Annotated in this window: 51 protein-coding genes (1 of these 51 cut by a window edge); 24 read left to right on the forward strand and 27 right to left on the reverse strand. The window is 71.5% G+C overall.

The features are described from left to right. Positions 1-242 precede the first annotated feature (242 nt). From ABD086_RS05745 to ABD086_RS05780, 8 genes are all read left to right on the forward strand, one after another. Entirely contained in the window at positions 243-1,370 is a 1,128-nt protein-coding gene (locus ABD086_RS05745; protein ID WP_343906469.1) for a phosphotransferase family protein, read from the forward strand. After that, positions 1,367-2,473: an Rv3169 family protein gene (locus tag ABD086_RS05750; protein ID WP_343906470.1), complete on the forward strand. Its 1,107-nt coding sequence runs from the start codon at positions 1,367-1,369 to the stop codon at positions 2,471-2,473. The genes ABD086_RS05745 and ABD086_RS05750 overlap by 4 nt, the downstream gene beginning before the upstream one ends. 12 nt (positions 2,474-2,485) lie before the next feature. Continuing rightward, on the forward strand, positions 2,486-3,928 hold the full coding sequence (locus ABD086_RS05755; protein WP_343906471.1) for an aldehyde dehydrogenase: 1,443 nt from the start codon (positions 2,486-2,488) through the stop codon (positions 3,926-3,928). A gap of 179 nt (positions 3,929-4,107) precedes the next feature. Then, complete coding sequence (locus ABD086_RS05760; protein ID WP_343906472.1) at positions 4,108-5,730, forward strand: succinic semialdehyde dehydrogenase; 1,623 nt, start codon at positions 4,108-4,110, stop codon at positions 5,728-5,730. After that, complete coding sequence (locus tag ABD086_RS05765) at positions 5,727-7,445, forward strand: GMC oxidoreductase (protein WP_343906474.1); 1,719 nt, start codon at positions 5,727-5,729, stop codon at positions 7,443-7,445. The genes ABD086_RS05760 and ABD086_RS05765 overlap by 4 nt, the downstream gene beginning before the upstream one ends. Positions 7,446-7,813: 368 nt before the next feature. Beyond that, positions 7,814-9,382, forward strand: a complete 1,569-nt coding sequence (gene guaA / locus ABD086_RS05770) for a glutamine-hydrolyzing GMP synthase (protein ID WP_343906476.1) — start codon at positions 7,814-7,816, stop codon at positions 9,380-9,382. 200 nt (positions 9,383-9,582) lie between these two features. Next, a complete protein-coding gene (locus ABD086_RS05775; RefSeq protein WP_343906478.1) occupies positions 9,583-10,998 on the forward strand; it encodes a hypothetical protein in 1,416 nt (471 codons plus the stop codon). Next, positions 10,995-11,885, forward strand: a complete 891-nt coding sequence (locus ABD086_RS05780; RefSeq protein ID WP_343906480.1) for a DNA adenine methylase — start codon at positions 10,995-10,997, stop codon at positions 11,883-11,885. Before ABD086_RS05775 ends, ABD086_RS05780 begins: the two co-directional genes overlap by 4 nt. Positions 11,886-12,174: 289 nt before the next feature. Here the strand turns inward: ABD086_RS05780 and ABD086_RS05785 are convergent, their stop codons facing one another. Beyond that, a complete protein-coding gene (locus ABD086_RS05785) occupies positions 12,175-12,969 on the reverse strand; it encodes an abortive infection system antitoxin AbiGi family protein (protein WP_343906482.1) in 795 nt (264 codons plus the stop codon). 255 nt (positions 12,970-13,224) lie between these two features. Here ABD086_RS05785 and ABD086_RS05790 point away from each other — a divergent pair, with 255 nt between their 5' ends. Next, positions 13,225-13,443, forward strand: coding sequence for a hypothetical protein (locus tag ABD086_RS05790; protein ID WP_343906484.1), 219 nt, complete (start codon positions 13,225-13,227; stop codon positions 13,441-13,443). 270 nt (positions 13,444-13,713) lie between these two features. Continuing rightward, positions 13,714-14,151 carry an SRPBCC family protein gene (locus ABD086_RS05795; protein ID WP_343906485.1) on the forward strand — a complete coding sequence of 146 codons (438 nt, stop codon included), beginning with the start codon at positions 13,714-13,716 and terminating at the stop codon, positions 14,149-14,151. Between the two features lie 31 nt (positions 14,152-14,182). On the opposite strand, the gene ABD086_RS05800 is transcribed toward ABD086_RS05795, so the two are convergent. Beyond that, positions 14,183-14,407 (reverse strand): DUF7218 family protein, encoded by a 225-nt coding sequence (locus ABD086_RS05800; protein WP_343906486.1) that lies wholly within the window; start codon positions 14,405-14,407, stop codon positions 14,183-14,185. A gap of 31 nt (positions 14,408-14,438) precedes the next feature. Between ABD086_RS05800 and ABD086_RS05805 the strand changes: the two genes are divergently transcribed. Together ABD086_RS05805 and ABD086_RS05810 are read left to right on the forward strand one after the other, a co-directional pair. Continuing rightward, positions 14,439-14,945: a hypothetical protein gene (locus tag ABD086_RS05805; RefSeq protein ID WP_343906488.1), complete on the forward strand. Its 507-nt coding sequence runs from the start codon at positions 14,439-14,441 to the stop codon at positions 14,943-14,945. A 10-nt stretch (positions 14,946-14,955) separates the two neighbouring features. Then, positions 14,956-15,435, forward strand: coding sequence for a DUF421 domain-containing protein (locus tag ABD086_RS05810; RefSeq protein WP_343906489.1), 480 nt, complete (start codon positions 14,956-14,958; stop codon positions 15,433-15,435). On the opposite strand, the gene ABD086_RS05815 is transcribed toward ABD086_RS05810, so the two are convergent. The 3 genes from ABD086_RS05815 to ABD086_RS05825 all read right to left on the reverse strand — a co-directional run bounded on the left by ABD086_RS05815 (position 15,432) and on the right by ABD086_RS05825 (position 17,430). Further along, the gene (locus ABD086_RS05815) at positions 15,432-16,298 is read right to left on the reverse strand and encodes a TIGR03619 family F420-dependent LLM class oxidoreductase (RefSeq protein WP_343906491.1); all 867 of its coding nucleotides are present in this window, start codon (positions 16,296-16,298) and stop codon (positions 15,432-15,434) included. The genes ABD086_RS05810 and ABD086_RS05815 overlap by 4 nt on opposite strands. A 162-nt stretch (positions 16,299-16,460) precedes the next feature. Continuing rightward, positions 16,461-17,075: a flavodoxin family protein gene (locus ABD086_RS05820; protein ID WP_343906492.1), complete on the reverse strand. Its 615-nt coding sequence runs from the start codon at positions 17,073-17,075 to the stop codon at positions 16,461-16,463. A 19-nt stretch (positions 17,076-17,094) separates the two neighbouring features. Beyond that, on the reverse strand, positions 17,095-17,430 hold the full coding sequence (locus tag ABD086_RS05825; protein WP_343906494.1) for a DUF3140 domain-containing protein: 336 nt from the start codon (positions 17,428-17,430) through the stop codon (positions 17,095-17,097). 61 nt (positions 17,431-17,491) lie between these two features. On the opposite strand from ABD086_RS05825, the gene ABD086_RS05830 reads away from it, so the two are divergent. Beyond that, positions 17,492-18,136 (forward strand): UdgX family uracil-DNA binding protein, encoded by a 645-nt coding sequence (locus ABD086_RS05830; RefSeq protein WP_343906496.1) that lies wholly within the window; start codon positions 17,492-17,494, stop codon positions 18,134-18,136. Positions 18,137-18,140: 4 nt separating this feature from the next. Here the strand turns inward: ABD086_RS05830 and ABD086_RS05835 are convergent, their stop codons facing one another. Further along, positions 18,141-18,287 carry a GPGG-motif small membrane protein gene (locus ABD086_RS05835; protein ID WP_197025192.1) on the reverse strand — a complete coding sequence of 49 codons (147 nt, stop codon included), beginning with the start codon at positions 18,285-18,287 and terminating at the stop codon, positions 18,141-18,143. A gap of 54 nt (positions 18,288-18,341) precedes the next feature. Continuing rightward, a complete protein-coding gene (locus ABD086_RS05840) occupies positions 18,342-18,788 on the reverse strand; it encodes a DUF5709 domain-containing protein (RefSeq protein WP_343906499.1) in 447 nt (148 codons plus the stop codon). Positions 18,789-18,919: 131 nt separating this feature from the next. Here ABD086_RS05840 and ABD086_RS05845 point away from each other — a divergent pair, with 131 nt between their 5' ends. Genes ABD086_RS05845 through ABD086_RS05855 form a run of 3 tightly spaced genes read left to right on the forward strand, consistent with a single transcriptional unit; the run spans position 18,920 to position 23,403 of the window. Continuing rightward, positions 18,920-21,319, forward strand: a complete 2,400-nt coding sequence (locus ABD086_RS05845; protein WP_343906500.1) for a phosphoketolase family protein — start codon at positions 18,920-18,922, stop codon at positions 21,317-21,319. Beyond that, positions 21,319-22,341, forward strand: coding sequence for an acetate/propionate family kinase (locus ABD086_RS05850; protein WP_343906502.1), 1,023 nt, complete (start codon positions 21,319-21,321; stop codon positions 22,339-22,341). The genes ABD086_RS05845 and ABD086_RS05850 overlap by 1 nt, the downstream gene beginning before the upstream one ends. Before the next feature lie 9 nt (positions 22,342-22,350). Next, complete coding sequence (locus tag ABD086_RS05855; RefSeq protein ID WP_343906504.1) at positions 22,351-23,403, forward strand: substrate-binding domain-containing protein; 1,053 nt, start codon at positions 22,351-22,353, stop codon at positions 23,401-23,403. Here the strand turns inward: ABD086_RS05855 and ABD086_RS05860 are convergent. The 9 genes from ABD086_RS05860 to ABD086_RS05900 form a co-directional block, all read right to left on the reverse strand. Next, the gene (locus ABD086_RS05860) at positions 23,400-25,910 is read right to left on the reverse strand and encodes a bifunctional FO biosynthesis protein CofGH (protein WP_343906506.1); all 2,511 of its coding nucleotides are present in this window, start codon (positions 25,908-25,910) and stop codon (positions 23,400-23,402) included. The genes ABD086_RS05855 and ABD086_RS05860 overlap by 4 nt on opposite strands. Before the next feature lie 2 nt (positions 25,911-25,912). Further along, positions 25,913-28,075 carry an MMPL family transporter gene (locus tag ABD086_RS05865; RefSeq protein ID WP_343906508.1) on the reverse strand — a complete coding sequence of 721 codons (2,163 nt, stop codon included), beginning with the start codon at positions 28,073-28,075 and terminating at the stop codon, positions 25,913-25,915. A gap of 175 nt (positions 28,076-28,250) precedes the next feature. Then, a complete protein-coding gene (locus ABD086_RS05870) occupies positions 28,251-30,086 on the reverse strand; it encodes an AMP-dependent synthetase/ligase (protein WP_343906510.1) in 1,836 nt (611 codons plus the stop codon). 33 nt (positions 30,087-30,119) lie between these two features. Beyond that, complete coding sequence (locus ABD086_RS05875; protein WP_343906512.1) at positions 30,120-31,268, reverse strand: acyl-CoA dehydrogenase family protein; 1,149 nt, start codon at positions 31,266-31,268, stop codon at positions 30,120-30,122. Next, the gene (locus ABD086_RS05880) at positions 31,268-32,305 is read right to left on the reverse strand and encodes an LLM class F420-dependent oxidoreductase (RefSeq protein ID WP_343906514.1); all 1,038 of its coding nucleotides are present in this window, start codon (positions 32,303-32,305) and stop codon (positions 31,268-31,270) included. Before ABD086_RS05880 ends, ABD086_RS05875 begins: the two co-directional genes overlap by 1 nt. Positions 32,306-32,338: 33 nt before the next feature. Then, entirely contained in the window at positions 32,339-34,837 is a 2,499-nt protein-coding gene (locus ABD086_RS05885) for an AMP-binding protein (RefSeq protein ID WP_343906516.1), read from the reverse strand. Further along, positions 34,834-35,886 (reverse strand): ABC transporter ATP-binding protein, encoded by a 1,053-nt coding sequence (locus tag ABD086_RS05890; RefSeq protein ID WP_343906518.1) that lies wholly within the window; start codon positions 35,884-35,886, stop codon positions 34,834-34,836. The genes ABD086_RS05885 and ABD086_RS05890 overlap by 4 nt, the downstream gene beginning before the upstream one ends. Next, positions 35,883-37,454, reverse strand: a complete 1,572-nt coding sequence (locus ABD086_RS05895) for an ABC transporter permease (protein ID WP_343906519.1) — start codon at positions 37,452-37,454, stop codon at positions 35,883-35,885. Before ABD086_RS05895 ends, ABD086_RS05890 begins: the two co-directional genes overlap by 4 nt. Before the next feature lie 11 nt (positions 37,455-37,465). Beyond that, positions 37,466-38,473 carry an iron ABC transporter substrate-binding protein gene (locus ABD086_RS05900; RefSeq protein ID WP_343906521.1) on the reverse strand — a complete coding sequence of 336 codons (1,008 nt, stop codon included), beginning with the start codon at positions 38,471-38,473 and terminating at the stop codon, positions 37,466-37,468. Positions 38,474-38,660: 187 nt separating this feature from the next. On the opposite strand from ABD086_RS05900, the gene ABD086_RS05905 reads away from it, so the two are divergent. Together ABD086_RS05905 and ABD086_RS05910 are read left to right on the forward strand one after the other, a co-directional pair. Continuing rightward, positions 38,661-40,046 carry an MFS transporter gene (locus ABD086_RS05905; RefSeq protein WP_343906645.1) on the forward strand — a complete coding sequence of 462 codons (1,386 nt, stop codon included), beginning with the start codon at positions 38,661-38,663 and terminating at the stop codon, positions 40,044-40,046. A gap of 183 nt (positions 40,047-40,229) precedes the next feature. Beyond that, a complete protein-coding gene (locus tag ABD086_RS05910) occupies positions 40,230-40,634 on the forward strand; it encodes a hypothetical protein (RefSeq protein WP_343906522.1) in 405 nt (134 codons plus the stop codon). A gap of 27 nt (positions 40,635-40,661) precedes the next feature. Here ABD086_RS05910 and ABD086_RS05915 read toward each other — a convergent pair whose 3' ends face one another. The 8 genes from ABD086_RS05915 to ABD086_RS05950 all read right to left on the reverse strand — a co-directional run bounded on the left by ABD086_RS05915 (position 40,662) and on the right by ABD086_RS05950 (position 49,264). Then, positions 40,662-41,813 carry a DUF222 domain-containing protein gene (locus tag ABD086_RS05915; RefSeq protein ID WP_343906524.1) on the reverse strand — a complete coding sequence of 384 codons (1,152 nt, stop codon included), beginning with the start codon at positions 41,811-41,813 and terminating at the stop codon, positions 40,662-40,664. Positions 41,814-42,882: 1,069 nt separating this feature from the next. Beyond that, the gene (locus tag ABD086_RS05920; RefSeq protein ID WP_343906526.1) at positions 42,883-43,101 is read right to left on the reverse strand and encodes a hypothetical protein; all 219 of its coding nucleotides are present in this window, start codon (positions 43,099-43,101) and stop codon (positions 42,883-42,885) included. A 3-nt stretch (positions 43,102-43,104) separates the two neighbouring features. After that, positions 43,105-43,701 carry a hypothetical protein gene (locus ABD086_RS05925; protein WP_343906528.1) on the reverse strand — a complete coding sequence of 199 codons (597 nt, stop codon included), beginning with the start codon at positions 43,699-43,701 and terminating at the stop codon, positions 43,105-43,107. A gap of 103 nt (positions 43,702-43,804) precedes the next feature. Further along, positions 43,805-45,553 carry an ABC transporter ATP-binding protein gene (locus ABD086_RS05930; RefSeq protein WP_343906529.1) on the reverse strand — a complete coding sequence of 583 codons (1,749 nt, stop codon included), beginning with the start codon at positions 45,551-45,553 and terminating at the stop codon, positions 43,805-43,807. Beyond that, positions 45,550-47,289, reverse strand: coding sequence for an ABC transporter ATP-binding protein (locus ABD086_RS05935; RefSeq protein ID WP_343906531.1), 1,740 nt, complete (start codon positions 47,287-47,289; stop codon positions 45,550-45,552). The genes ABD086_RS05930 and ABD086_RS05935 overlap by 4 nt, the downstream gene beginning before the upstream one ends. 58 nt (positions 47,290-47,347) lie before the next feature. Beyond that, positions 47,348-48,250, reverse strand: a complete 903-nt coding sequence (locus ABD086_RS05940; RefSeq protein WP_343906532.1) for a hypothetical protein — start codon at positions 48,248-48,250, stop codon at positions 47,348-47,350. Further along, positions 48,240-48,713, reverse strand: a complete 474-nt coding sequence (locus ABD086_RS05945) for a DUF6328 family protein (RefSeq protein ID WP_343906534.1) — start codon at positions 48,711-48,713, stop codon at positions 48,240-48,242. Before ABD086_RS05945 ends, ABD086_RS05940 begins: the two co-directional genes overlap by 11 nt. Further along, positions 48,710-49,264, reverse strand: coding sequence for a YbaK/EbsC family protein (locus ABD086_RS05950; RefSeq protein ID WP_343906536.1), 555 nt, complete (start codon positions 49,262-49,264; stop codon positions 48,710-48,712). The genes ABD086_RS05945 and ABD086_RS05950 overlap by 4 nt, the downstream gene beginning before the upstream one ends. Positions 49,265-49,336: 72 nt before the next feature. Here ABD086_RS05950 and ABD086_RS05955 point away from each other — a divergent pair, with 72 nt between their 5' ends. After that, positions 49,337-50,233: a glycerophosphodiester phosphodiesterase family protein gene (locus ABD086_RS05955; protein WP_343906537.1), complete on the forward strand. Its 897-nt coding sequence runs from the start codon at positions 49,337-49,339 to the stop codon at positions 50,231-50,233. Here the strand turns inward: ABD086_RS05955 and ABD086_RS05960 are convergent. The 3 genes from ABD086_RS05960 to ABD086_RS05970 are packed head-to-tail and all read right to left on the reverse strand — an operon-like array spanning position 50,197 to position 51,838. After that, positions 50,197-50,394 carry a PspC domain-containing protein gene (locus ABD086_RS05960; protein ID WP_343906539.1) on the reverse strand — a complete coding sequence of 66 codons (198 nt, stop codon included), beginning with the start codon at positions 50,392-50,394 and terminating at the stop codon, positions 50,197-50,199. The genes ABD086_RS05955 and ABD086_RS05960 overlap by 37 nt on opposite strands. Further along, positions 50,391-50,669: a hypothetical protein gene (locus tag ABD086_RS05965; protein ID WP_343906541.1), complete on the reverse strand. Its 279-nt coding sequence runs from the start codon at positions 50,667-50,669 to the stop codon at positions 50,391-50,393. Before ABD086_RS05965 ends, ABD086_RS05960 begins: the two co-directional genes overlap by 4 nt. Continuing rightward, entirely contained in the window at positions 50,666-51,838 is a 1,173-nt protein-coding gene (locus tag ABD086_RS05970) for a PspC domain-containing protein (protein ID WP_343906543.1), read from the reverse strand. Before ABD086_RS05970 ends, ABD086_RS05965 begins: the two co-directional genes overlap by 4 nt. Positions 51,839-51,982: 144 nt before the next feature. Here ABD086_RS05970 and ABD086_RS05975 point away from each other — a divergent pair, with 144 nt between their 5' ends. The 5 genes from ABD086_RS05975 to ABD086_RS05995 all read left to right on the forward strand — a co-directional run. Next, a complete protein-coding gene (locus ABD086_RS05975) occupies positions 51,983-53,275 on the forward strand; it encodes an ATP-binding protein (protein ID WP_343906545.1) in 1,293 nt (430 codons plus the stop codon). Further along, the gene (locus tag ABD086_RS05980) at positions 53,268-53,939 is read left to right on the forward strand and encodes a LuxR C-terminal-related transcriptional regulator (RefSeq protein ID WP_343906546.1); all 672 of its coding nucleotides are present in this window, start codon (positions 53,268-53,270) and stop codon (positions 53,937-53,939) included. Before ABD086_RS05975 ends, ABD086_RS05980 begins: the two co-directional genes overlap by 8 nt. A gap of 51 nt (positions 53,940-53,990) precedes the next feature. Further along, entirely contained in the window at positions 53,991-55,379 is a 1,389-nt protein-coding gene (locus ABD086_RS05985) for an APC family permease (protein WP_343906547.1), read from the forward strand. 23 nt (positions 55,380-55,402) lie between these two features. Continuing rightward, the gene (locus ABD086_RS05990; protein ID WP_343906548.1) at positions 55,403-55,747 is read left to right on the forward strand and encodes a hypothetical protein; all 345 of its coding nucleotides are present in this window, start codon (positions 55,403-55,405) and stop codon (positions 55,745-55,747) included. Between the two features lie 100 nt (positions 55,748-55,847). Then, positions 55,848-56,818, forward strand: partial view of a chemotaxis protein CheW gene (locus tag ABD086_RS05995; protein WP_343906550.1) — the 5' portion only. It continues 1,300 nt past the right edge of the window; 971 of the gene's 2,271 nt are visible here — the first part of the coding sequence; the start codon lies at positions 55,848-55,850; its stop codon lies beyond the right edge, outside the window.

Raw genomic sequence — 56,818 nt, forward strand, 5'->3', positions numbered from 1 at the left:
ACTCGGCGGGCTACCCCCGACCAGTCGCCTGTGACCAACCTGATGGCCGGGTACAGCTAGTCCAGGTGGCGGCCCTAGGCGCGGGGGTGGGCTGCTGACAGCCGATCCCCGCACGACACGCCGACGGGATCCGGCGTGTCGTGCGGGTTTGGGCTGCCAGCAGCCGAAACCGCCTCGGTCCGTTGACAACTAGAACACGTTCCAAAGATGCTGAGACCCACGTCACAGCACCAGGAGGGAACGTGACCCAGGCGCCCCCACCGGCCGACCTGAAGATGCAGCGCTCGAGCCGCGACCCGACCGCCCTGCCCACCAGGCTGGCCGACTGGCTGGCGACGGTCCTGCCCGAGGGCGCCCAGCCGGTCGTCACCCTGCACAGCGGCGTCGACGCCAACGGCATGAGCTCGGAGACGCTGATCCTCGACGTCGACTGGACCGAGGACGGCGAGCCGCGGCACGGCGAGTACGTCGCCCGGGTGGCGCCGTCGGCCGAGGACCTGCCGGTGTTCCCGAACTACGCGCTCCAGGACCAGTACGACGCGATCCGGCTGGTCGGCGAGCTCACCGACGTCCCGGTGCCGGCGGTGCGCTGGATGGAGCCCACCGGCGAGGTGCTCGGCACGCCGTTCTTCCTCATGGACCGGGTCGACGGCGTGGTGCCGCAGGACGTGCTGCCGTACAACTTCGGCGACAACTGGCTCCACGACGCCAGCCCGGAGGACCAGCGCCGCCTGCAGGACCGGACCGTCGAGGTCCTCGCCACGCTGCACGGGATCCCGGACGCCGAGCAGACCTTCGGCTTCCTCGCGCCGGACCACCCGGGCGGGACCCTGCTCGAGCGCAACCTCGCCCGGACGCGGGCGTGGTACGAGTTCGCGGTCCCGGACATCGGCCGGAGCCCGACCGTGGAGCGCGCGCTCGCCTGGCTCGAGACCCACCTGCCCGACACCGACGAGGCCGTGCTCTGCTGGGGCGACTCGCGGATCGGCAACGTGATGTACCGCGACTTCGAGCCGGTCGCCGTCCTCGACTGGGAGATGGCCGCGATCGGGCCCCGCGAGCTCGACGTCTCCTGGATCGTCTTCGCGCACCAGGTGTTCGAGGCGATCACCGGAATGCTGGCGATGCCCGGCATGCCGCACTTCCTGCGCGAGGAGGACGTGAAGGCGGAGTACGAGCGGGTGTCCGGTGCGACGCTCGGCGACCTGCACTGGTACCACGTCTACAACGGCGTCCAGTGGGCGATCGTCTTCATGCGCACCGGCGCCCGGCAGATCCACTTCGGCGAGATCGAGCGGCCCGACGACCTCGAGAGCCTCTTCCACCACAAGCCGCTCCTCGACCGGCTCCTCGAGGAAGCCGGGGCATGAACGACATCACGCCGCTCGACGAGTTCCCGCTCCACCAGGCCCCGCTGCCGCTGGCCTACGCCCACAGCAGCGACCGGAACTTCTACGACCGCTGGTACTTCAACGCCCACGACCGCACCGGCGACATCATGCTGGTCACCGGCATGGGCTACTACCCGAACCTGGGCACCAAGGACGCGTTCGTGCTCGTGGCCCGCGACGGCAAGCAGACGGCCGTGCACCTGTCCGACCCGATGGACCAGGACCGGATGCATCCGCACGTCGGCGGCTACCGGATCGAGGTCCCCGACCCGCTCCGCACGGTCCGGATCGTGATGGACGAGTACGACGGCATGGCGCTCGACCTCACCTGGGAGGGCACCTGCGACGTCGTCCAGGAGCAGCCGCACGTGCTGCGCTCCGGCAGTCGGGTCACCCTCGACGCGCAGCGGTTCGCCCAGCTCGGCACCTGGAGCGGCACCATCGCCATCGACGGCGAGGACATCGCGGTCGACCCCGACGTCTGGCTCGGCAGCCGCGACCGGTCCTGGGGCATCCGGCCGGTCGGCGCGGCCGAGCCGCCGGGCGCGCCGAGCGACCCGCCGTTCGAGGGCATGTGGTGGCTCTACGTGCCGATGCAGTTCGAGGACTTCGCGGTCGTGCTCATCATCCAGGAGAGCCCCGACGGCTACCGCACGCTCAACGACTGCACCCGGGTCTGGAAGGACGGCCGGGTGGAGCAGCTCGGCTGGCCCCTCGTCGACATCCGCTACGAGTCCGGCACCCGCACCCCGACCGGCGCGACGATCCGCTGCACCACGCCCGAGGGCAAGCCGCTGGTGCTCGAGGTCGAGTCGCGGCTCGCCGTACCCCTCCACGTCGGCGGCGGGTACGGCGGCGACCCGGACTGGATCCACGGCACGTGGAAGGGCGAGGGCTTCGCCGAGCGGGTCACCTACGACATGGCCGACGACGCCGTGCGGGGCCGGTTCATGTTCGGGTGCGTCGACCACGTCGGCGCCGCCACGGTGGACGGCCAGCAGGGCTTCGGCCTCTTCGAGCACTTCTGCATCGGCCGGCACGACCCGTCCGGCTTCACCGACTTCTTCACCCTCGCCCCCTAAGGAGACCCGAGCATGACCCTCGATCGCGACGCCTTCTTCATCGACGGCGACTGGGTGGCCCCGGCCTCCGGCGACACCATCCAGGTCGTCTCGCCGCACACCGAGCAGGTCGTCGCGACCGTGCCCGAGGGGAGCACGGCCGACATCGACGCCGCCGTCGCCGCCGCCCGCCGGGCGTTCGACGAGGGTCCGTGGCCCCGGATGAGCCCGGAGGAGCGGATCGGGATCGTCCAGAGCTTCTCGAACCTCTACGCCGGCAAGCTCGGCGAGATGGCCGAGGTCATCTCGACCGAGATGGGCTCGCCGCTGTCGTTCTCCAACCTCGCCCAGGCGCCGGCGCCGTGGATGCAGATCGAGGCGTTCCTCGGCATCGCCCGCGCCTACCCGTGGGAGGAGTCCCGCACCGGCGTGCTCGGCACGGAGGTGCTGGTACGCCGGGAGCCGGTCGGTGTCGTCGCGGCGATCCCGCCGTGGAACGTCCCGCAGTTCACGATCATGTCCAAGCTGGTGCCGGCGCTGCTGGCCGGCTGCACCGTCGTGGTCAAGCCCGCGCCCGAGACGCCGCTCGACCCGTACCTGATGGCCGAGCTGCTCCAGGAGGCCGGCGTACCCCACGGTGTCGTCAACATCGTCGCCGGCGGCCGCGAGGTCGGCGAGCACCTGGTCTCGCACCCGGGCGTCGACAAGGTCGCCTTCACCGGCTCCACGGCTGCGGGCCGCAAGATCGCGGCGGTGTGCGGTCAGCAGCTCAAGCGGGTCTCGCTCGAGCTCGGCGGCAAGTCCGCCGCGATCGTGCTCGACGACGCCGACCTGGCCGCGACCATGGAGGGCCTGAAGTTCACCGCGCTGATGAACTCCGGCCAGGCGTGCGTCGCCCAGACCCGGATCCTCGCGTCCCGCTCCAACTACGCGAACGTCGTCGACGCGCTCGCCGAGACCGTGTCGGCGATGCAGGTCGGTGACCCGCTCGACCCGGCGACCGAGATCGGCCCGATGGTGGCGCAGCGGCAGCAGGAGCGGGTCGAGAAGTACATCGCGCTCGGCCAGGAGGAGGGCGCCCGCGTCGTGGTCGGCGGCAACGGCATGCCCGACGGCCTGTCGTCCGGCTGGTACGTCCGGCCGACCGTGTTCGCCGACGTCGACAACCGGATGCGGATCGCGCAGGAGGAGATCTTCGGGCCCGTCCTGTCGGTGATCGCGTTCGACGACGTCGACGACGCGGTGCGGATCGCCAACGACTCCGAGTACGGCCTGGCCGGCACCGTGTGGACCGGTGACGTCGACGCCGGCCTCGACGTCGCCCGCCGGGTCCGCACCGGCACCTACGGGGTGAACACGTACACGATGGACTTCGCCGCGCCGTTCGGCGGCTTCAAGTCCTCCGGCGTCGGCCGCGAGTTCGGCCCCGAGGGCCTCGCCCACTACACCGAGCTGAAGTCGATCTACCAGCCGTAGCGGGGCCTACGGGCGCCGCCCCGCCCGCAATTGCGCGGTCAGGCTGGCCCAACTCGCGCGTAGGCCAGGCTGACCGTTCAATTGCGATGAGACGCTTGACATCCGACACGCATGTGTAAAACGCCACAGAAACCTACCCGAGGGTAGCCCGCGAGACGCGGGTCACATACCCTCGGTACATGAGCGCCCAGAACCCCACCCCGTCGGGTGGTCCGGTCGTCGAAGGCCCCCACGACCCCGAACACGACCCTCGCGCCGCGTACGCCCTCGAGCCCGAGTACGCCGCCGCCCTGACCGCGCGTCTCGTCGCCACCAGCGGGCAGACCGCGGAGGTCCGGTCGCCGCTCGACGACGCGCCGCTGGCGCACATCCCGCAGAGCACCACCGGCGACGTCGCCGACGCGTTCGCGCGGGCCCGCCGGGCGCAGCACGCGTGGTCGCGCACCCCGCTGGCACGCCGCGCCGCCCTGTTGCTCCGCCTCCACGACCTGGTCCTCGACCGCCAGGACGAGATCATCGACCTGATCCAGCTGGAGTCCGGCAAGGCGCGCAAGCACGCGTTCGACGAGCCGCTGCACGTCGCGCTCACCGCCCGTTACTACGCGCGGACCGCCGAGAAGCACCTCGGCACCCAGCGCAAGATCGGCGTGGTCCCCGGCCTCACCCGGGTCGAGGTGAACCGGGTCCCCAAGGGCGTCGTCGGGATCATCTCGCCGTGGAACTACCCGTTCAACCTGGCGCTGATCGACGGGATCGCCGCGCTGCTGGCCGGCAACGCCGTGGTCATCAAGCCGGACCACCAGACGATGCTGTCGGCGCTGCTGGGCGCCGAGCTGCTCGAGCAGGCCGGCCTGCCGCGCGACCTGTGGCAGACCGTCGCCGGTCCCGGCTCCGAGATCGGCCCCGCGCTCATCGAGAAGGCCGACTACGTGTGCTTCACCGGCTCGACCGCCACCGGCCGCTCGGTCGCCCAGGCGTGCGCGGACCGGCTGATCGGGTGCTCGCTCGAGCTGGGCGGCAAGAACCCGCTGCTGGTGCTCCGCGACGCCGACCTGGAGAAGGCCGCCGAGGGCGCCGTGCGCGCGTCGTTCTCGAACGCCGGGCAGCTCTGCGTGTCGATGGAGCGGATCTTCGTCGCCGACCAGGTCTACGACCGGTTCGTCGAGCGGTTCGTCGCCCGGACCCAGGCCCTCACGCTCGGCGCGACGCTCGAGTGGGGCAACGACATGGGCCCGCTGATCTCGCAGCAGCAGCTCGACGCGGTGACCGCGCACGTCGAGGACGCGGTGGCCAAGGGCGCCCGCGTGCTCACCGGCGGCAAGGCCCGCCCCGACCTCGGCCCCTACTTCTTCGAGCCGACGATCCTCGAGGGCGTCACCCCGGACATGGCCTGCTTCGGCAAGGAGACCTTCGGACCGGTCGTCTCGCTCTACCGGTTCCAGGACGAGGCCGACGCGATCGCCCGCGCCAACGAGGGCCAGTACGGCCTCAACGCCTCGATCTACAGCCAGGACGGCACCCGCGCCCGCGCGATCGCACAGCTCGTCAAGTGCGGCACCGTGAACATCAACGAGGCGTTCGCGGCGACCTTCGCCAGCCTGGACGCCCCGATGGGCGGCATGCGCGAGTCGGGCATGGGCCGGCGCCAGGGCGCCGAGGGCGTGCTGCGCTTCACCGAGACCCAGGCGGTCGCGACCCAGCGGCTGATCCGCTTCGGGCCGCAGTTCGGCATGTCCGACGAGGCCTACGCCAAGGTCATGAACGCGAACCTGCGCCTGATGAGGAAGCTGGGCCGGGCGTGACGGAGCGGCTCGACTACGACGTCCTGGTCGTCGGCTCCGGCTTCGGCGGCTCGGTCACCGCGCTGCGCCTGACCGAGAAGGGCTACCGGGTCGGCGTCCTCGAGGCCGGTGCCCGGTTCGAGGACGACGACCTGCCCGAGACGTCGTTCGAGGTCTCGAAGTACCTCTTCCGCCCCGAGATCGGCTGCTACGGCATCCAGCGCATCGACGCCCTCAAGGACTGCCTCATCGTCTCCGGTGCGGGTGTCGGCGGCGGGTCGCTGGTCTACGCGAACACGCTCTACGAGCCGCTGCCCGCGTTCTACGCCGACCGGCAGTGGAGCCACATCACCGACTGGCGCGACGAGCTGGCGCCGTTCTACGACCAGGCCAAGCGGATGCTCGGCGTGGTCGAGAACCCGCTCCGGACGCCGTCCGACGACGTGATGGAGAAGGTCGCGACCGAGATGGGCGTGGGTGAGACCTTCCACCCCACGCCGGTCGGCGTCTTCTTCGGCGGCCCCGGCGCCGGCGCCGGCCAGGAGGTGGAGGACCCGTACTTCGGCGGCGCCGGCCCCGCCCGGCGCACCTGCACCGCGTGCGGCTCCTGCATGACCGGCTGCCGCCACAACGCCAAGAACACCCTGGTCAAGAACTACCTCTACCTCGCGGAGCAGAACGGCGCCCGCGTCCTGCCGCTGACCACGGTCACCCAGGTGCGTCCGCGCGACGGCGGCGGGTACGACGTGCACGTCCGCTACACCAAGGCGAAGGTCGACCGCGCGATCGCGCGGCGGGTGCTCACCGCCGAGCAGGTGGTGTTCTCGGCGTCGGCGCTCGGCACCCAGCGGCTGCTGCACCGGATGCGCGACGAGGGCCACCTGCCGGCGATCTCGCCGCGGCTCGGCTACCTGGCGCGCACGAACTCCGAGTCGATCGGCGGGGTGATCGCGCCCGACACGACCGTGGACTACAGCCAGGGCATCGCGATCACGTCGAGCTTCCACCCCGACGAGAACACCCACATCGAGCCGGTGCGCTACGGCCCGGGCAGCAACCTGATGGCGCTGCTGCAGTCGGTGCTGACCGACGGCGACGGCGACGTCCCGCGCTGGCGGACCTGGCTGCGCGAGATGTGGAAGCAGCGCCGCGACGTCCGCAGCCTCTACGACATGAAGCACTGGTCCGAGCGGACCGTGATCGCGCTGGTCATGCAGAGCCTGGACAACTCGATCACCACCTACACCAAGCGGATCCCGGGCACCCGGAGGCGCTACCTGACCTCCAAGCAGGGGCACGGCGTCCCGAACCCGACGTGGATCCCCGCCGGCAACCAGGCGATCCGGACCATGGCCGGCATCATGGGCGGCCTCCCGGGCGGCGCCGTCGGCGACGCGTTCAACATGCCGCTGACCGCGCACTTCCTCGGTGGCTGTGCGATCGGCGACTCGCCCGAGACCGGCGTGATCGACCCCTACCAGCGCATCTACGGGTACCCCGGCCTGCACGTGGTGGACGGGTCCGCGATCAGCGCGAACCTCGGCGTGAACCCGTCGCTCACGATCACCGCCCAGGCGGAGCGGGCGATGGCGTTCTGGCCCAACAAGGGCGAGGTCGACCCGCGGCCCGACCTCGGTGCGCCGTACCGCCGGATCGCCCCGGTCCGCCCGGTCGCCCCGGCGGTTCCGGACGGCGCTCCGGGGGCCCTGCGGCTGCCGATCGTCGGCGTCAGCTGACCCGGGTCCGAGTTCGGCCGGAGACCGTCGAAAAAAACCCCGGAACCGGCTGTCCCAGGCCGTAACCGGCGTCGGGACGCGTCGTTGAGACGAGCGGACCCGGTCAATACGCTCCCTCCCACCGCCGGGTCCCATGTCCAGGCTCTGTCCAGCAGATGCGTGGACGATCAGGGCCCGGCCATCCCTCCCTCCCCGGCCGGGCCCTGATGCGTTTCGCAGGCAGTCGCGGACTTCGTCCGCGACTGCCGCGGCGAAACGGGTTGAGCAAGCCCACGCCCGAGCCTGCGAGGGCGTGACGGCGCGTCGAAACCGAGTACCTGGGCGCTGCCGAGTCAGGGCGGACCGGGGACCGCCGATAGGCTCAAGCCATGAACCCGGCTGCGGAGCACGATCTGGTCCTGGTGGTCGACTTCGGGGCGCAGTACGCGCAGCTGATCGCCCGCCGCGTCCGTGAGGCGCGCGTGTACTCCGAGATCGTCCCGCACACCACGCCGGTCGCCGAGATGCTGGCCCGCAACCCGAAGGCGATCGTGCTGTCCGGCGGCCCGTCCTCGGTGTACGAGGAGGGCGCCCCGGGCATCGACACCGGCCTGTTCACCTCCGGCACCCCGGTGTTCGGCATGTGCTACGGCTTCCAGCTGATGGCGCGCGGGCTCGGCGGCGAGGTCGCCCACACCGGGTTCCGCGAGTACGGCCGCACCGGCGTCACCGTCAGCAACGCCGGCACCCTGCTGGCCGAGATCCCCGAGCAGCACACCGTCTGGATGTCGCACGGCGACTCGGTCACGGCCGCGCCGGCCGGCTTCGACGTCCTCGCCTCGACCGACAAGACGCCGGTCGCGGCGTTCGAGGACGTCGGCCGCGGCCTGGCCGGCGTGCAGTGGCACCCGGAGGTGCTGCACACCGAGCACGGCCAGAAGGTGCTCGAGCACTTCCTCGTCCAGATCGCGGGCTGTCGCCAGACCTGGACCATGGTCAACATCGTCGAGGAGCAGATCGAGGCGATCCGCGCGCAGATCGGCGACCGCGGCCGCGCCATCTGCGGGCTGTCCGGCGGCGTCGACTCCGCGGTGGCGGCCGCGATCGTGCAGCGCGCGATCGGCGACCGGCTGACCTGCGTGTACGTCGACCACGGGCTGATGCGCAAGGGCGAGACCGAGCAGGTCGAGCGCGACTTCGTCGCGGCGACGGGCGTGGACCTGAAGGTCGTCGACGCGGAGAAGCGGTTCCTCGACGCGCTCGCAGGGGTCACCGACCCCGAGGAGAAGCGCAAGATCATCGGCCGCGAGTTCATCCGGGTCTTCGAGGCGGCCGAGGCCGAGATCCTCGCGGACGGCGAGGAGAAGGTGGCGTTCCTCGTCCAGGGCACGCTCTACCCCGACGTCGTCGAGTCCGGCGGGGGGGCGGGCACCTCCAACATCAAGTCCCACCACAACGTCGGCGGCCTGCCGGAGGACCTCGAGTTCGAGCTGGTCGAGCCGCTGCGCACCCTGTTCAAGGACGAGGTGCGCCTGGTCGGCGAGCAGCTCGGCCTGCCCGCCGAGATCGTCTGGCGGCACCCGTTCCCGGGCCCCGGCCTGGGTATCCGGATCATCGGCGAGGTCACCCGCGAGCGGCTGGACATCCTCCGGGAGGCCGACGCCATCGCCCGTGAGGAGCTCACCCGCGCCGGCCTCGACCGCGACATCTGGCAGTTCCCGGTGGTGCTGCTCGCCGACGTGCGGAGCGTCGGCGTCCAGGGCGACCACCGCACCTACGGCCACCCGGTCGTGCTGCGGCCGGTCACCTCCGAGGACGCCATGACCGCCGACTGGGCGCGGCTGCCGTACGACGTCCTCGAGCGGATCTCGACCCGCATCACCAACGAGGTGCGCGAGGTCAACCGGGTCACCGTCGACATCACCTCGAAGCCGCCCGGCACCATCGAGTGGGAGTAGTCCGGGGCTTCTGACTTGCGGAAACGTCCGCCGACCTGTCCTTAATGGAAGACCCTACGACGTTCGCCTACCAGCAACCAGCCCCTGCGCTTCGAGCAGTTTGCGTCGCGACTCGCGCCGATCGGCCTCTGCGTGTCGTTGATGTCGTCTAGCGTGAGCGTCCAGCGTCCGCACGCCTGTCGATGGGAGGGCCGTCCGCCATGGGTGACATCACGGTGCCCGTTACCAAGCTGCTGCTGGACGAGCTGAATCCTCGGCATCGCGCCGTGACGACGCAGGAGCAAGCCCTCCATGAGGTCATCCGGCGCGCCCCGATCAAGTTGTTGAATCTCGCCCGAGACATTGCGGACTTCGGTCTGAGTCCGATCGACCGGCCCGTCGTGATGAAGCACGAAGATGGAAAGCGCTTCATCGTGCTTGAGGGAAACCGTCGCCTCGCCGCTCTGAGGCTTCTTAAGAAGCCGAGCCTCTGTCCCGATCCAGGACTCGCCCTCAAGTTCAAGGCTGCCGCTGATGCCGCCGTGGTGCCCACGACCACCGTGCGTTGTTTCGAGGTCGCTACGAGAGACGAGGCACGGCCGATCCTCGCGCGGCGGCACGGCGGGGAGATGGATGGGATAGGCGTTGTTCGTTGGAGTGCTATGCAGCGGACGCGCCACGCGTCCTCTCCAGGACATCAAGAGCGGATGGCGCTCACCACGTTGGACTGGCTCGACGGCAAGAGCGCCCTTGGAGCGAACCAGCATCTGGCCGACCTCCTCGATGAGGTCGCCGAGGAGAAATTCACGACCTTCGGTCGTCTTGCCGGGGACCCCGACTTCCGCGCCTACGCGGGCTTCGACATCAAGGGTGACATCTTCACGCCGACGGACAGTAGCGAGAACATCGTCTCGCGTCTGACCTTGGTCTTGGAGGACTTCAAGGGCGGACCAACGACTCAAGCTCTCACGGTGAGTGCGTTGAAGAGCAAGTCTCAGCGGGAGGAGTACGTCAGCGGACTTCGTGAGCAGATGGCAGGGGCTGACGAGGCGGACGAAGATGAGGCGGATGCGGGCGAAACGGTTGTGGGTGACGAGCCCGACGAAACTGACGGCGATAGCGGAGGCGGACCGTCGAATCCGCCCTCGCCACCACCCGCACCGCCGCCTCCGCCGCCACCCCCACCTCCGCCGATGCGGCTATTCCATGGGGCATCCCTGAGCCGATGCTCGGTGCGTGTGAAGAGTGTCCTCCACGAGGTCCAAACGATCCCCATCAACAAGTACCCGAACAGTGCTGCGGCGCTCATTCGCATGGTCATTGAACTAGCGGTGATGGAAGCTCACGACGTGTGCGCATTCCCCCCGCCTCCAGAGAAGGACAAGAATCTTCGGGCATATGTGCGCAACGCTCTGAAACAACTGGATCCGACGGAGAAGGCTGCACGCTACCTCGCGTTGCGGCAGGAGATCGGCAAGAAGGACAGCCTCGTTAACACTGCAACCTTGAATGCTTTCTTGCACAGCAGCACGTATATGCCGAGCGCTCCCACCATGCGCACGATCTCGGATACCTACACAACGCTACTGATCGACCTAAATAAGGCGATCGGCGACGCCAAGGACGCTGGTACGTGAGGTTCCTTAGTCCCCTCAGGTATCCGGGCGGCAAGGCGAAGATGTCTGCCTTCCTTCGTGAGGTCATAGAACTCCAAGACCATAGGGTGACCACTTATGCGGAGCCCTACGCGGGAGGAGCGGGAGCGGCGCTGTATCTGTTGAGCCAAGGGGTCGTCGGTAGGATTGCGCTCAACGACCTGAATATCGGTGTTGCTGGCTTCTGGAACGCCGTTTTTCGCGAGTCCACACACTTATGCAAGAAGATCGAGAGTGTTGAGCCCACTCTCGCCGAATGGCATAGACAGCGCGAGATCTATCTTGACGAAGCGAGTGGATCGTTTGATCGAGGTTTCGCGACCTTCTTTCTAAATCGCACGAACCGCTCTGGCATCCTCGGAGCGCGACCTATCGGCGGGCTTGAGCAAACTGGTAAGTGGAAGATCGATGCCCGGTACAACCGGAAGGACCTCGTTGATCGGATCGAGTTCTTGGCAGGCTTCTCAAGCCAGGTTTCCATCACGAGTTTGGATGGTCGGAAGTTCATACAAGCGCGATCCGACGATGAGCACTTCTTCTATGTGGACCCGCCCTACTTGAAGCAGGGCGAGGACCTCTATCTCTCCAACATGACTTACGCTGACCACCTTGCCCTGGCGCGTACTCTTCACGAAGTCAAGTCACCTTGGGTGCTCACTTACGACTTGGACGATCGCGTTCCGGATCAGCTGTATGCGGGCATGCCAGCTGCCGCGTTTACCGTTTCGCACACTGCGGCGAGCCAGCACGTCGGAGGCGAGTACCTGATCGCCCCACATCATGTTCGGATTGACACACTGGAGGGCTTCGGCCCTCGACCTGGTAGATGGCTCGACGGTAGGTCTCCAACAGGACCTGTGCGTACCTGACGAAAGCGTTGTTCGGCGCGAAGTGGCCCCTCCCCGCTGCACCAACCTCGTCCAGTCGCTCGCCGATGGACCCCATGGCCGGTCCTCTCATTCGGCCCACGCCCTCGGTCGTCGCACAACGACGCGAGGGCACTTATGTCTGGAGCATCGGCCAGCTGCGACTCTCGATTGCACTGCCGGTTCGCCCCGATCTAACCCAGCGAGTGGACGAGGCCCGACGAAGTCACTGGTGGGCCGCTTAGGTCGGGGCCTCACGAACTGGCGACCCAAAGCTGAGCCATCCATCCGCTCAGTACCCGGGTCCGAGCTTGGGGAACGGTCCCATATCGTCTACCCGGATACGCGCGAGCGCTACGACCATCCGTTCGAGGCCCCACGTTGGATCGAGCAGCGGGCGGCCGTTCCAGACCGGAGCCTCCTGTTGGAGGTACTCCTTGAGGTGGGCATGCTGACCTTCAGGCGCGAGCACAGCCACGATGCGGCTCGGAAGGTTCATGTTGAAGTTGCCCACCTTCCGCCACTCCCGTTCCCACCAAAACTCCTTCCTTAGGCCGCCCTGCATAGGGCCCATCTGCTCAAAGTAAGGAGTCAGTTGGAAGATCGGCTCCTCGCTCAGCGCCTCGTCGTATGTGCTGCCAGCCTGCGCCTTGATCTCCGCTCGCTCAACCGCTTGGGCGATCAGCTTGTCCACGGCGGCAGACGGCCAAGGCTCTCCCCATCGGCTGAAGTCGGAATACCAAACGGGATTGGCACCCATCTTCCTCGCTGTTGTCTTCGTAACGGCGATGCCGTATCCCTCGAACTTGACCTGACGGTCCTGGGCGATGTCCTCGATCATCATCCACGCATGCTCCAGGGGCGTCTCCGTGAAGCAAACGACCTTCTGACTGGCGCTCAGGAAGAGGTGGGGGTCGTGAAATCGTGCCTGCCCGAATGGCGTCCTAGCCTCGATCACGCAGTTCGTGAGCATCGACTTCAGGTTGTCCAGCGCCGTCGGACCGTCTTGAACAGCACGAGTCAGATGCACGAGAAACGTCGACAGGTCGGTCCGCCGCTGGAGGAGCTCCTCGATCGCCTTTGGCATGTGCTCAGAATGTCCTACGAATAAGGAAGGCGTCCGAGATATCTCCTCCTTCCAGGCGAGGTGTGTCGCTTCAAGCTCCAATGTCGAGGACGTTCTCGTTCACCCATCGCCGTTAGAACGCCGTCCCCGCAGGACGACATCACGGTGCAACTTCTCGGAACTGAGACCGCGATACTGCTCAGTGTCCTGGGTCGAGCCTGGGGGGCAGCAGCGCACTCGTTTCAGGAGAGCTGCGTCGTATCCACGCGCGACGCTGTGATCGAAGAACGCTCGGGCGACGGCACGCTGCACGGTGTGGAGGCCCTGGCCGGGATCGATGATCGTCCCACTCGCTCGAAGCGCACGCTGCACGATGACGGCGGGCTTGCCGATCGGAGCGGACGGCGCAAGTTCGTCGTGCTCGTACGTGAATCGCAGCTCTCCCGTCCATGCAGGTACCAGTCGCCGTTGAGCGGGCCGCACTCTCCGCTGTAGTCGGTCAGCACGTCCGAAGGGCCGCGTCCAGTACGACAGTCACAGGCATGACGTCTTCGATCGATGGCTTCTCGATCGCGCCTCGGCGCCAGCCGCGCGCGAGGTCAAGGTCTCTGATGCGGTGGGCCTTGAGTGGTGACCCACGTCTCAGAGGTAAATTCGGCGGAAACTCATGACTTCACCCGTTCGGGTGGCTACAGTCGTTGTCGAACCGCTGGTGACCCGAGACGCCAGCGGTTCTTCTATTTCCCGAGTGGGTACCAGCGGCCCATGTCGACCAACACCCGGCTCATCCATGCCACGCCCGAGAAGGTGTGGGACGTCCTCGCCGACGGTTGGCTCTACCCCCTCTGGGTCGTCGGCGCCACCCGGATGCGCGAGGTCGACGACGACTGGCCGGCGGTCGGGGCCCGGCTGCACCACTCCGTCGGGACCTGGCCGCTGATCATCGACGACAACACCGAGGTCGAGGAGTGCGTGCCGGGCCACCGCCTGGTGCTGCACGCCAAGGCGTGGCCGACCGGGACCGCCGGCGTCACGATCCGGCTCGAGCCGGTCGGCACCGAGACCCAGGTGACCATCGAGGAGGACGCCAAGCTCGGCCCGGCACGCCTGATCCCGAAGCCGCTGCGCGACCTCCCGCTCACCTGGCGCAACGTCGAGTCGCTGCGCCGGCTGGCCTTCATCGCGGAGCGCCGGCACACCTGACCCGTAGCCCGCCGGACGGCGAGGCAGGCGGTCAGCTCTTCTTCGCCGCCGCCTTGCCGCCCTTGCGGCCGGCCTCCTTCTTCTGGGCCGTCGTGCCGCCCTGCTTGCTCGAGCCGCCCTTGCCCGACTGCTGGCCGCCGTGCTTGGAGGAGTCCTCGGCGTTCGCGATCTTCGCGGCGCGCTCCTTGGACATGCCCTTGTCCTTGAGGGCCTCGTACTGCTTCTCGTTCTTCACGTTGCTGGACTTGTTCGGCATGCCGAGTGGGTACCCGGGCCAGAGAGCCGCTATGCAGACGATCGACGGACTGGAGACACGAGAGCAGGGCGCGCTGGCGGTCTGGAGCCGGCGTGGCTACCTGGTGCTGCTCCTCGTCGTCGTCGCCGCCGGACTGGCCGGGCTGCTCGGTGTCCGGACCGTCACGGACTCGGCGGACGAGGCGGACTGGTCGATGACGTTCACCCACGCCGGTGTGGCTCGCGCCGGGCTCGACGTGCCGTGGCGCGTGACGGTGCGGCACCCCGGCGGGTTCGGCAAGGAGCTCACGCTGGCCCTGACGGCCGACTACCTCGACATCTACGAGGAGCAGGGCTTCCGGCCGGAGCCGGCCGAGACGACCCGCGACGGCGACACGCTGTTCCTCACCTTCACCGCGCCGCTCGGCGACACGTTCGTGCTCGACTTCGACGCCTACATCCAGCCGTCCGCCCAACGGGGCCGCGGCGGGACGCTCAGCGTCATGGACGACGGCGCCCGGGTCGCGACCGTGGACTTCGACACCAGGCTGCTGCCGTGAGGAGGTCGTCGTGGAGATCGTGATCCGCGCTGCCGTCGTCTTCGTCTTCCTGTGGCTGGTCACCCGCGCAGTGGGCCGGTCGACGCTCGGCGAGCTGAGCACGTTCGAGCTGCTGCTCTACGTGACGATGGGCGACCTGGTCCAGCAGGCGGTCACCCAGCAGGACTACTCGGTGACCGCCGGCGTGCTGGCGGTCAGCACCTTCGCGCTGCTCACCGTGGTCCTGTCGTGGGTCCAGTGGCGCTTCCCGCGGGCGCGACCGGTGCTCACCGGCCGACCGGTGCTGGTCTTCGCCGACGGGCGCCCGATCGAGGACGGCATGCGCCGCGAGCGGCTCTCCCTCGAGGACCTGCTGGTCGCCGCCCGCCAGCAGGGCATCCGCAGCACCGCGGCGATCGAGTACGCCGTGCTCGAGGCGGACGGCCGCATCTCGTTCTTCACCCGCGACGCCGGGATCCAGGGGTCGCCGGAACCGCCCAAGGCCGGCTAGCCGACGAGCGGCACGAGCACGTCCTTCGCGAAGCGCTCCAGGCCGTCCAGCTTCTGGTCGAGCGTGCAGTCCAGGCCGTGGTAGTAGGCCCAGGGCATCGTCCAGCAGTCGGTGACGCCGCCGGCCTCGGCCCGCTCGAAGTGCTCGGGCAGGAAGGCATCGTCGAGCGCGGTGGTCACCGAGAAGTCGCCCTCGGCGCCGACCTCGCGGCGGACGGCGGCCAGCCGACCCGCGTGCGCGACGGCCTCGTCGACCGAGTACATGTCGCCGACCCACCCGTCGTGCCGCGCCGCGCGCCGGAACGCGACCTCGGACAGGCCGCCGACGACGATCGGGATCCGCTCGGTCGGCGTCGGCTCCATCGCCAGGCGGGGAGCGGAGTAGAACTCGCCCTCGAACTCGGTCCAGCCCGGCTTCCACAGCTCGGCCATCAGCGCCAGCGCCTCGTCGGTCCGCCTCCCGCGGGTCGCGAAGTCCTGGCCGAGCAGCTCGAACTCCTCGCGGCACCAGCCGATGCCGACGCCGAGGCTGACCCGGTTGCCGGACAGCACCGCCGCGGTCCCGACGCTCTTCGCCACCTGGAACGGGCTGCGCAGCGCGGGCACGTAGACGGAGGTGACGAACCGGAGCCGGGTGGTCACCGCGGCCAGCGCACCGATCAGCACCCAGGGGTCCGGCCAGGCCGCGTCGTGGTCCCAGCGCCGCCCGCCGTCGGCGGTGTAGGGGTACGGCGTCGCCAGCTCCTCGAGGTCCACGACGTGGTCCGGCACCGCCATCGAGTGGTAGCCGAGCTGGTCTGCGGCCCGGGCCAGGGCCGGCAGGTGGTCGACCGGCTGGAACGCGGTGCTGATCGAGAAGCGCACGGCGCCACCCTAGCCCCGAACTAGAACGTGTTCTGTCGAAAGTCCATCCATTCGGGTGAGTTCCCGTGGGTACTGCCACGGGGTACCTGACCAGCGGCGACGGGACCGCGGCTCACGCAGACGCCGGTCCCGTCGCCCGGTGCGCACCCGGTCTCCAGCCGGTCAGCCGGCCGGGTAGGGCTCGTCCTTCAGCAGCCGCGCGAGGTGCACGGCGTTCCGGGCCACCGTTGCCGTGGTCGAGGCCGTCTTCTCGGGCGTCTCGTCCAGGTCCTGGTAGTCGGTGCCCTGCATCGCCTCGCCGACCCAGTACGTCGAGGCGGTGGCCGGGATGCTGAACCCGGTGTCGTTGAGTGCCTGGAGCACCTCGGCGGTGACGTGGTGGGCGCCGTCCTCGTTGCCGACCACCGCCACGACCCCCACCTTGCCCGCGGTGAGCATCCGGCCCTCGTCATCGGTCTCGCCGATCTCGGCGTCGAGGCGCTCGAGCGCCATCTTGCACACCGACGAGGGCTGGCCCATCCAGATCGGGGTGGCGACGACCAGGATGTCGCTGGCGAGCATCCGGGCGCGGATCTCCGGCCAGGCGTCACCGTCCCCCTCGTCCGTCGTGACGCCGAACCGCACGTCGTGGTCGACGACGCGGACGACCTCGCCGGTCGCGCCGTTGTCCTCCAGGGCGCGCAGCACCTGCTCGCCGAGCAATTGCGAGCTGGACGCGGAGGGCGACGGCTTGAGGGTGCAGACCAGCACCAGGGCGCGCAGCGGAATGTCGGTCACAGGGTCTCCTCCGGGGTGGTCAGACGGGCTTGAGCGGGTCGTGGCCGACGTTCATCAGGCGCCGCCGCCAGGCGGCCTCGCCGGCCGTGGGCTCGAGGTCGTCGCGCCGCTGGGAGGTCACCCGGGTGACGACCTGCTCCATGACGTCGACGTCGTCGGGCGTCACGTCCGAACGCCGCTTCCCCAGGACCGCCAGCACCCGGTGGCCGAGGTGGCTGCCCGCGCGGTCGGGCACCTCCTCGGTCTCCTCGCCGGCGCCCTGCACGGCCAGCCAGTCCCTCAGCTCCCGCGAGGTCATGTTCACGACGGTGTGGAAGTCCTCCCACAGCTCGTCGTCGACGATGCTCTCGGCCACGATGTGCTCCTCCTCCGACGTCGGTGCTTTGCCCGCCCAGTAACCGGGGTACCGCCCCGATATGTCCGAGGAGCGGCCCGGCGCCGGTCAGTGGGTGCCCGAGCGGCTCAGCCTGAGCGCGCTGCGGGAGGCGGTGCAGGAGTGCCGGGGGTGCGAGCTCTACCGGGACGCGACGCAGGCCGTGATGGGCGACGGGCGACGCAGCGCAGCGCTGATGCTGCTCGGGGAGCAGCCCGGGGACCGTGAGGACCAGGAGGGGGAGCCGTTCGTCGGACCCGCGGGCCAGGTGCTCGACCGGGCGCTCGCGGACGCGGGCATCGACCCCGACGCGGTCTTCCGCACCAACGTCGTCAAGCACTTCCGCTGGTCCGGGACCCGCGGCAAGCAGCGGCTGCACAAGTCCCCGAGCCGGGCGCACGTCGCGGCGTGCGCACCCTGGCTCGCCGCCGAGCTGCGGCTGGTGAAGCCGACCGGGGTCGTCCTGCTCGGCGGCACAGCGGGGCAGGCGGCCTACGGCTCGTCGTTCCGCGTCGGCGACGCGCGCGGGACGCTGCGGGACTGGCCGGCGGAGCCCCCGGTCGACCGGGCTCCACGCTGGGTGCTGCCGACGACGCACCCGTCGGCAGTCCTGCGCGCCGACGACCGCGAGGCGGCGTACGAGGGTCTCGTCGCCGACCTGGCGGTCGCCGCGCGCGAGCTGGGCTGAGCCGCTACTTGTGGAAGATGCTGTAGCCGCCGGGGCCGACGGCGAAGCCGACGATGATCAGCACGATGCCCCAGAGCCACGCGCCCTTGAACAGCTGCACGATGCCGGCAATCACGAGGATGACGGCGATGATCCACAGCAGGAATGCCATGACGGGGTTCCTCCCTCTCGAATTCGTAGGAGCACTACCCGAATCGGCGCCGGTTCACTCGTCGGGGAAGTCCTCCACGATGTGGACCGCGGCCTCCTCGGCCGAGGCACCGGCGCCGTCGATGCCGACGTCGGTGCCGACCAGGTCCTTCTCGGTGTCCTCGCCGACGCCCTCGTCGGTGTCGACCAGCCGGCCCGCGCGGCGGTCGCCGACCTCGCCGTCCTCGACGAAGTCGTCGTCGTCGGCCGCGGCGTCGTACGGGTCGGGCTCGGGCTCCTCCTGGCCGATCCGCTGGTCGATGGTCTCGCGGTGCTCCTCCTCCCAGGGCGTGTTGCCGTAGCCCTGGCCCGCCGAGTACTTCTCCGGCGGCGAGTAGCCGCGGTCGAGCTCGTCCTCGACGTCCGGATCGCCGAGGTCCTCGAGGTTCGAAGGCTGGTCCTCGTCGTCGACGCTGTAGTCGCCGTAGATCTCCTGGTCGCCGTCACCGTGGCTCGTCGTCATCGGTCCTCCTTCTCGAGTGCCGTCCACGCTACTGCGCGGCCGCGGCTGCGCAGTACCCACCCGTTTCGGTTCGGGAACCGCAGGACCAAGGACCCCTTGTCAGGAGGTGCCGCGTTGGCAAGCGTGGAGGCATGGACGCGGAGTACGGGACCCTGGACCGCTGGTGGCGGGCCGCCAACTACCTCTCGGTGGGCCAGATCTACCTGATGGGCAACCCGTTGCTGCGCGAGCCGCTGCTGCCCGAGCACGTGAAGCCACGGCTGCTCGGGCACTGGGGGACGACGCCCGGCCTCAACTTCGTCTACGCGCACCTCAACCGCGCGATCATGGCGCGGCGGCAACCGATGATCTACGTCACCGGCCCGGGGCACGGCGGCCCCGGGGTGGTCGCGTCGTCCTACCTCGAGGGCACCTACTCCGAGATCTACCCCGAGATCGGCCTGGACGAGCCCGGCCTGCGCCGGCTGTTCACGCAGTTCTCGTTCCCGGGCGGCATCCCGAGCCACGCCGCCCCGGAGACGCCGGGATCGATCCACGAGGGCGGCGAGCTCGGCTACGCGCTCTCGCACGCGTACGGCGCCGCGTTCGACAACCCGGACCTCGTGGTCGCCGCCGTCGTCGGTGACGGCGAGGCCGAGACGGGTCCGCTGGCGACCAGCTGGCACTCCACGAAGTTCGTGGACCCCCGCCGGGACGGCGCCGTGCTGCCGATCCTGCACCTCAACGGGTACAAGATCGCCAACCCCACCGTGCTGGCCCGCATCGCCGAGGACGAGCTCGTCGCCCTGCTGCGCGGGTACGGCCACGCGCCGTACGTCGTCGCGGGCTCCGACCCGGCGCAGATGCACGCGGACTTCGCGGGCACCCTGGACCGCTGCCTCGACGAGATCGCGGACATCCAGGGCGAGGCCCGCTCCGCCGGCGACCCGGTGCCGCGGCGGCCCTGGCCGATGATCGTGCTCCGGTCCCCGAAGGGCTGGACCGACCCGAAGGAGGTCGACGGCCTGCAGGTGGAGGGGTCGTGGCGCTCGCACCAGGTGCCGTTCGCGAACGCGCGCAGCGACGACGGCCACCGCCGGGTGGTCGAGGACTGGATGCGCAGCTACGAGCCGGAGTCGCTGTTCGACGAGCGCGGTGCGCCGGCCGCCGACATCGCGGCGCTGCACCCGGAGGGCGAGCTGCGGATGAGCGCGTCCCCGCACGCGAACGGCGGCCTGCTGCTGAAGCCGCTGCGGATGCCCGACTTCCGCGAGTACGCCGTCGAGGTGGACGCGCCGGGCACTGGCGCCGTCGAGGCGACCCGGGTGATGGGCGGGTTCCTGCGCGACGTGATGGCCCAGAACATGCACAACTTCCGGCTGTTCGCGCCCGACGAGAACTCCTCCAACCGGCTCCAGGACGTCATGGAGGTCACCGACCGCACGTGGAACGCCGAGATCCTCGACAGCGACGACCACCTCGCACCCGACGGCCGGATCATGGAGATCCTGTCCGAGCACACCTGCCAGGGCTGGCTCGAGGGCTACCTGCTCACCGGCCGGCACGGCTTCTTCTCCTGCTACGAGGCGTTCATCCACCTCGTCGACTCGATGTTCAACCAGCACGCGAAGTGGCTGGAGTCGACCCGGCGGATCGAGTGGCGGCGCCCGGTCGCGTCGCTGAACTACCTGCTCACCTCGCACGTCTGGCGCCAGGACCACAACGGGTTCTCGCACCAGGACCCCGGCTTCATCGACCACGTCGTCAACAAGAAGGCCGACGTCGTCCGCGTCTACCTGCCGCCGGACGCCAACACCCTGCTCTCGGTCGCCGACCACTGCCTGCGCAGCAAGCACTACGTGAACGTGATCGTCGCGGGCAAGCAGCCGGCGCTGCAGTACCTGTCGATGGGGGACGCGATCGTGCACTGCACGAAGGGCCTCGGCATCTGGGAGTGGGCGTCGAACGACGACGGCCCCGACGGTCCGGACGTCGTCATGGCCTGCGCGGGCGACGTCCCGACCATGGAGACGCTGGCGGCGGTGTCGCTGCTCCGCGAGCACCTGCCCGACCTCCGCATCCGGGTCGTCAACGTCGTCGACCTGATGCGGCTCCAGCCGGCCAGCGAGCACCCGCACGGCCTGTCGGACGCCGACTTCGATGCGCTGTTCACCGCCGACCGGCCGGTGATCTTCGCCTACCACGGCTACCCGTGGCTCATCCACCGGCTGACCTACAAGCGCACCAACCACCACAACATCCACGTCCGCGGGTACAAGGAGGAGGGCGCCACGACCACGCCGTTCGACATGACGGTGCTCAACAACCTGGACCGCTTCGACCTCGCGATCGACGTCATCGACCGGGTGCCCCGGCTGGGCGCGACGTCCGGGGTGGCGCGCGAGGAGTTCAAGAACGCGCTGATCCGGCACCGGCAGTACATCCGCACCCACGGCGAGGACCTGCCCGAGATCCAGGACTGGCAGTGGCAGCCCGCGAGCGGCCCGGCGGTGCGCACCGAGGACCCGGAACGCACCACCCCGGAGGCCTGATGCGGGTCCTGATCGTCAACCCGGGCTCGGACAACCTCAAGACCTCCCTGCTGGACGACGGGCGGGCGGTCGACGACGACGGCGGCCCCTACGACGCCATCGGCGTGCGGTTCGTGCACGGCGGACCCGACCACACCGCCCCCGTGCGGGTCGACGACGCCGTCCTGGCCGCACTCGAGGAGGTCTCGGGCCTGGCGCCGCTGCACAACCCCCCGGCGCAGCGGGCGGCGCGCGAGCTCGCGGCGGACCACCCCGGGGTGCCGGTCGTGGCGTGCTTCGACACGACCTTCCACGCCACGATCCCCGCCGCGGCGTCGACGTACGCCCTGCCGCGCGCGTGGAACGAGCGCTGGCGGCTGCGCCGCTACGGCTTCCACGGGCTCTCGCACGCGTGGGCGGCGCGTCGCGCGGCCGAGCTCGTCGGGCGGCCGGTGGCGGAGCTGCGGATGGTCACCTGCCACCTCGGCGGCGGGGCGTCGTTGTGCGCCGTGCGCGCCGGCCGCTCGGTCGACACGACCATGGGGTTCACGCCGCTGGAGGGCCTGGTCATGCAGACCCGCAGCGGCTCGGTCGACCCCGGCCTGATGCTCCACCTGCTGCGCAGCGAGGGCGTCACCGCGGACGAGCTGTACGACGTGCTGGACCGGGAGTCGGGGCTCAAGGGGCTGTCCGGGACCTCCGGCGACTTCCAGGAGGTGCGGCGGGCCCGCGCGGCGGGCGACCCGGCGGCCGACCTCGCGTTCGACGTCTACGTGCACCGGCTGGTCCGCGAGGCGGGCGCGATGGCCGCGGCGGCGGGCGGGCTGGACGTGCTGGTGTTCACCGGCGGGATCGGCGAGCACGCCCCCGAGCTGCGCACGGCGGTGGCGGCCGGGCTGGCACACCTCGGCGTCCGCCTCGACGAGGAGCGCAACCTCGCCGCGGCCGGCGACGCCGCCATCGGCGACGGGGTCGTGGTGGTGACGGCGCGCGAGGACCTGGAGATCGAGCGGCAGGTCCGCTCGGTCCTGACGCGGCACTAGCCTCTCCTCGTGCTCTCTCGTCTCGCGCTGGTCGCGGCGCTCCTGCTCGGCGCGACCGCGTGCAGCGGGAGCGAGTCGCCCGCCCCGACGCCACCGGCCTCGTCGGCGCCGCCCGGGGGGGCGCCGGCCGGGACCATCGCCCTGCTGATGCCCGGCCCGCCGTCGATGCGCAGCGAGGCCTTCGACAGGCGGAGCTTCACCGACGCGGTGGCCGAGCGGTGCCCGGACTGCAGGGTCGACTTCTACGACGCCCGGGAGGACGCCGCCACCCAGGCCGAGCAGCTCGCCCAGGCCACCGACGCCGGTGCGCGCGTGGTCGTCATCGACGCGGTCGAGCCGCTCGCCGTCGTCAACCAGGTCGCGGCCGCGCAGGACCTCGGGGTCAAGGTGATCGGCTACGACACGCTTCTCGAGGACCTCGACTTCTACGTCGCCTACGACCGCGAGCAGGTCGGCGAGCTCCAGGCGCGCGCCCTGCTGAAGGCCGCCGGCGCCGATGACCTGGTCCTGCTGAACGGCTCACCGGCGGACGCCGGGGCGGTCCAGGTCAAGGCCGCCGCGCACCAGGTGCTCGACGCGAGCCGGGCGACGGTCGTGGGGGAGTACGACGCGCTCCCGGACCACCCGAAGGACACCCGGACCTGGCTCTCCACGATCCTGACCTTCTACCCGCCGAGCGCGTTGGCCGGCGTGTACGCCGCGGACGACGACCTCGCCGGCACCGTGGTGCGTGCCCTGGCCGGTGCGCCGCTCCCGGTGACCGGGGCCGGGGCCACGCTGGCCGGCGTCAAGCGGCTGGTCAACGGGCGCCAGCTGATGACGGTGTACCGGCCGGTCGGCCCGGCGGCCGACGCGGCGGCCCGGGTCGCGGTCGCGGCGCTCACCGGGGGCGACCCCGGTGGACCGACGACCACGCTGGACGGCGTCCCGGCGTACCTCCTCGACCCGGTGCCGGTGACGGTGGACGACCTCGGGGACACCGTGGTCCGGGACGGCTTCTGGTCGGTCGACGAGATCTGCACCCCGCGCCTGCGCGCCGCGTGCACGAGGGCCGGGCTCTAGCGGCGGCCGTACGTCGTGGTGCGCTCGACGACCGGGCGGCCGATGCCGGCGCCGATCTCGACGAGCTCCGCGACGGTCTTCGCCGAGCCGTGCTCGGAGCCGGCCATCCGCGAGATGGTCTCCTCCATCAGGGTGCCGCCGACGTCGTTCGCGCCCGCCTGCAGCATCGCGCGGGTGCCCTCGACGCCGAGCTTCACCCACGACGTCTGGATGTTGGGGATCCGCCCGTGCAGGAGGATCCGTGCCATCGCGTGCACGGCGAGGTTGTCGCGCAGGCTCGGGCCCGGGCGGGCCACGCCGGCCAGGTAGATCGGGGCGCTGGTGTGCACGAACGGCAGCGGCACGAACTCGGTGAAGCCGGTTGCCCCGGAGCTGAGCGACTCGTCCTGGATCCGGCTCAGCACGCGCAGGTGCGAGACCCAGTGGCGGGGGTTGTCGACGTGGCCGTACATCATCGTGCTGGTCGTCGGGATGCCGACCCGGTGGGCGGTGCTGACGACCTCGATCCAGGTCCGGGTCGGGAGCTTGCCCTTGGTGAGCACCCAGCGCACCTCGTCGTCGAGGATCTCCGCCGCGGTGCCCGGCAGCGACCCCAGGCCGGCCTCGCGCGCCTTGATCAGGAAGTCCTCGATCGACAGGCCGGTCCGGGCGGTGCCGTTGACGACCTCCATCGGGCTGAACGCGTGCACGTGCATGTCCGGCACCCGCTGCTTCACCGCGGAGGCCAGGTCGAAGTACGCCGTCGCCGGCAGCTCGGGGTCGATGCCGCCCTGCATGCAGACCTCGGTGGCGCCGAGGTCCCACGCCTCCTGCGCGCGGTCGGCGACCTCGTCGAGAGACAGGGAGTAGGCGTCGGCGTCGGTGCGGCGCTGGGCGAACGCGCAGAACCGGCAGCCGACGTAGCAGACGTTGGTGAAGTTGATGTTCCGGTTGACCACGTAGGTGACGTCGTCCCCGACCGTCTCCCGGCGCAGGTCGTCGGCCAGGCGGCAGACCTGCTCGAGCAGCGGCCCCTCCGCGGTCATCAGGGTCAGCGCGTGCTCGTCGGACAGGTTCCCCGGGTCCGCCTCGGCGGCGGCCATCGCCTCGCGGCCCTCGGCGTGCAGCACCGCCGGGGCACCGGTCGCGCTGGCGGCGTCCTTCACGGAGTCCCAGTCGCCGTACACGTTGGCGAAGTCCGAGCGCCGGTCGTCGGTGCGGCCCTCGGTGTCGACGGCGGCGAACAGGTCGGTGCGGCCGACCGACGCGAAGCCGCCGTCGGGCTCCTGCCACGGCAGCCCGGTCGGGCGGACGCCGGGCCGCGCCAGCCCCTCGTCGGTGGCGAGGGCCGCGACGTGCGCGGAGACCCGCGGGTCGAGCCAGGGCTCGCCGGCGCGGACGTACTCCGGGTGCACGGTCAGCCGGGGTGTCAGCTCGAAGCCGCACTGGGCGCTGATGTCCCGCAGCCGGTCCAGCGACGGCCAGGGGCGCTCGGGGTTGACGTGGTCGGGGGTGAGCGGAGAGACGCCGCCCCAGTCGTCGACGCCGGCCTCGAGCAGGGCCCGGCACTCGGCGAGGTCCACGAGGTTCGGCGGTGCCTGCACCCGCGCCTTCGGCCCGAGCAGGATGCGGGTGACCGCGATCGCCGCGCGGTACTCGTCGAGGCCGAGGTCGTCGGCGTGCCGCATCGCCGTGTCGGGCTTGGCCCGGAAGTTCTGGACGATCACCTCCTGCACCGCGCCGTACGCCTTGAGCGTGGCGCGGAGCGCGAAGATCGTCTCGGCCCGCTCCGTGAGCGTCTCGCCGATGCCGACCAGGAGGCCGGTCGTGAACGGGATCGACAGGCGACCGGCGTCCTCGAGGACGCGGAGCCGGACCTCGGGGTCCTTGTCGGGGGAGCCGAAGTGCGCCTCACCCTTCGTCTCGTACAGCCGCCGCGAGGTGGTCTCGAGCATCATCCCCATCGAGGGGGAGACCGGCTTGAGCCGGTTCATCTCCTCCCACGACATCACGCCGGGGTTCAGGTGGGGCAGCAGGCCGGTCTCCTCGAGCACCCGGACCGCCATCGCGCGGACGTAGGCCAGCGTCGAGTCGTAACCCTGCTCGTCCAGCCACGCCCGCGCCTCCGGCCAGCGCTCCTCGGGCCGGTCGCCGAGCGTGAACAGCGCCTCGAGGCAGCCGAGCTCGGCGCCCTGGCTCGCGATCGCGAGGATCTCGTCGGGGGAGAGGTAGGGCGCCCGGCCGTCCCGCGCCGCCTGGGCGGGCGTCTCGACGAACGTGCAGTAGTGGCACCGGTCGCGGCACAGCCTGGTGACCGGGATGAACACCTTCGGCGAGTAGGTGACCACGCCGGGCCGGCCCGCCGCGACCAGCCCCGCGTCGCGCACCCGGGCCGCGGCCGCGGTCAGCCGGTCGAGCTCGTCGCCGGTCGCGGCGAGCAGGGCGGCCGCCTCGACGACGTCGAGGGCGGCGCCCCGCTCGGCCCGGGCGAGGGCCCGGCGTACCTGCTGGGGGGTGGGCTGGTCCACTCCTAGAGGCTAGCCGGGACCGGTTTCTGCTGCTCGACGGGCTCCGACGGCAGGACCGGCGGTTTGCGGTCCAGCGCACTGGGCCACCAGATCTTGCCGCCGAGGTCCAGGTTGATCGCGGTGACCAGCACCGACCGGACGATCATCGTGTCGAGCAGCACGCCCAGCGCGACCGCCACGCCGAGCTCGGCGAGGAAGACGAACGGGATCGAGCCGAGCACCAGGAAGGTCGCTGCGAGCACCAACCCGGCCGAGGTGATCACGCCGCCGGTGGAGCTCAACGCGATCAGCGCGCCCTGGCGGGTGCCGTGCTGCGCCGTCTCCTCGCGGACCCGGGTCATCAGGAAGATGTTGTAGTCGATGCCGAGGGCGACCAGGAACACGAACGCGAACAGGGGGAACCCCGGATCGACCTGGACGCCCTCGGGCCAGTGGTCGGTGATCAACGGCATGAAGTAGTCGAAGACCAGTGCCGACAGGCCCATCGCGGCCCCGAAGGACAGCACCACGGTCGCCATCAGGATCAGCGGCGCGGCCAGCGCCCGCAGCAGGAAGATCAGGATCAGCAGCACCACGACGAGGACGGTCGGGATGATCACCTTGTTGTCGCGGCTCGACGCCACCTTGGTGTCGAGGTAGAACGCCGAGCCGCCGCCGACCAGCGCATCGGCGCCGTCCACCGCATGGGCCGCGTCGCGACTGGCCTGAACGGTGTCGTACGCCGCCGTCGAGGAGACGTCCGCCTGGATCGGCGCCTCGAAGTACGACCGGGTGTCGGAGAGGGGCTTCGGCTCGGTCGGCGTGCCGAGGCCGTCGACAGTGTCGAGCGACTGGATCACCGCGTCGACCTGATCGGTGTCGGTGACCACCTGGATGGTGTTGGAGTTGTCGACCAGCCCGTGCGCGGCGAGCACCTTCTGACCCTTGATCGCATCGAACTCCTTCGTGTAGCCGTCCTCGGTCGACATGCCGCCGGCGTCGATCTTGAGAACACCGAGGCAGGCGACGAGCAGGAGGCCGGTGGTGACCAGCCAGACCCGGCGCGGGCGCGGGGCGATGGAGCGGCCCACCTTGGCCCAGAGGCCCTTCGTGTTGGGCTCGTCGGAGCCGAAGTGCGGGCGCTTGGGCCAGAAGATCCAGCGCCCGAAGATCACCAGCAGCGCGGGGAGCAGGGTCACCATCACCAAGAAGGTGACCGCGATGCCGATGGCGTTGACCGGCCCGAGGCCGGCGGTCGAGTTCAGCTCGGCCAGCAGCAGGCACAGCATGCCGACCACGACGGTCGAAGCGCTGGCGAGGATCGCCGGGGCCGCGCGGTGGAGAGCGAAGGCCATCGCTTCGTGCCGGTTGTCGTGGCGCCGCAGCTCCTCGCGGTATCGCGCGACCAGGAGCAGCGCGTAGTCGGTGCCCGCGCCGATCACCAGGATGCCGAGGATCGCCTGGCTCTGCCCGTTGACGGTGAGGTCGGCGTACTTGGCGAGCAGGTAGACCACGCCGCCGGAGACGCTGTAGGCGACCACCACGCTGAAGATCGGCAGGATCCAGAGGATCGGGCTGCGGTAGGTGAACAGCAGGATCACGATCACGACGAGGAGCGCGCCGAGGATCAGCGTCGTGTCCACGCCGGAGAACACCTCGGCCGCGTCCGCAGCCTGGCCGCCGTACCCGCCGAGGTGGACGGTGACCCCGTCGATCTGGGCGACGTCCCGGATCTGGTCGGCGGCGTCGGGGATCGCGTTCCAGCCGTCGGACCCGAAGTTGAACGTCAGGGCGGTGACCGCCACCTGGCCGTCCTCCGAGACCCCGCCGACGCCGGCCTGCTGAGCCTGTGCCGGCGTGAGAACCGTGCCCTCGACGACCCCGTCGATGGTGCCGAGCTCCTTGGCCTGTTCCTCGATCGCGGCCTTGTCCGCGTCGGTGAGGCCGGACGACCGGTAGTAGATGACGAGCGTCGGGATGTCGTTCGGGCTGACCGTCGACGCGAGCTCGTTGGACACTTCGGTCGACTCGGCGCTGCCCGGCAGCCACGACGACGCCTCGTTGTTCTGGACGTCGACCAGCTTCGAGGACAGCGATCCGAAGACGCCGAGGGCCACGATCCAGAAGGCGAGGACGATCCACTTGGTCACGCGGCCGGTCAGCTTGCCGGCGATCTGACGGTGCATGGCAGAACTCTTTCAGGGGGCGGGGACAGTCGGCATCGGGGTTTTCCCCTAGTCCGACTCCTGCAGGATGGCGGACTCATCGCTGCCCCTACGACACCCGGCGCGGGCCAGGTGTGACAGGCCGGGACGGGCGGTGCCCCCTGGTCGAGCCCGCCGAGCAGCCGCCCCGGCAGCGTCAGCCGTACAGGCGGTCCACCACGTCGGCGTACTTCTGGTGCACCACCCGGCGCTTGAGCTTGAGCGTCGGGGTGAGCTCCTCGGACTCCGCGGTCCACTCGACGGGGAGCAGCTCGAAGGACTTGATCTGCTCCGGCCGGGAGAGCCGCTCGTTGGCGGCGTCGACCGCGGCCTGCGCCATTGCCAGGATCTGCGGGTGCTGGGCGAGCTCGGCGAGGTCGGTGGCCTCGATGCCCATCTGCTGCGCGACCAGCGGCGCGATCTCGCCGTCGAGGGTGAGCACGGCGACGACGTACGGGCGGTTGTCGCCGATCGCCATCGCGTGGCCGATGAGCGGCGACTCCTTGAGGTAGTTCTCGATGTTCGAGGGCGCGATGTTCTTGCCGGCCGAGGTGATGATCAGCTCCTTCTTGCGGTCGACGACCGAGAAGAACCCGTCCTCGTCGAGGGTGCCGATGTCGCCGGTGTGGATCCAGCCGTCCTCGTCGACGAGCGCCCGGGTGGCGTCCTCCTGCCGGTGGTAGCCGGGGGTGTTCACCGGGCCGCGCACGAGGATCTCGCCGTCCTCGCCGAGCGTGACCTCCATCCCCGGGTTCGCCTGGCCGACGGTGCCGAGCTTGAACCCGGCGGGGCCGTTGGCGGTGACGGCGCCGCAGGTCTCGGTCATGCCGTAGACGTCGAAGACCGCGAGCCCGAGGCCGGCCATGAACTTCGCGACGTCGAGCGGCATCGGCGCCGCCGCGGAGCCCGCCCAGGTCACCTGGTCGAGGCCGAGCAGCAGCTTGAGGAAGCCGAGGATCTGCTCGTCGGCCCGGCGGTACGCCTCCTCGATCTCGGGCGTCATGGTGCCGCCGACCTCCTGGGCCTGGACCCAGGCCAGGCCGGCCGCCATCGCCTTCTCGACCATCTCCCGGTTGGCGGGGTCCGGGTCGGCGGCGAGCTTGGCGGAGATGCCGGTCTTGATCTTCTCCCACACGCGGGGGACGCCGAAGAACGCCGTGGGGCGCACCTCGCCGAGGGCGGCGAGCAGCTCGGCGGGGTCGCCGATCGCGTGCACGTGGCTGCCCTGGATCTGCGGGCCGTAGAGGCCGAGCACCCGCTCGGCGATGTGCGCGAGCGGCAGGTAGCTCACCGACCGCTGCGGGTCCGTCAGGCCGGCCTTCTCCTGGGTGGAGGTCGTCTCGTAGAGCACGTTGTGGTGGGTGAGCACGACGCCCTTGGGGTTCCCGGTCGTGCCGGACGTGTAGAGGATCGTCGCGGGCGAGTCCGGCGTCAGCTCGGCGGCGCGTTCCTCGACGACGCCCGGGTGTGCGGCGCGGTACGCCGCTCCCGCGGCCACCAGCGCGTCCCAGTCCTCGTCCAGCATCACGACCCGGCGGATGCTGTCCACCTCGTCCAGCGCCTTGGCCCAGCGCGCCCGGTGGTCCTCGCTCTCGAGGAACACGACCGTGGGCTGCGCGTGGCCGGCGACGTACGCGACCTGCTCCGTCGACAGCGTGTTGTAGATCGACATCGGGGTGGCCGCGGCGTGCACGGCGGCCATGTCGGCGAGGAAGTGCTCGGTGCGGTTGGTGGCCATGATCGCGACCGTGTCGCCGGTGGCGACGCCGAGCTCGATCAGCCCCGCGGCGGCGTCCAGCGCGCGCTCGCGGGTCTCCTCCCAGGTGATCGTGCGCCAGGACTCGCCCTCGGGCACGTGGTGGCGGTCGGAGTACGCCGGCTGGCCGGCGTGCTTGCGGGCGGTGTCGGCCAGGGCGTCCACGAGGGTGCGCCCCTCGATCTGCTCCTGGATGCGGGCGCGCTCACTGGCGATGTCGGGGGCCACCTGTGTCATGGCTCACAGGGTAGAGGCGGCCCCCTGAGCGGCCTAGACCCCGAGGCTGCGCCCGATGATCTCCTTCTGGATCTCGGTGGTGCCGCCGTAGATCGTCTGGATCCGGCTGTCCACGAACGCCTTCGCGATCGGGTACTCCATCATGTAGCCGTACCCGCCGTGCAGCTGGACGCCGGCGTCCACGACCTGCTTCTGCAGCTCCGTGGTCCACCACTTCGCCATCGACGCGAGGGTCGTGTCGACCTCACCCGCGTTGAGCTTGAGGATGCACTCGTTGACGAACACCCGGGCCACGTGGGCGTGGGTGGCCATCTCCGCGAGCAGGAACCGGTTGTGCTGGAACGAGCCGATCGGCTTGCCGAACGCCTGCCGCTCCTTGGCGTACGCGAGCGACATGTCCAGCACCTGCTCGATCGCGGCGACCGCCATCGCGGCGATCGAGATCCGCTCCTGCGGCAGGTTGACCATCAGCGAGACGAAGCCGGAGCCCTCCTCGCCGAGGAGGTTCTCCTTGGGCACCGCGACGTCGTCGAAGAACAGCTCGGCGGTGTCCTGGGCCTTCATGCCGACCTTGTCCAGGTTGCGGCCGCGCTCGAAGCCCGGCATCCCCCGCTCGACGACGAGCAGGGAGATGCCCCGGTGGCCGGCCTCCGGGTCGGTCTTGCAGACCACGATCACCAGGTCGGACAGGATGCCGTTGCTGATGAACGTCTTCGACCCGTTCAGCACGTAGTGATCGCCCTTGTCGACCGCGGTCGTGCGCACCCCCTGCAGGTCGCTGCCCGCGCCCGGCTCGGTCATCGCGATCGCGGAGATGATCTCGCCGGACACCAGGCCGGGCAGCCAGCGCTGCTTCTGCTCGGGCGTCCCGAGCTGGGAGATGTAGGGGACGATGATGTCGGTGTGCACCGGGAAGCCGGGGCCGCTCGCGCCGACCCGGGCCAGCTCCTCGGCCACGATCGTGTTGTAGCGGAAGTCCTTGACCCCGGCGCCGCCGTACTCCTCGTCGACGTCGAAGCAGAGCAGCCCGGCCGCGCCGGCCTTCGTCCAGACCTCGCGGCTGACCTGGCCGTCCCTCTCCCACTGCTCGTGGTGGGGGACGACCTCCTTCTCCATGAAGGCGCGCACGGAGGAGCGGAAGTCCTCGTGCTCCTGCTCGTAGATGGACGGGCGCTCGCTCATCAGGAGACCCACTCCTTGATCTGGGCGACGGTCGCGGCCGGGTCGTCGGTGACCGGGCTGATCTGCAGGTTGGTGACGCCGGCCTCGCGGAAGGCGGCGATCCGCTCCTGGACGTACGACGCCGGGCCGACCAGGTTGCCGGCCTCGAGCCACTCCGTCGGCACGAGGGCCTCGGCGTCGCGCTTGTTGCCGTCGAGGTAGAGGTCCTGGATCTGCTTGGCCTCCTTCTCGTACCCGTAGTGGCAGGCCAGCTCGTTGTAGAAGTTCTTGCCGCGGGCGCCCATGCCGCCGACGTACAGCGCGTACATGGGGCGCATCAGGTCGAGCAGCTTCTTGGTGTCCTCGCCCTCGCCGATCGCGACCATGCCGCCGGCCGAGATCTCCAGCGGGGCCAGGTCGGCGGAGCGCTTGGCGGTGCCCTTCGCGAGCGCGTCGCCCCAGACCTCGTGGGCCTTCTCGGGCAGGAACAGGAACGGCAGCCAGCCGTCGGCGACCTCGGCGGTCATCGCCACGTTGGCGTCGCCGAGCGCGGCGACCCAGATGGGGATGACGTTGCGCTCGACCTTGGTGAGGATCTTGAGCGGCTTGCCGAGCCCGAGCCCCTGGTCGGCCGGCAGTGGCAGCGTGAAGATCTTGCCGTCGTGCACGAGCCGCTCCCGGCGCAGGCCCTGACGGATGATCGAGATGACCTCGCGGGTGCGGCCCAGCGGCTTCTCGTACGGCAGGCCGTGGAAGCCCTCGATCACCTGCGGGCCGGACGCGCCCAGGCCGAGCACCGCCCGGCCCCCGGACACGTTGTCGAGGCCGGCGGCCGTCTGCAGCAGCGCGCTCGGCGTCCGGGAGAAGACGTTGAGGATGCCGGCGCCGATCTCGATGGTCTCGGTCTTGGCGGCCAGGTAGCCCATCAGCGTGGGGGAGTCGAACCCGTACGCCTCGGCCACCCAGACGGTGTCCAGGCCCGCCTTCTCGAGCTCGGCGACCTGGTCGGCCGCCTCGCGGGGGTTGCCGGAGTACAACAGCGGGGTGGAGAGCTTCATTGTGACAGCATAACTGTCACGGTTCTGCCCTGGTCAACGCCGTCGCGTGAGTCTCCTGCAGCGGAGGGCGTGGACGGCCCGGCCGCCGGTCCCCACGACGGACCAGACCGCGAGACCCACGGCCAGCGAGGCCGCGATGGCCCAGATCCGATGGCCGTCGTCCTCGAGGGACGGGTAGACCTGCCAGTGGGTGAGGTAGATCCACAGGGACGCCGAGGCGACCGCGCCGAACGCCGCCGCCACCCGGGCGGGCACCCGGAGCTGGCACCGGACGAGCAGCAGCAGCATGCCGGCGGCGACGATCGCCTCACGCCGGCTGTCGCCGAAGAACCCGGCCGTGGCGGCCACGGCCAGCAGCGCCACGAGCACCCGCTGCCACGGACTCCGTGCGTACGCGGCGGACGCGCCCAGCGCCAGGCACCAGGCCACCACGCCGAGCGTGTAGCGCTCGGTCGACTCGGCCTCGACGCCGGTCCACCAGTACCGCACGCCGAGCGTGATCGCGAAGGCCACCAGGGCGGAGCGGAACGGGTCGGCGCGGTGCGCCCGCTCGAGCAGCGGTACGGCGAGCAGCGCGGCCAGGCCGAGGTAGCACCAGACCAGGGTCTCGAGGAACCAGAACTGCCACTGCTCGTCCCAGCGGTCGCCGCCGAGCAGGCCGTTGAGGAGGAGCGCGGTCGGCCAGCGGTACTCGTGTCCCACCACGGCCAGCAGGCCGACGAACGCGAGGGTCGGCACGGCCACGGCGCGGGCGCTGCGCACCAGGCCGGCCACGCGCTGCCGCCGTCCCTGAACCGCGAGCTGGAACCGGGCGAGGTTGTAGCCGGCGACGGCGAGCAGGACGTGGGCCCCGCCCTGGAGCTGGAACAGGTCCGCGTGGGTGACGACGACCAGCGTGATCGCGACGGCGCGGAGCAGGACCGAGATGTCGACCGGGACGCCACGTCGGCGCCGTCCGGGGGCGGGAGCACGCGGCACCTCGGCCGCCAGCTCGGTGGCGGACAGCGACGGCCACGACGGCGGGAGCGACCCGAGCCGGTCGCCCAGGCGGGTGGCGACCTCGACGTAGGACAGCGAGTCGCCGCCGAGCCCGACGAACGAGTCGCCGACGCTCGCGTCGGGGCGACCCAGGACGACGGCGTAGAGGTCGCGGACCTCCTCGGCTGTGACCGGTCCGGTGGGGACCGGGAGGCGGAGCGCCTCCTCGCGCTCGACATGGGCGCGGAGCGTGGCGTCGTCGGGCTTGCCCGAGGAGGTGACCGGCAGCGCGTCGAGGGCGACGACCCGGACCGCGGCGGCACGCAGTCCGGTCGCCCGGGCGATCCGGTCGCGGACCCGGCCACGTGTTCGGGCGCCGGCCACGAAGACCCAGAGGCAGTCCGGCCGAGCGACCAGGCGTACGGCGTCCCCCTCCGCGGCCAGCCGGCGTTCGACCCGGTCCAGGTCGATCCGGTGGCCGAGCACCTTGGCCTGCCGGTCGAGCCGGCCGACGACCTCGTACAGGCCGTTCGCGCCCACGCGGGCCAGGTCGCCGGTACGCAGCTCGGACAGCTCGGGCCCGCGCGCCAGGTCGTCGAGGGACTCGGCGTACCCCATCATCACGTTCGGCCCGGCGTAGACCAGCTCGCCCGTGCCGGGCGGGGCCTCCGGGACCTCCGCGATCCGCAGGGTGCCGCCCGGCACGGCGACGCCGATCGCGCTCGGGTGCTCGGCCGCCAGGTCCGGCGGCAGGTAGGCCATCCGGGCGGTCGCCTCGGTCTGGCCGTACATCACGAACAGGTCGACGCCATGCTCTCCGAGCAGCCCGGCCCACTCGCGGACCCGGTCCGGCGCCATCCGGCCGCCGGCCTGGGTGAGGTAGCGCAGGGACGGCAGCCGAGGCAGCGTCTCCGGGCCGAAGCCGGTCGCGTCGAGCAGGGCGAACGAGTGGGGTACGCCGGCGACGCCGGTCACCCCGGTCCGCTCGGCCAGGTCCCAGAAGCAGGCGTCGGCCACCGACAGGTCGGTGAGCACGACGGTCGCGCCGACCAGCAGGTGGCTGTGCAGCACCGAGAGCCCGTAGCAGTAGTGCAGCGGCAGCGCGGTGATCGCCACGTCCGTCGAGCGCAGGTCGAGGTAGTCGGCGATGCTGCGGGCGTTCGCGAGCAGGTTGTCCCGGGAGAGCCGGACCAGCTTCGGCGATCCGGTCGAGCCGGAGGTGGAGAGCAGGAGCGCCAGGTCCCGGTGCAGTCCGGCGGCGGTGCCGGCGGGGTACGCGGCCAGCAGGTCGGCGTGCCGGGCCGAGTCGCCCTCGGCGAGCAGCAGCACCGGGTGGCCGTCGGACAGCGCTGCCAGGTAGGAGACCACGAAGTCGACGGTGGGCCGCGCCTCCAGGGTGATCAGGTGCCGCGACCCCAGGCGAGTCCGCTCGGCCGCGACCAGGTCGAGGAGGTCGCCGTACGTCAGGACGACGTCGCCGTCGACGAGGGCCGGCGCATCCCGGTCGCCCCCGACCAGCCAGTGGTCCGGCCGGACGACCGGGATCGTGCTCATCGCGCGTCCTCGGGGAAGGCCAGGACCTCACCGACGACCCGCACGCCCACCTGCGCGCCCGGCTCGGGCACGCCGCTCGCCGAGACGCGCGCGGTCAGGTCGACGAGATCGTCGGTGCCGACGACCCGGGCCCGGACGGTCGCGTCGTGCCCGAAGAACGAGACCTCGAGCACCTCGGCCCTCAGGCAGCCGGGCTCGTCCTCGGCCGTGACCACGACCTGCTCGGGGCGGACGGCCAGGAGGACCCGGCCGTCGCGGGCGCCGCGGACCTGGATCGGGCCCAGGGGGCTGGCGGCGACGCCGGCCACGGCCGCGGCCGGCACCAGGGCCGCGTGCCCGACGAAGGACGCCACGGCAGGTCCCGCGGGGTTCAGGTAGACCTCGCTCGGGCTCGCCACCTGGAGGAGCCGGCCGGCGGCCATCACGGCGACCTGGTCGGCGAGCGAGAGCGCCTCGCCCTGGTCGTGGGTCACCAGCACCGCGGTCGCACCGCTGGCCCGGAGCGCCCGGGCGACGGCCCGGCCGGTCTCCTCGCGCAGCCCGGCGTCCAGCGACGAGAACGGCTCGTCGAGCAGCACGACGTCCGGCCGCGGTGCCAGGGCCCGCGCCAGGGCGACGCGCTGCTGCTGACCGCCCGACAGCTCGTGCGGCTGCCGCGCCGCGGCGGAGCGCGGCAGCTCGACCAGCTCGAGCATCTCCTCCACCCGGCGCCGGGCGGCGGCGGAACGACGCCCCGAGGCCAGGCCGAAGGCGACGTTCGCCGCGACGTCGAGGTGCGGGAAGAGCGCGCCCTCCTGCGGGACGTAGCCGATCCGCCGACGGCGCGGCGGCACCGGACGGCCCGAGCCGGAGACCGCCCGGTCGCCGAGCCGGATGCTGCCGGCGTCCGGCTCGAGGAAGCCGGCGACCAGCCGCAGCAGCGTGGTCTTGCCGCAGCCGGACGCACCCAGCACCGCGGTGAGGCCGCCGGGTACGTCGAGGTCGACGCCGTCGAGCACACGGACCGAACCGAAGGACTTGGTCAGCCCGGTCACGCGCAGCGCGGTCATGCCAGCCTCCTCGGGTTCCGGGACACGGCCGCGCGCCCGAGCAGCCAGGTGGCCGGTGCGGACAGCAGGACCAGCGCGAGGGCGTACGGCGCGGCCGCGCCGTACTCGACGGCCGCGGCGCGCGACCAGAACTCCGTGGCGAGCGTCGAGGTGCCGATCGGCGCGAGCAGCAGGGTCGCGGTGAGCTCGGTGCCGACCGCCAGCGACACCAGCGCGACGCTGGCGGCCAGCCCCGGCAGGACGAGCGGCAGCGTCACCCGGCGGGCCGCGCCGGTACGCGTGCACCCGAGCGAGGTCGCGACGTCCTCGAGGACCGGCGGTGCCAGCTCGAGGGTGCCCCGCACGCCGACGGCGGCGCGCGGCAGGAACAGGATCACGTAGCCGACGACCAGCACCGGGAGGGTCTGGTAGAGCGACGGCACGACGCGGATCGAGATCGTCACCAGCGCCAGCGCGACGACGATGCCGGGGAGGGCGTTGGCCGGATAGACGGCCCGCTCGATGGCGGTCACGAGGACGCCGCGGTAGCGGACCGCGAGCCAGGCGATCGGCAGCGCGGCGACGGTGGCCAGCACTCCGCCCGCGACCGCGAGGCCGAGCGTCGTGGTGAGCGCGGCGGCGAGGTCGCCGCCGGGCAGCGAGGAGGAGCTGCCGCGCACCAGCCAGCGGAGCAGGCTGAGCAGGGGGACGCCGAGGGTCAGCAGGGCGAGGCCGAGCAGGGCGGCGGACCAGGCCGGCGCGGACCGGCCGAGCCGGTGCCGGGCCGCGGCCCGCCCGACACCCGATCCCACGCGCGAACGTCGCCGGTGGCCGCGGGCCAGCATCTCGAGCCCGAGCAGGACCAGGCAGAAGGCGACGAGGACCAGCGCCAGCATGGTGGCCGCGGGGCCGTTGAAGGAGATCCGGTACTGGTCGAGGATCCCGGTCGTCAGGGTCGGGAAGTTGAGCAGCTGCAGGGCGCCGTACTCCCCGAGCAGGTGCAGGCCGACCAGCAGTGCGCCACCGAGGACCGCGGGGCTGATCGCCGGCAGCACCACCCGGAAGAACGACGACCAGGCGCCGGCGCCGAGGCTGGCGGCGACGTCCTCGACGGAGGAGTCCAGCCGGCTCAGGGCCGCGACCGTCGGCAGGTAGACCAGGGGGTAGTAGGACAGGCTGACGACCAGGACCGCCCCCCAGTAGGACTGGACGGCGTGCGTGGTGGAGATCCAGCCGTAGCCGTTGACGAAGGCGGGCACCGCCAGAGGGGCGCAGAGCACGCCGTGCCAGAGCCGCGCCAGCGGTAGGTCGGTGCGGACGACGAGCCAGGCGCAGCCCACCCCCAGCGCCAGGCTGAGCGCGACCCCACCCACGAGCAGTCGGGTCGTGTTCCACAGCAGGTCGTCGAAGCGCGGTCGGGTCAGCAGGTGCCACGCCTCGGCCGGCCCGAGCTCGGCCGCGGACACGACGACGAAGCCGAGCGGGAGCAGGCTGGTGGCCGCGACCAGCAGCCCGAGCAGCACCAGCACCCCAGGCGGCCGCGCCGCCTGGGCACCCAGGCGGCGGACCGTGGTCGTGGGTCGGCCCACGGCCTGGACGCTCAGAGGACGAACCCCGCGTCGGAGAGCAGCTCCACCACCTTGTCGCCGTCGAGGTCACTGACGGCGACGGTGGGCGGCTCGAGCTCGGCGAACGGCTTCACCGACGGGTCCAGGCTGACCGCGGGGTTGAGCGGGTACTCCAGTGCGTAGCTGTCGGCCAGCGCCCGCTGTCCCTCCTCGCTGGTCAGGTAGGCGACGAACTGCTGCGCCTCGTCCGGGTGCTCGGCGGTCTTGAGCACCCCGGCGCCCGACACGCTGAGGAACGCGCCGGGGTCCTGGTCGCCGAAGAAGTGGAGCTCGCTGGCGTCACTGTTCTCGCCGGACTCGGCCTGGTCCCGGTACCAGTAGTAGTGGTACTCGATGCCGGTCGCGACCTCACCCGAGTTCACGGACTCCAGCACCACGTTGTTGCCGTCGTACACGGTGCCGTTGGCCTTGAGGCCCTCGAGCCACCGCCGGGTGGCGTCCTCACCCTTCAGGTCGAGCACGGCGGCGACGATCGCCTGGAAGTCCGCGCCGGTGGGGGAGAAGGAGACCTTGCCGGCCCACGCGGGGTCTGCGAGGTCCATGATCGAGGCCGGCAGCTGGTCCTCGCTGACCAGGCTCGGGTTGTACACGAGCACCGTCGAGCGGGCCACGAAGCCGGTCCACAGCCCGCTGTCGGGCCGGTACTGCGCCGGGATCGGGTCAGTCGCCGCCGCCTCGAGGGGCGCGAGCAGACCCTCGCGCTCCACGGCCGACATCGCGGGCGTGTTCTCGGTGAGGAACACGTCCGCCGGCGACGCCTCGCCCTCCTGCCGGAGCTGCGCCGCCAGCTCGGAGTCCGAGCCGTTGCGCAGCTCGACCTCGATGCCCGTCTTCTTCTCGAACTTCGGCGCGATCTCCTCCAGCAGCTGCTCGTGCTGGGCGTTGTAGACGACGATCTTCGGGCCGTCGTCGGACGAGCAGGCCGCCCCGCCGAGCGCGACGACGAGAACGAGGGAGAGAGCCAGGGGCAAGCGCTTCACGAGGGAACTTCCTGTGCGTCGGCAAACGGAGTTAGGCGAGCCTCACCTTAACTGTTGCTGAGGGTGGTTGAACACCGCGTGGGCCGTCACGCCACTCATTCCACGCCGGAATGCGGTCGAGAAGTGTCCTGTTATGTCTTCCGTCGTCCCTGTTCGCACGAAGTTTCGAGTGGTTTCCCCGATGGTGATGCGCGTCCTTCCCCGGCGCCCCCAGTCAGTCAACACGTCGATCGGCCGGCCCGCCTCCGGCAGCCGCGCCCGGCGTGGCAGGCACAGCCCCTGGCGCAGCCTGCGGCACCGCAGCATGCGGCTGTGGACCGCGGCCAACACGGTGAGCAACGCCGGCAGCTGGATGCAGATGGTCGCCCAGAACCTGCTGGTGCTGGAGCTCACCGGCTCGCCCATGATGGTGGGCCTGTCGCTGTCCGCGCAGGCAGCACCCGGCCTGCTGCTCGGGGTCCTCGGCGGCGCCGTCGTCGACAGGTACCCCTATCGGCTGGTCGCCGGCGCGGGTCAGGTAGCGATGGCGGTGATCGCCTTCGTCACGGCTGCGCTCGCCGCGACCGGCCACATCGGCGTACCCGCGCTCCTGGTGCTCGGCGCGCTGAGCGGCGTCGTCGCGGCCGCGGACGGCCCGGCCGTCTCGCTGCTCGGCAACGAGCTGGTCCCCGAGGAGGACGTGCCGTCCGCGATCGCGGTCGGGTCCGCCGCCATGAACCTGGGCCGACTGGGCGGTACGGCGCTGGCCGGCGCCGCGGTGTCGTTCGTCGGCATCGGCGCGGCCTACGTCGCCAACGGCTTGTCCTTCCTGCTCGTCGCGGCGACCATCCCGTTCCTGCGCAGCGCCCCGCGCCCGGCCGCCCTCGCCGAGCCGGAGACCTCGGCGGCCGGCACCGTGCCGTCGATCGCGGACCGCCAGGGCGTGCGGGCCGGGGTCCGCTACCTGCTCGGCGACCGGGCGCTGCTGACCTTGCTGCTGGTGTGCCTGGTCACGACGCTGCTCGGTCGCAACTACACGATGAGCACCGCCGCCCTGGTCACCGGACCGCTCGGCGGCGACGCCGCCGACTACGGCCGGGTGAGCACCGCCCTGGCGGTCGGCGGCATCCTCGGTGCGCTGCTCGCCGGCTTCGTCCGGGTGCCGCGGCTCGGCCTCGTGCTGGCGCTCGCGGCCGTGGCCGCCGGCCTGCAGACGCTCGTCGGGCTCAGCCCGGTGCTGACGGTGGTCGTGCTGCTCGCCGTCCCCATGGCCGCCGCCGAGGCCGCGCTGGCCACCGGTACCCAGACCATGCTGCAGACGGTGCCGCCGGAGTCGATGCGCGGCCGGGTGCTCGGTGCCTGGCGGACCGCCAGCACCAGCTGGGGCCTGGCCGGACCGCCGGTCCTCGGGGGGCTGCTCCAGCTCCTCGGCGCCCGCGGCGGCCTGGTCCTCGGGGGCCTGGCCAGCATCCTGCTGCTGGCGGGTGTCGCCGCGGTGTCGACGCGGCGCCGTCGCACCGACGACGACGGCGAGGGAGGCGAGGTCGTGCCGCTCTCCCACGCGGCTCCCGGCCCGGCCCGGGCGGCCGCCTGACCTCTCGACGGCAACCTCGGGTCGAGCGCGGGGCGTCTCACCGGCATGAGGCGGACGTCGTTCACCATCGCGGGGATCGCGTGTCTCGCGACCCTCGTTGCCGGCTGTGATGCAGGTTCAACCCCGCCCGGGCCCACCGCCACCGGCTCGGCGTCGAGTAGCGCTCGACCAGCCAGGGACACCATGCGGTGCGACCCGCACTCGGGCTTCCCCGTCGCCACGAACGAGTGCCCGGACCCTGATCCGGAGACGGGCTGGCTGACCGCCCCGAGCGAGCAGCTCACGCTGAAGCCCTTCCGCACGATGGTCAACGACGCCGAGGGGAAGGCTTACGCCGGCGAACACGGAGCAGACTTCCCCTTCCTCGACGACTACTTCGACGCCCCCGACGGAGCCAGCCACCCGGTCCGGCTCGCACCAGGCACCGTGTGCACGGGCATCATCGTGGTCGGATACCGCGAGCCGCTGATGGACCATGTCGTGAGCTGCGCGGACCTCGTCGAGGTGGCAGCAGGACGACGTGTGCCCGTGGCGGTGTGGTCGACAGGCGACACCACCGTGCAGCTGTCGGAGCTCTACCGGCCGTGATCCCGCACGGCACCTAGCCGGGCCGGCCTACGTCCTCCGGTGGAAGGTGACGTCGCCGTTGGGGTGGTAGGTGGTCGTATAGCCGGTGTCGTGGGCGCGGTTGTGGTGCCAGTGGCACAGGGACACGCCGTCGGTGAGGTTGGTGTGGCCGCCGTCGACCCAGCGTTGCTTGTGGTGGGCGTGCAGTCCGCTGACCCGGTCGCAGCTTTCGGCGCGGCAGCCCCGGTCCCGCACGAGCATCGCGATCCGCTGGGCCTCGGTGAAGTACCGGCTCTTGCGGCCGACGTCGAGGGGTTGGAGTCCCCGCCCAGGACGACGGGGATGATCCCTGCCTCGCACGCCAGCCGCCGGGCCAGGCCGGGGGAGATCTTCGCGCCGGTGTCGAGCAGGCACGCCTTCTCCAGCCGGCCGAGGAGGACGTCGAGGTCGATGAACACCACCATGGTCGCCGAGATGCCGCCGGTGTTGGGGAGCCGGTCGGCGGGGTACCGCTCGATCAGCTCGCAACGCCTGCCCCATGGCTTCGGGGGTGGGTGGCCGGTTCGCTGCGGCGCCGGCACCCTTGGTGGCGGTCTGGTGCTTGGACGAGGCGATCGCGGCGAGCATCTTCTTCAACGCCGCCCACTGGTGGGACGGCAGGGTGCCGGTGAAGTGCGCCTTGCCCGTGCCGTCGTCGTACCCGGTCAGCCGGCACGCCTTGGGCGCCGCGGCCTCTTCCTTGGCGAGCAGGGCGGCTTCGCGGGCGTCGGCCTCGTCGGGGGCGATCACCTCGAACAACCGGCGGCCGAGCCGGTTCAACGCCGTCGCGACGTGGTGGTTGGCCTGCTCGAGCAGGTGCGCCTCGGCCTTCGCGACCAGATCTCGGTCCAAGTCGTCGGGCAGGTCGTCGATCCACCGGAGGATCACCCGCGCCTGCTCGACATGGATGCCGCCGGCCGCCAGGGCGTCCCTCGTCGCGGGGTGGGTCTCCAGGTCCCGGCCCAACCTGACCGCCCCGTGGGCGGCACCGCGGGTGGTCTTGGTCTCGTGCGCCAGCCACGCCGCCGCACTGGACGCGCCGACGTCTTGGCCCACGTGCAGGGTGTCGGCATGCGCGGCGACCCGGGCCTGCAGCTCGATCGCCTGATCGATCACCCGGGTGAGCTCGACCAGGGTCGCGGCGGTTTCCTCCGGACCCATGGACCACACCGACGCATCGGTCACCGCGTCGGCCGCGGCGCGCATCTACGCGGTCGCAGCCGACACCCGGTGCCGGGGTGTGGCCATGGCTGTCATGGGTCTACTCAAGCACCGACCACCGACAGTGGACCGGCGAGAATCCCCTTATTGCACAGGGGTTCTGGTCAAGATCAGGTCACGATTCGGGCGCCCTTTCCACACGTCGTGCCGGGGTGTTGTCGAGGCTAGCCGCTTGGTGCTCCTCGCACCTCGACCACCGGATCCAGAAGTGTGGTCGATCCGGTTCACCTGGTGCGTCGGATCCACCACACTTCCGCGCCGTCCGTGAGCCAGGCGCCTACCGCAACCACCCGCTCGCCGTCCCGTCGCTGCCTATCGGTCGCAACCCCGGGCCCACCGCGAGGTGCCGACAGGTGAGGGCGCCGCGTTCGCTGTACGGGGTCTCGACAAGCTCGACCAACGGGAGGGCGACCCACCGTCCCGTTCGCTGCCTATCGGTCGCAACCCGAGCGGACTGGGAGGTGCTGAGAGTCGACGGCGCCGCGTTCGCCGTCCGGGGTCTCGACCAGCTCAACCCACGGTGCGCCGGCAAGCGACCGTCAGGACCCACTCGCTGTGCTGGGTCGTGTGCCTCACACCGAGCTATAGCGCGGTCTCAGGCACACGACCCGAACACCGCCCGGCCGCGAGCCGGGCACCGGCCGCAACCACCCACCCACCGCCCCGTTCGCTGCCTGTCGGTCGCAACCCGAGCGGACTGGGAGGTGCTGAGAGTCGACGGCACCGCGTCCGTCGTACGGGGTCTCGACAAGCTCGACCAACGGTGAGCCGGGCACCGGCCGCAACCACCCACCCACCGCCCCGTTCGCTGCCTGTCGGTCGCAACCCGAGCCCACCGCGAGCAGCTGACGGTCGACCGCTCCGCGTTCGTCGTCCGGGGTCTCGACAAGCTCGACCAACGGTGAGCCGGGAAGCCACGGCAACCACCAGCCCACCGCCCCGTTCGCTGCCTGTCGGCCGCAACCACGAGCGGACCGTGGGGTGCTGACAGCCGCGGCCGGGCGCGGGCTCAGTCCGTGGCCGGACGAGGCTGTTCGGCAGCCCCCCGGCCTCGTCGCCGGAACGGCGCCACCTTCGCCATCACCAGGCCGTAGCCGATGCCGAGGAACGGCAGCACGGTGACGAGGACGCTGTTGAGCGGCAGCACGCCCGCGAACACCAGGGTGGCCGCGAGGAACAGTCCGAACAGGAAGCCGGCGACGACCCCGAGCACCGGTCGTCCGCGCATGGTTCACACCGCCCTTCTGCTGACGCCGGCGAGCGTGGCGAGCGCGCCGAAGAGGAGCGTTCCCGCCGCCGCCGCGAGGGAGACCGGGCTGTCCGCGAAGCTGCCGCTCACCTTGATCTCTCCGGCGTACGCGCAGACCTTCTCGCCGTTCTCGGCGTGGGTCGCGACCAACGGCACATAGAAGCCGCGGGGGACGAACCCCGGCAGGTCGTAGGTCCCGGTCTTGGGCTCCGTCGTGGCATAGGTGCGGCTGGCGTCGTCCGACCACGACCACGAGCTGGGGCCGTAGTCGGGGAGCGGGGCCGGTAGGTCGATCTCGAGTGACCCGGAGTACGACCGTTTCTTGTGTCCCTTGCCGCCGTTGATGCTGCCGGTGCCGGAGTAGCTCCCGCTCGGGTCGACGGTCGCCCGGTCGGTGTCCTGGGTGATCGTCGTGTCGGTGCCGTCGTCGCCGTTGACCATGATCTCGCCCTGGCAGTCGGCCGAGTCGAGGGTGAGCCCGGCGTACGCCGGGAAGGCCAGCGCGAGGGAGACGATGCCCAGGGCCGCGATCGCGGCAAGCGCCGGAGCCGGACGGAAGCGGGTGGGTGATCGGCGCATGACGGCCTCCTCGGTGCGACCCGAGATCACTCCCGACGGTAGGGCACTCGCGGCCGGGTTCGACATGACCCAGCCGGGGGGTTCACGGCAGGGGCCCGCTTCCTCAGCCCCGCCCGTGCCAGCTGTCCCACAGGGCGGCGTACGAGCCACCGGCCTCGACCAGCTCGTCGTGGGAGCCGAGCTCGGCGATCCTCCCGTCCTCGACCACCGCGACCCGGTCCGCGTCGTGGGCCGAGAACAGCCGGTGCGCGATCGCGATGACGGTCCGGCCCTCGAGGACGGCGGCGAGCGACCGCTCCAGGTGCCGGGCGGCGCGCGGGTCGATGAGCGAGGTCGCCTCGTCGAGGACCAGGGTGTGCGGGTCGGCCAGCACCAGCCGGGCCAGCGCGATCTGCTGCGCCTGGGCGGCGCTGACCGCGCGGCCGCCCGAGCCGACGACCGTGTCCAGGCCGTCCTCGAGCGCGTCCACCCAGTCCAGGGCGTCCACCGCGTCGAGCGCCGCGCGGATCTGCTCGTCCGTGGCGCCGAGGCGGGCGAGCGCGAGGTTCTCGCGCAGCGTGCCCACGAAGACGTGGTGCTCCTGGGTCACCAGCGCGACGTGTCCGCGCAGGTCGTCGAGCGGCAGCTCGGTCAGGCCGACGCCGCCGACGGTGACCGAGCCGGTGCGCGGCGGGTGGATGCCCGCGAGCAGCCGGCCGAGCGTGGACTTGCCGGCACCCGACGGGCCGACCATCGCGATCCGCTCGCCGACGCCGACCGAGAGGTCGACCCCGTGCAGCACGTCGCGGCCCTCGACGTACGAGAACCGCACGTCCGCGGCGTCGATCTCCTCGCCGTCCGGCTCGCGGCCCGTGCTCTCGCGGTCGTCGGGCACCTGCGCGACGCCGAGCAGGCGGGCCAGCGACGCGGCGCCGAGCTGGAGCTCGTCGAGGATCGACACGATCCGGTCGACCGGGTCGATCAGCATCTGCACGTACAGCGTCGCGGTCGTGACCGCGCCCAGGGAGACCTCGCCCTGGGTGTAGAGCCAGCCGCCGAACAGCAGCGTAGCCACGGTCGGGACCAGGTAGGCGATCTCCATGTTCGGGAAGAACACCGTGCGCAGGTAGAGGGTGTAGCGCTCCGCGCGGTACGACGCGGCGATGTCCTCGTCGACCGCCCGGATCCGCTCGTCGCCGAGGCCGAGCGCCTCGACGGTCCGGGCGCCCTCGACGGTCTCGGTGAGCGTCGCGTTGATCTGGGAGTACGTCGCGCTCTCGCGCAGGTAGCCGTCCTTGGCACGCTTGAGGTACCACCGGAGTCCGATCACCAGCGGCGGCACCCCGAGCAGGCAGGGGATCGCCACCCACCAGCCCACACTCAGCGCGGCGACGAACGTGACCACCGCGGTGATCACCGCGATCGTCCACTCCGGCAGCGCCATCCGGACCGACCAGCCCAGCTGGTCGACGTCGCGGCTGGTGCGGGTGAGCAGGTCGCCGGAGCCCGCGGCCTCGACGACGCCGACCGGCAGCGCCAGCGTGTTGTCGACGAAGTCCTCGCGCAGCTCGGCCAGCACCTGCTCGCCGAGCACCTGGCTCAGGTAGCGGGCGAACCGGGTGAGCACGGTCTGGAGCACCAGGAAGCCGGCCAGCACCGCGATGATCCGGTCCACGTGGCCGACGGTGGTGCCGTCCTGGACGGCCTGCACGAGGTCGCCGAGCAGCCGCGGTGCGGCCAGCCCGGCGAGCGCCGCGGCGACGTGCAGCGCCACCGCGCCCCAGAGCATCCGGGGGTGCCGCCGGGCCAGCCGCACGGCGTACCGCCGCACGCCGCGCCCGTCGGCGACGGGCAGGTGGGTCGTGGCGCTCACGATGGCACCTCGCTGACGGCCAGCTCCGGCTCGGACTCGCGGGTCACGACCCGGCGGTACTCGACGTTCGTCTCCAACAGCTCGGCGTGGGTGCCGGTCGCGACGACCCGCCCGCTCCGCAGGAACGCGACCACGTCGGCGCGGTCGAGCATCAGCGGGCTGCTGGTGGTGACGACCGTGGTGCGCCCGGACCGGTGCCGGTGCAGCCGGTCGGCGATCCGGGCCTCGGTGTGGGCGTCGACGGCCGACGTCGGCTCGACCAGCACCAGGATCTCCGGGTCCGCGGTGAGGGCGCGGGCGAGCACGAGCCGCTGCCGTTGCCCCCCGGAGAAGCTGCGGCCGCGCTCGGCGACGACGGTGTCCAGCCCGTCCGGCAGCGCGTCCAGGATGTCCGCGGCGGACGCGGTGTCCAGCGCCCCAGCGACGTCGCCGTCGCCGTCGCCGGTGACGTCGAGCCGGTCGCCGAGGCGGCCGGAGAAGAACAGCGCCCCGGTGTCCGACACGACGATGCGGGACCGGACCTCCGCGGGCCGCAGCGCGGTCAGCGGTACGCCGCCGAGCGTGACCTCGTCGTCGACGGGAGCGTGGGTCATGCCGAGCCGGTCGGCCAGCTCGGCGGACTCGTCGGGCTGCTCGCTCACAACCGCGGTCAGGAGGCCGGGGCGGACCAGCAGGCCGGTGCGGTCGTCGCGGAGCTCCGCCCCCGCGGCCGGGGAGTCGGCCGGATGGGCGGGCTCGGCCACCTCGGGCTCGAGCGCGAGCACCCGGACCACGCGGCCCGCGGCGACGCGGGCCCGGATGACCTTGTTGGCGTACTCCGTCGCGGTCCGCAGCGGGATCATCAGGAACGCCGAGTACCCGTAGAACGCGACCAGCTCGCCGGGGGAGATCGCACCCTCCACGGCGTACCGGGCCCCGATCCAGACCACGATCACCACGAACAGCCCGGGCAGGAAGACCTGGAGGGCGTCGAGCACCGACTGGATCCTCGCCACCCGGACCCCGGCCTGGCGGGTGGTCTGCGACTCGCGGACGTAGCGGTCGTGGAAGACCTGCTCGCCGCCGATCCCGCGCAGCACCCGCAGGCCGCCGACGATGTCGCTGGCGGTGTTCGACAGCTGGCCCATCAGGTGCCGCTGGTGGGCGCTGCGTCGCTGGAGCGGCCCGAGTATCGGCGCGACGCCGAGCATCAGCAGGGGGACGCCGATCAGCACCACCAGGCCGAGGGTGACCGACGTCTGGAGCAGGATGACCGCGACCAGCACGAACGAGACGCAGGCGCCGGCGAACCGGGCGGACACGTCCATGATCTGGCCGAGGTGCGCGAGGTCGTTGGTGCCGATCGCGACCACCTCGCCGGTGGACACCTTGCGCGGGAGCGTGCCACCGAGGCGGACGGTCTGCCGGGTGACGAGCTGGACGATGCGGTACGCCGCGATCAGCCAGTTGGTGACCGCGAACCGGTGTCGCATGATGCCGCTGGCCGCCTGGACCAGGCCGATCGCGAAGAGGATCGCGGCCCACTTCGCCAGCTCCGTGGTGTCCTCGGCGGCGACCCCGCGGTCGATCGCGCGGCCGATCACCGCCGGGATGACCGCCTGGGAGCTCATCCAGACGATGCCGAAGCCCATGCCCCCGACCAGCGTCGGCCACTGCCTCCTGGCCAGCCACCACAGGAACCGGCCGGGGCTGCGGTGGTCCGGCTCGCCGGGGTGGTCGTGGGGCAGGTGGTGCACGCTCTCACGCTACGAACTCAGGTCTTTCGCGAGCGAATCATTTACGCGGTGAGCGTGGTCACTCGGTGACCTCGCGCAGGTCGCCGCACGAGCTCTTCGCGTAGGCCAGCGCGTTCGCGGCGCCCTCGGTGCTCATCCGCAGCGTGATCCGGCCGGGCCTGCCGCCGAGGTGCAGCCCGACGATGAACGCCGTCGCGCCGCCCGACTCGGCGAAGGCGTGCGCGTCGCAGCGGGTCGGCTTGAGCGGCAGCTCGATGCGCTGCGGGCCGTCCTTCCCGTGCACGGTGACGTCCGGCCGCCAGACGTCGGTGCCGACGGGGGAGAGCACCGGCGTGCCCGAGACGGTGTCCAGGGTCAGGGCCGGACCGGCGGCCCCGGTCGGGGTGACGACGAGGGTCAGCGTGCTGTCCGAGCCCTCCTGCCCGTCCCACGGCACCGCGTCCGACCAGCGCAGGTCCGCGACCTTCGCGATCGCGAGCTCGAGGCAGCGCGAGGACGCGTACCGGCCGGCGACGTCGGTCGGATCCTGGACGCGGACGACCATCGGCCGGCCGCCCAGGACGACCTGGACCCGGCCGCGGCCCGACGCCTGGTCGCAGGCGGGCCGTGGCGGCAGGTAGATCGGGAAGCCGCGCTCGGACTGGGACGGGATCGGGCGGAGCCGGGTGCCGCGCAGCGGGGTGCGGAACCGCGGGTCGGAGTAGACGATGCGCCGAGGGCGGATCTGGTGTGCGGTGTCGTTGTCGATCCAGACCTCCATCCGCCCCGCGGCGGCGTCCCGGGACGACTGCCGCATGTCCGCGCGCAGCTTCCCGGTCGGCGGCGGGGGCGGCGGCAGGGCGATGGGGGTCAGCGTGCGGATCGACGGGCTCGGCTCCGGCGCACCGGCCGAGGTGTCGGCGTCGTTGCAGCCGGCGAGGAGCACGACGGCGGCGAGGGCCGCGGCGACCCTAGTCCTCATCCTTCACCAGGCCGATGGGCAGCACGACGAGCAGGCCCAGCAGGAGCGACGCGACGCAGGCGGCCGTGATCACGGCGTACGTGCGGTCGAGCACCACGTCGAAGATCAGCATCACCATGCCCGTGACGAGCAGCGCGACGCACGTGAGCACGACGTACACGATCCGGTGGGCGGACTCGACGACGCGCTCCTTGATGTGGTGGCCGGACAGCCGCCGGTGGATGGCGACCGGGCCCATCACCAGCGAGGTGGCCACCGCGGCCAGCAGCACCAGCACGAGGTACAGGCCGCTGTCGAAGTCGTCGAGGTCCTGGAACGACGGCTGGAACGGCAGCGTGAGCAGGAAGCCCGCGGTGAGCTGCGCCCCGGTCTGCATCACGCGCAGCTCCTGGAGCAGGTCGTTGAACTTCCGGTCGAGGCGCTCGTCCTCGGTCTCGTCGCGCCCGTCGGTTCCGTTGCTCACTGGGCCAGTCCCTCCACGACCTCGGCCCGGGGCAGCTCGGCGGCGAGCGCACCGGGGATCAACAGCTTCGACCGGCGTACCCCAGAGCCGATGACCGCAACCTCGATGTCCAGCACCCGGGGGTCCACGAGCAGCCGCCACCCCTCGGGCAGACCGACCGGCGTGATCCCGCCGTACTCCATGCCGGACTCCTCGACGGCCCGCTCCATGGACAGGAACGACGCCTTGCGGACGTCGAGCGTGCGCTTGACCAGGTTGTTGACGTCGGCGCGCGTGTCCGCGCGGACCAGGCAGGCGGCCACCCGCTCGGCGCCGTCGCGCCGGCCGGCCACCACGACGCAGTTCGCGCCGGTGTCCATGCCGAGGTCGTAGGCCGCCGCCAGCGCCGCCGTGTCGGCGATCGCCGGGTCGATCTCGATCACGCCGACCCGGTCGGCGCCGGGCCACGCCGCGAGCGCGGCGTGCACCGGCGGGGCGAGCAGGTCGGGACGGTCGAGCGCGGGGACGGTCTCGATCCGGCCGAGGCTGGGGGCGCCGGTGGGGGACGTCATGGCCGTCATCCTGTCACCTGGGGTTCATGTCGCTCCCGCATTCGCGCCACTCGACCCGCGTCTGCTGGACGCATGACACCGCTCGTCATCGCCCACCGCGGGGCGTCCGGCTACCGGCCGGAGCACACGCTCGCGTCGTACCGCCTTGCGATCGCGCTCGGCGCCGACTTCGTGGAGCCCGACCTCGTGGCGACGAGGGACGGGGTCCTCGTCGCCCGGCACGAGGCGGAGATCGGTGGCACCACGGACGTCGCCACCCGGCGGGAGTTCGCGGGCCGGCGGACCACCAAGGTGGTCGACGGTCGCGAGCTCACCGGCTGGTTCGTGGAGGACTTCACGCTGGCCGAGCTCAAGACACTGCGCGCGGTCGAGCGGCTGCCGGACCTGCGGCCCCGGAACACCCGGTACGACGGGCGCTACGAGGTGCCGACCTTCGACGAGGTCCTCACGCTCGTCGAGGCGGAGTCGCAGCGCCTGGGCCGGGCCATCGGGGTGTACCCGGAGACCAAGCACCCGTCGTACTTCGCGACGATCGGCCTGGCGCTGGAGGAGCCCCTGCTGGCGGCGCTCGCGGGGTGCGACCTGCCGGTGTTCGTCCAGTCCTTCGAGCCGGGCAACCTGCGGTGGCTGCGGTCGCGGACGTCGCGCCCGCTGGTGCAGCTGGTGAGCGCGACCGGCCGGGTCGACCTGGTGACCGGGACGGGCCTGCGGCGGGTGGCGGAGTACGCCGACGCGGTCGGTGTGGACAAGGAGCTGGTCTCGCCCGGCCTGGTCGCCGACGCGCACGCGGCCGGGCTGCAGGTCCACGCGTGGACCCTGCGCGACGAGACCGACTCGATCGAGGACACCCAGGCGCTGGTGGCTGCCGGGGTGGACGGCCTGTTCACCGACCACCCCGACACCACGCTCGAAGCCTGCCGGCTTCAGGCTCCTCAGACCTCCGGCATCAGGATCCACGCGGCCACGTAGGCCACCAGCGCGGCGCCGAAGCTGAACACCAGCGCCACGACCGCGAGCACGCGGACGAGCGCCACGTCGACGCCCAGGTAGTCGGCGACCCCGGAGCACACGCCGGCGACCATCCGGTCGTCGCGGCGGCGGACGAGGTTCTTCTGGCGCAGGTCGTTCATCGGATCTCCTCGGTGGGGTCGTTCGCTTCGGTGGGGGTGGCGGGCTCGACCCAGCCGGTCTGCCGGGTCGTCCAGCGGCGGCTGCCGGACATCGCGATCGCGACCAGCCCGCCCAGGCCGGCCAGCACCCAGGGCACGGGCAGCAGCCAACGGACGTCGCCGTCGCCGACCACGCCGGCCTGGATCAGGGCCCAGACGCCGACCATCGCGAGGAACGCGATGCCCATCACCAGGTGCCCGACGTTGACGGGGTGCCGTCCGGACTCGCGGTTCATCGGGTCACCTCGATCTCTCCGAGCTCGAGATCCAGCACCAGGTGGACCGTGGGCGCGTCCGGCGGGCCGACCAGCCGGTGGTCCTCGATGCCGCCGATGCCACCGTGCTGGTAGCGGAACAGCTTGATGCTGCCGGCCCCGTCGACGGTCGCGTCGATGTCGGCACTCAGCCCGGGCGGGAGTGTGATGTCGATCGTCCCCGCGCGGCCGTCGACGGCGACGGTGCGGCCGTCGAGCGCGGCCACGTCGGTGACCTGCGAGAGGTCGATGCGCTGCTCGCCGACGTCGAGCGAGTAGTGGGGGGCGACCTCGCTCGCGGTCAGGGGGGTCACGCTGACCGACTTGGCGTCGATCTGGTCCGCGGCCGTGGCGACGGCCAGGGCGAGCGCGGCGACCAAGCCGACCAGGATGATGCCGCCGGCCCGGCCGAAGAACGCGCCGACGAGGAGCATCGCGCCGCAGATCGCGACGGCCAGCGCGGGGTACGCCGGTCCCGCGACGTTCGCGCCGGCCAGGTCGATGATCCCCAGCACTCCTTCGCCGAGGGCGACCAGCGCGAGCGTGAACCAGAACAGGATCGGCCCGCGCTTGCGGGGGTTGGGTGGCTTCACGTAGCTCTGGAACGGCCGCACCGGCTGCGTGTAGTAGGGGGCGTAGGCGGGCTCGGTCGTCGGTGCGGACGCGGCCGGCTGTCCGGGCGGCGGCGGCACGACCGGGCCCGCCGGCGGCTGCGGGTTGTTGTTCCGCGTCAGCAGCCACAGCGCGACCAGGGCCACGACGGCCACCGGCCACGGGAACCAGAACGCGCCCCAGGAGTCGCCGACCAGCGCCAGCGCGGCGACCACGCCGACGATGATCAGCGCGACCGAGCGGGTGCGCTCGTCGAGGTGCAGCGGAGCGCGCTGGGCACCGTCCTCGGGGACGAGCAGCCAGCAGGCGCCGTACAGGATCAGTCCGGCTCCGCCGAAGAACACCAGCACCACGAACGCGACCCGCAGGATCAGCGGGTCGACGTCGAGGTGGCGGGCGAGCCCGCCCGCGACGCCCGCGACCTTGCGGTCGGTGCGGGAGCGGCGGAGGCGGCCCAGGTCGCGGACCTGGTCGCCGGTGACGCGTGGACCGTCTGCGGGAGGCGGGCCGGACGGTGCTTCGGGCGGAGAGGTGGTCATGGCACCAAGGTTGGTCCTCCGCGGCCCGCGAGACCATCGGGGACGCCCCTGATCCTGCACCGGGGAAAGGTCCCCGTCGTCAGGGTCCGACCGGGGTCCACCCTCATGGTGAGGGGCCTCTCGCTGTGTGACGATTGACCCACGATGAGCAGTCCCCACACCACCGCCGACGCGACGGTCCCGCTCGGCGGTCGGCGCGCCACGCGCGACACGCAGGAGCCGATCTTCGGGGGCGTCGCCTCCGGGCTCGCGCGACACCTGGCGGTGCCCGTGCTGTGGGTGCGGGCCGGGTTCGTGCTGGCGGCGTTCCTCGGCGGGATGGGCGTCCTGCTGTACGCCGCGCTGTGGTGGATGCTCCCGTCCGACTCGCACTTCGAGACCGGCGCGCCCGGCATCGAGAGCGCGACCCGCGGCGGGCGGCGCCCGGGCCGGATCCGCCGGCTCGGCGACATCGGCCCCGCGATCGCGCTGGCCGCGCTCGGCCTCGGCGCGATCCTGCTGCTCCAGGCCGTCCTCGGGCGCGGCGCGGTGTTCTGGCCGCTGCTGATCGGCATCGTCGGCATCGGGCTGCTCTGGCGGCAGGCCGACGAGGCCCAGCGTGAGCGCTGGCTGGACAGCACCGGCCGGATCGACCCGATGCGGGTCGTGTTCGGCCGGGGCGGCTGGGCGTCGTACGCGCGGGTCGCCGCCGGGGTGCTGCTGATCCTGGTGGCCCTGGTGCTCTACTCCGCGCACGGCGGCTCGGTGTCGATGGCGCGCGACGTGGCGGTCGCCGCGATCCTCACGGTCGTCGGGCTCGGCATCGTGATCGGTCCGTGGATCTACCGGCTGGCCTCGGACCTGACCGACGAGCGGGCCGAACGGGTGCGCACCCAGGAGCGGGCCGACGTCGCCGCGCACCTGCACGACTCGGTCCTCCAGACCCTCGCGCTGATCCAGAAGAACGCCGACGACGGTGCGACCGTCGCCCGTCTCGCGCGCGCCCAGGAGCGCGACCTCCGGTCGTGGCTGTACGCCGGCGAGGCGACCGACGAGCGCACGATCGCCAGCGCGCTGCGCGGCGTCGCGGCCCGGGTCGAGGACGAGTACGGCGTCTCGGTCGACGTCGTGACCGTCGGCGACTGCGGCCTGGACGAGTCCCTGCGGCCGCTCGTCAACGCGACCGGTGAGGCGGTCACGAACGCCGCCAAGCACGCGGGCAGCGGTCGCGTCGACGTCTACGCCGAGGTGACCAGGGGAGCGGTCGACGTGTTCGTCCGCGACCGGGGCCGCGGCTTCGACCCGGCGGCCGTGCCCGCCGACCGGTACGGCGTGCGCCGCAGCATCGTCGACCGGATGCAGCGTCACGGGGGCACGGCCGAGGTCCGGTCGGTGCCCGGCGAGGGGACCGAGGTGCGGCTGCACCTGTCCCGAGTCCAGGAGGAGAGTCATGAGTGAGCCGGTCAGCCCGGTCAGCATCGTGATCGTCGACGACCACGCCATGTTCCGGCGCGGCGTCCGCGCCGAGCTCGAGAGCGTGGGCCGCGGGATCGTGGACGTGCGGGCCGAGGCGGCCGACGTCGACGAGGCGATCGCCGCGGTCACCGCCGAGCGCCCGGCCGTCGTGCTGCTCGACGTGCACCTCCCCGGTGGCGGGGGAGTCGAGGTGATGCGGCGGGTGACCGCCGCGGGCGCCTCGCCGGAGACCCGCTACCTGGCGCTGTCGGTCAGCGACGCCGCCGAGGACGTGATCGGCACCATCCGCGGTGGTGCGCGCGGCTACGTCACCAAGACCATCACCGGCCCCGAGCTGGTGCAGGCCATCCAGCGGGTCGCCGAGGGCGACGCGGTGTTCTCGCCCCGGCTGGCAGGCTTCGTGCTGGACGCGTTCAGCGGCGCGATCGACGTCGCCGCGGTCGACGAGGACCTCGACCGCCTCACCGAGCGCGAGCGTGAGGTGATGCGGCTGATCGCCCGTGGCTACGCCTACAAGGAGGTGGCCAAGGAGCTGTTCATCTCGATCAAGACCGTCGAGACCCACATGTCCAGCGTGCTGCGCAAGCTCCAGCTGTCCTCGCGCCACGAGCTCACCCGCTGGGCGTCGGACCGCAGGCTGCTCTGAGCGAGACCGGGGTCTCGTTTCCGGCGGACCCGCAGGGGGCACCGACCACCCGTGACCGCGACCGACGCACGCCTCGACGAGACCGACACCGGCCTCAAGCGCTCCATCACCGGGACCCAGCTGTTCTTCTACACCGTGGGCGACGTCCTCGGCTCGGGCATCTACGTGCTCATCGGCCTGGTCGCCGCCGCCGTGGGCGGCGCGTTCTGGCTGGCCTTCGCGGTCGGCGTCGCGATCGCCACGATCACCGGCAGCGCGTACGCCGAGCTGGTCACCAAGTACCCGCGTGCCGCCGGCGCGGCGCTCTACGTCAACAAGGCGTTCGGCAGCACCGCCCTGGCCTTCCTCGTCACCGTCTCGTTCCTGTCCGCGAGCTTCGCGGCGGCGGGGTCCCTGGCCAGCGGGTTCGCGCAGTACTTCGCCGAGCTGTGGTCCGGCCCGCCCGCGCTGCTGGTGATGCTGCTGTTCGTCCTGGCGCTGACCGTCGTGAACTTCGTCGGCATCACCGAGTCGGTGGTCGTCAACATGCTGATGGCGTTCGTCGAGATCGCGGGCCTGGTGCTCATCGTCGTGACCGGCATCTGGTACGTCGCCGAGGGCCACGGCCGGTTCGGCAACCTGGTCGACTTCTCCACCGACGGCAACCCCGCGCTCGCCTTGCTGGCCGGAGTCGCGCTCTCGTTCTTCGCGATGACCGGCTTCGAGAACACCGCGAACGTCGCCGAGGAGACCGTCGACCCGCACCGCTCGTACCCCCGCGCGCTGATCGGCGGCATGGTCGTGGCGGGCACGGTGTACGTCCTGGTCTCGATCTCCGCCGCGCTCACCGTCGACACGGGCACGCTCGCGAACTCCGACGCGGCGCTGCTCGAGGTGGTCAAGGAGGGCATCCTGCCGCTGCCGACCGGCTTGATGACCACCCTCTTCGCGGTGATCGCGATGATCGCGATCACCAACACCACGCTGGTGGCCGTGGTCACCCAGCCGCGCATCCTCTACGGCATGGCCAACGAGGACGTCGTCCCCGCGGTCTTCAAGCGCCTGCACGCCGGCCGCCGCAGCCCCTGGGTCGGGCTGCTCTTCAGCGCGACCGTCGTCATCGCGCTGCTGGTCGTCGGGTCGCTGATCAGCCGCTCGGGCTCCGGGCTCGACCTGGTCGCGCGCCTGGCCACGGTCACGGTGCTCTTCCTGCTGTTCATCTACGCGCTGGTGATCGTCTCCGCGCTCAAGCTCCGCGGGCAGGACGAGGACGAGCGCACGTTCCACGCCAACACCCCGCTGCTCGTGGTCGGCCTGGTCGGCAACGTCGCCATCTTCGGCTGGTCCGTGTACGACGACCCGGTCTCGCTGCTGTGGTGCGCCGGGCTGCTCGGCGTCGGCGTGGTCCTGTTCCTCGTCGAGTACGCCGTCAAGCGGCGGCACCCGGCCCAGCAGGCCTGACCGGGTCGCCCTAGGCTTCGGTCATGGACTTCCTGCGGCACCTGCTCCTGGTCGTGCACATCCTCGGCTTCTCGGCGCTGCTCGGCGGCCTGCTCGTGCAGGCGCGCAGCCCGGAGAAGTCGGTCAACGCGCTGATGCGCGACGGCATCGGCACGGCGTTCGTCGCCGGCCTGGCCCTGGTCGGGGTCATCGAGGCCGGCGACGGGGACATCGACCACGCCAAGATCGCGGTCAAGGGCGTCGTGGCGCTGGTGATCCTGGTCCTGGTGATGGCCAACCTGCGAAAGCCCAGCATCTCCAAGGGGCTGTGGGCGCTGCTGCTCCTGCTGACCGTCGGCAACGTCTGCGTCGCGGTCTTCTGGACCTGAGTCCCGCCCACCCCCGGACCGATTATTTGAGGAACCGCCTCAGGTAGTACGCTCCGCCGCCGATCTGCCCTCTCGACAAGACCGAGGGAGGGCGTGACGGGTGGACGAGATCGACGAGATCGTCCAGGAGTTCCTCGTGGAGAGCCACGAGAACCTGGACCAGCTCGACCGGGACCTGGTGGAGCTCGAGCGTGAGCCCGACTCGCGGGACCTGCTCGGGAGCATCTTCCGCACGATTCACACGATCAAGGGCACCAGCGGCTTCCTGGCCTTCGGGAGCCTGGAGTCGGTGACCCACGTGGGCGAGAACCTGCTGGCCCGGCTCCGCGACGGCAAGATGTCGATGACGCCTCGGACCACCGACGCCCTGCTGGCGATGGTCGACACCGTGCGCGACCTGCTCGCCGCCATCGAGGCCGACGGCACCGAGGGCGACGTCGACGTCACCGTCGTGGTCGAGAAGATCACGGCCCTGCTCGACGGCGGGAGCGCGGAGGCGGGGGAGCCGGCCGTGGAGCCCCTCGAAGCGGTCGTGGAGACCGTCGAGCCGGTCGTGGAGACCGTCGAGCCGGAGACCGCGGCTGACCCCACGCCGGAGCCCGCGCCGGAGCCCGCGCCGGAGCCCGCCTCGCCCGCCTCGCCCGCCGCGCCGGTGGCCGAGGAGGAGCACGGTCCGCGGCGCACGATCGCGGAGTCCTCGATCCGGGTCGACGTGGAGCTGCTCGACACGCTCATGCGCCTGGTCGGCGAGCTCGTCCTCACCCGCAACCAGATCGTCCGCCAGGCCTCCGAGCAGGAGGGCGTCGAGCTGGCCCGCTCCGCGCAGCGGCTCAACCTGATCGCGACCGAGCTGCAGGAGGGGGTCATGAAGACCCGCATGCAGCCCATCGACCACCTCTGGTCCAAGCTGCCGCGGGTCGTCCGCGACCTCGGCGCGGCGTGCGGCAAGCAGGTCACGCTGACGATGGTCGGCCGCGAGACCGAGCTCGACCGGTCGCTGCTCGAGTCGGTCAAGGACCCGCTCACCCACCTGGTCCGCAACGCCGTCGACCACGGCCTGGAGGAGCCCGC

It is taken from the genome of Nocardioides aquiterrae, from assembly GCF_039526625.1.
GTDB classification, from domain to species: domain Bacteria; phylum Actinomycetota; class Actinomycetes; order Propionibacteriales; family Nocardioidaceae; genus Nocardioides; species Nocardioides aquiterrae.

What these genes read in the sequence shown, in the direction of transcription:
- ABD086_RS05750 (WP_343906470.1), top strand. Translation starts at nt 1,367, where the DNA reads ATGAACGACATCACGCCGCTCGACGAGTTCCCGCTCCACCAGGCCCCG.
- ABD086_RS05755 (WP_343906471.1), top strand. Translation starts at nt 2,486, where the DNA reads ATGACCCTCGATCGCGACGCCTTCTTCATCGACGGCGACTGGGTGGCC.
- ABD086_RS05760 (WP_343906472.1), top strand. Translation starts at nt 4,108, where the DNA reads ATGAGCGCCCAGAACCCCACCCCGTCGGGTGGTCCGGTCGTCGAAGGC.
- guaA (WP_343906476.1), top strand. Translation starts at nt 7,814, where the DNA reads ATGAACCCGGCTGCGGAGCACGATCTGGTCCTGGTGGTCGACTTCGGG.
- ABD086_RS05775 (WP_343906478.1), top strand. Translation starts at nt 9,583, where the DNA reads ATGGGTGACATCACGGTGCCCGTTACCAAGCTGCTGCTGGACGAGCTG.
- ABD086_RS05785 (WP_343906482.1), bottom strand. Translation starts at nt 12,969, where the DNA reads ATGCCAAAGGCGATCGAGGAGCTCCTCCAGCGGCGGACCGACCTGTCG.
- ABD086_RS05795 (WP_343906485.1), top strand. Translation starts at nt 13,714, where the DNA reads ATGTCGACCAACACCCGGCTCATCCATGCCACGCCCGAGAAGGTGTGG.
- ABD086_RS05800 (WP_343906486.1), bottom strand. Translation starts at nt 14,407, where the DNA reads ATGCCGAACAAGTCCAGCAACGTGAAGAACGAGAAGCAGTACGAGGCC.
- ABD086_RS05805 (WP_343906488.1), top strand. Translation starts at nt 14,439, where the DNA reads ATGCAGACGATCGACGGACTGGAGACACGAGAGCAGGGCGCGCTGGCG.
- ABD086_RS05830 (WP_343906496.1), top strand. Translation starts at nt 17,492, where the DNA reads ATGTCCGAGGAGCGGCCCGGCGCCGGTCAGTGGGTGCCCGAGCGGCTC.
- ABD086_RS05835 (WP_197025192.1), bottom strand. Translation starts at nt 18,287, where the DNA reads ATGGCATTCCTGCTGTGGATCATCGCCGTCATCCTCGTGATTGCCGGC.
- ABD086_RS05840 (WP_343906499.1), bottom strand. Translation starts at nt 18,788, where the DNA reads ATGACGACGAGCCACGGTGACGGCGACCAGGAGATCTACGGCGACTAC.
- ABD086_RS05845 (WP_343906500.1), top strand. Translation starts at nt 18,920, where the DNA reads ATGGACGCGGAGTACGGGACCCTGGACCGCTGGTGGCGGGCCGCCAAC.
- ABD086_RS05850 (WP_343906502.1), top strand. Translation starts at nt 21,319, where the DNA reads ATGCGGGTCCTGATCGTCAACCCGGGCTCGGACAACCTCAAGACCTCC.
- ABD086_RS05865 (WP_343906508.1), bottom strand. Translation starts at nt 28,075, where the DNA reads ATGCACCGTCAGATCGCCGGCAAGCTGACCGGCCGCGTGACCAAGTGG.
- ABD086_RS05870 (WP_343906510.1), bottom strand. Translation starts at nt 30,086, where the DNA reads ATGACACAGGTGGCCCCCGACATCGCCAGTGAGCGCGCCCGCATCCAG.
- ABD086_RS05875 (WP_343906512.1), bottom strand. Translation starts at nt 31,268, where the DNA reads ATGAGCGAGCGCCCGTCCATCTACGAGCAGGAGCACGAGGACTTCCGC.
- ABD086_RS05880 (WP_343906514.1), bottom strand. Translation starts at nt 32,305, where the DNA reads ATGAAGCTCTCCACCCCGCTGTTGTACTCCGGCAACCCCCGCGAGGCG.
- ABD086_RS05885 (WP_343906516.1), bottom strand. Translation starts at nt 34,837, where the DNA reads ATGAGCACGATCCCGGTCGTCCGGCCGGACCACTGGCTGGTCGGGGGC.
- ABD086_RS05890 (WP_343906518.1), bottom strand. Translation starts at nt 35,886, where the DNA reads ATGACCGCGCTGCGCGTGACCGGGCTGACCAAGTCCTTCGGTTCGGTC.
- ABD086_RS05905 (WP_343906645.1), top strand. Translation starts at nt 38,661, where the DNA reads ATGCGCGTCCTTCCCCGGCGCCCCCAGTCAGTCAACACGTCGATCGGC.
- ABD086_RS05910 (WP_343906522.1), top strand. Translation starts at nt 40,230, where the DNA reads ATGCGGTGCGACCCGCACTCGGGCTTCCCCGTCGCCACGAACGAGTGC.
- ABD086_RS05915 (WP_343906524.1), bottom strand. Translation starts at nt 41,813, where the DNA reads ATGGGTCCGGAGGAAACCGCCGCGACCCTGGTCGAGCTCACCCGGGTG.
- ABD086_RS05920 (WP_343906526.1), bottom strand. Translation starts at nt 43,101, where the DNA reads ATGCGCGGACGACCGGTGCTCGGGGTCGTCGCCGGCTTCCTGTTCGGA.
- ABD086_RS05925 (WP_343906528.1), bottom strand. Translation starts at nt 43,701, where the DNA reads ATGCGCCGATCACCCACCCGCTTCCGTCCGGCTCCGGCGCTTGCCGCG.
- ABD086_RS05940 (WP_343906532.1), bottom strand. Translation starts at nt 48,250, where the DNA reads ATGAGGACTAGGGTCGCCGCGGCCCTCGCCGCCGTCGTGCTCCTCGCC.
- ABD086_RS05950 (WP_343906536.1), bottom strand. Translation starts at nt 49,264, where the DNA reads ATGACGTCCCCCACCGGCGCCCCCAGCCTCGGCCGGATCGAGACCGTC.
- ABD086_RS05955 (WP_343906537.1), top strand. Translation starts at nt 49,337, where the DNA reads ATGACACCGCTCGTCATCGCCCACCGCGGGGCGTCCGGCTACCGGCCG.
- ABD086_RS05960 (WP_343906539.1), bottom strand. Translation starts at nt 50,394, where the DNA reads ATGAACGACCTGCGCCAGAAGAACCTCGTCCGCCGCCGCGACGACCGG.
- ABD086_RS05965 (WP_343906541.1), bottom strand. Translation starts at nt 50,669, where the DNA reads ATGAACCGCGAGTCCGGACGGCACCCCGTCAACGTCGGGCACCTGGTG.
- ABD086_RS05970 (WP_343906543.1), bottom strand. Translation starts at nt 51,838, where the DNA reads ATGACCACCTCTCCGCCCGAAGCACCGTCCGGCCCGCCTCCCGCAGAC.
- ABD086_RS05975 (WP_343906545.1), top strand. Translation starts at nt 51,983, where the DNA reads ATGAGCAGTCCCCACACCACCGCCGACGCGACGGTCCCGCTCGGCGGT.
- ABD086_RS05980 (WP_343906546.1), top strand. Translation starts at nt 53,268, where the DNA reads ATGAGTGAGCCGGTCAGCCCGGTCAGCATCGTGATCGTCGACGACCAC.
- ABD086_RS05990 (WP_343906548.1), top strand. Translation starts at nt 55,403, where the DNA reads ATGGACTTCCTGCGGCACCTGCTCCTGGTCGTGCACATCCTCGGCTTC.